This is a genomic window from Micromonospora mangrovicola, assembly GCF_047200535.1.
Classification (GTDB): domain Bacteria; phylum Actinomycetota; class Actinomycetes; order Mycobacteriales; family Micromonosporaceae; genus Micromonospora.
Map to the genome: position 1 here is coordinate 1 of NZ_JBJZOG010000037.1, position 55,431 is coordinate 55,431.

55 protein-coding genes, 1 tRNA gene and 3 pseudogenes (1 of these 59 only partly in view) are annotated in these 55,431 nt (G+C 70.2%); 33 read left to right on the plus strand and 26 right to left on the minus strand.

Annotated elements, in window-relative coordinates; genetic code table 11:
* The first annotated feature begins 454 nt into the window (after positions 1–454).
* The 3 genes from ACL02O_RS16830 to ACL02O_RS16840 are packed head-to-tail and all read left to right on the plus strand — an operon-like array spanning position 455 to position 1,749.
* The gene (locus tag ACL02O_RS16830; RefSeq protein ID WP_412819024.1) at positions 455–688 is read left to right on the plus strand and encodes a hypothetical protein; all 234 of its coding nucleotides are present in this window, start codon (positions 455–457) and stop codon (positions 686–688) included.
* Positions 685–1,062 (plus strand): hypothetical protein, encoded by a 378-nt coding sequence (locus tag ACL02O_RS16835; RefSeq protein WP_412819025.1) that lies wholly within the window; start codon positions 685–687, stop codon positions 1,060–1,062. The genes ACL02O_RS16830 and ACL02O_RS16835 overlap by 4 nt, the downstream gene beginning before the upstream one ends.
* 3 nt (positions 1,063–1,065) lie before the next feature.
* Positions 1,066–1,749 (plus strand): DUF2637 domain-containing protein, encoded by a 684-nt coding sequence (locus ACL02O_RS16840; protein ID WP_412819026.1) that lies wholly within the window; start codon positions 1,066–1,068, stop codon positions 1,747–1,749.
* A gap of 113 nt (positions 1,750–1,862) precedes the next feature.
* Here ACL02O_RS16840 and ACL02O_RS16845 read toward each other — a convergent pair whose 3' ends face one another.
* Positions 1,863–2,285 carry a hypothetical protein gene (locus tag ACL02O_RS16845; protein ID WP_412819027.1) on the minus strand — a complete coding sequence of 141 codons (423 nt, stop codon included), beginning with the start codon at positions 2,283–2,285 and terminating at the stop codon, positions 1,863–1,865.
* A gap of 117 nt (positions 2,286–2,402) precedes the next feature.
* On the opposite strand from ACL02O_RS16845, the gene ACL02O_RS16850 reads away from it, so the two are divergent.
* Both ACL02O_RS16850 and ACL02O_RS16855 read left to right on the plus strand, forming a co-directional pair.
* A complete protein-coding gene (locus ACL02O_RS16850; RefSeq protein ID WP_412819028.1) occupies positions 2,403–2,612 on the plus strand; it encodes a hypothetical protein in 210 nt (69 codons plus the stop codon).
* 1 nt (position 2,613) lies between these two features.
* Positions 2,614–2,952: a hypothetical protein gene (locus ACL02O_RS16855; protein ID WP_412819029.1), complete on the plus strand. Its 339-nt coding sequence runs from the start codon at positions 2,614–2,616 to the stop codon at positions 2,950–2,952.
* A gap of 296 nt (positions 2,953–3,248) precedes the next feature.
* On the opposite strand, the gene ACL02O_RS16860 is transcribed toward ACL02O_RS16855, so the two are convergent.
* Complete coding sequence (locus ACL02O_RS16860) at positions 3,249–5,207, minus strand: hypothetical protein (RefSeq protein ID WP_412819030.1); 1,959 nt, start codon at positions 5,205–5,207, stop codon at positions 3,249–3,251.
* A gap of 826 nt (positions 5,208–6,033) precedes the next feature.
* Here ACL02O_RS16860 and ACL02O_RS16865 point away from each other — a divergent pair.
* Positions 6,034–10,680, plus strand: a complete 4,647-nt coding sequence (locus ACL02O_RS16865) for a hypothetical protein (protein ID WP_412819031.1) — start codon at positions 6,034–6,036, stop codon at positions 10,678–10,680.
* A 318-nt stretch (positions 10,681–10,998) separates the two neighbouring features.
* Positions 10,999–12,212: pseudogene (locus ACL02O_RS16870) on the plus strand (IS110 family RNA-guided transposase).
* Positions 12,213–12,294: 82 nt separating this feature from the next.
* Here the strand turns inward: ACL02O_RS16870 and ACL02O_RS16875 are convergent.
* A pseudogene (locus ACL02O_RS16875) lies at positions 12,295–12,543 on the minus strand (transposase family protein); the annotation flags it as partial.
* Between the two features lie 226 nt (positions 12,544–12,769).
* Here ACL02O_RS16875 and ACL02O_RS16880 point away from each other — a divergent pair.
* The gene (locus ACL02O_RS16880; RefSeq protein WP_412819032.1) at positions 12,770–14,014 is read left to right on the plus strand and encodes a hypothetical protein; all 1,245 of its coding nucleotides are present in this window, start codon (positions 12,770–12,772) and stop codon (positions 14,012–14,014) included.
* Between the two features lie 489 nt (positions 14,015–14,503).
* Here the strand turns inward: ACL02O_RS16880 and ACL02O_RS16885 are convergent, their stop codons facing one another.
* From ACL02O_RS16885 to ACL02O_RS16895, 3 genes are read right to left on the minus strand one after another with little or no spacing between them, the layout of a single operon-like run.
* Positions 14,504–14,908 carry a hypothetical protein gene (locus ACL02O_RS16885; RefSeq protein ID WP_412819033.1) on the minus strand — a complete coding sequence of 135 codons (405 nt, stop codon included), beginning with the start codon at positions 14,906–14,908 and terminating at the stop codon, positions 14,504–14,506.
* Positions 14,905–15,186, minus strand: coding sequence for a hypothetical protein (locus tag ACL02O_RS16890; protein WP_412819034.1), 282 nt, complete (start codon positions 15,184–15,186; stop codon positions 14,905–14,907). Before ACL02O_RS16890 ends, ACL02O_RS16885 begins: the two co-directional genes overlap by 4 nt.
* 1 nt (position 15,187) lies before the next feature.
* Complete coding sequence (locus ACL02O_RS16895; protein WP_412819035.1) at positions 15,188–15,439, minus strand: hypothetical protein; 252 nt, start codon at positions 15,437–15,439, stop codon at positions 15,188–15,190.
* A gap of 471 nt (positions 15,440–15,910) precedes the next feature.
* Here ACL02O_RS16895 and ACL02O_RS16900 point away from each other — a divergent pair, with 471 nt between their 5' ends.
* The 4 genes from ACL02O_RS16900 (at position 15,911) to ACL02O_RS16915 (ending at position 20,918) form a co-directional block, all read left to right on the plus strand.
* Positions 15,911–16,798, plus strand: a complete 888-nt coding sequence (locus ACL02O_RS16900; protein WP_412819036.1) for a helix-turn-helix domain-containing protein — start codon at positions 15,911–15,913, stop codon at positions 16,796–16,798.
* The gene (locus ACL02O_RS16905) at positions 16,795–16,998 is read left to right on the plus strand and encodes a DUF397 domain-containing protein (RefSeq protein WP_412819037.1); all 204 of its coding nucleotides are present in this window, start codon (positions 16,795–16,797) and stop codon (positions 16,996–16,998) included. Before ACL02O_RS16900 ends, ACL02O_RS16905 begins: the two co-directional genes overlap by 4 nt.
* An 814-nt stretch (positions 16,999–17,812) precedes the next feature.
* Positions 17,813–18,724 (plus strand): replication-relaxation family protein, encoded by a 912-nt coding sequence (locus ACL02O_RS16910; protein ID WP_412819038.1) that lies wholly within the window; start codon positions 17,813–17,815, stop codon positions 18,722–18,724.
* 697 nt (positions 18,725–19,421) lie between these two features.
* Positions 19,422–20,918: a recombinase family protein gene (locus ACL02O_RS16915; RefSeq protein ID WP_412819039.1), complete on the plus strand. Its 1,497-nt coding sequence runs from the start codon at positions 19,422–19,424 to the stop codon at positions 20,916–20,918.
* Between the two features lie 181 nt (positions 20,919–21,099).
* Here the strand turns inward: ACL02O_RS16915 and ACL02O_RS16920 are convergent, their stop codons facing one another.
* Both ACL02O_RS16920 and ACL02O_RS16925 read right to left on the minus strand, forming a co-directional pair.
* Complete coding sequence (locus ACL02O_RS16920; protein WP_412819040.1) at positions 21,100–21,408, minus strand: hypothetical protein; 309 nt, start codon at positions 21,406–21,408, stop codon at positions 21,100–21,102.
* Complete coding sequence (locus ACL02O_RS16925; protein WP_412819041.1) at positions 21,405–21,824, minus strand: hypothetical protein; 420 nt, start codon at positions 21,822–21,824, stop codon at positions 21,405–21,407. Before ACL02O_RS16925 ends, ACL02O_RS16920 begins: the two co-directional genes overlap by 4 nt.
* A gap of 89 nt (positions 21,825–21,913) precedes the next feature.
* Between ACL02O_RS16925 and ACL02O_RS16930 the strand changes: the two genes are divergently transcribed.
* Together ACL02O_RS16930 and ACL02O_RS16935 are read left to right on the plus strand one after the other, a co-directional pair.
* Positions 21,914–22,315 (plus strand): GntR family transcriptional regulator, encoded by a 402-nt coding sequence (locus ACL02O_RS16930; RefSeq protein ID WP_412819042.1) that lies wholly within the window; start codon positions 21,914–21,916, stop codon positions 22,313–22,315.
* Between the two features lie 182 nt (positions 22,316–22,497).
* Complete coding sequence (locus tag ACL02O_RS16935) at positions 22,498–22,809, plus strand: hypothetical protein (protein WP_412819043.1); 312 nt, start codon at positions 22,498–22,500, stop codon at positions 22,807–22,809.
* Positions 22,810–23,550: 741 nt separating this feature from the next.
* Here ACL02O_RS16935 and ACL02O_RS16940 read toward each other — a convergent pair.
* A complete protein-coding gene (locus tag ACL02O_RS16940; RefSeq protein WP_412819044.1) occupies positions 23,551–24,747 on the minus strand; it encodes an MFS transporter in 1,197 nt (398 codons plus the stop codon).
* A 90-nt stretch (positions 24,748–24,837) separates the two neighbouring features.
* On the opposite strand from ACL02O_RS16940, the gene ACL02O_RS16945 reads away from it, so the two are divergent.
* From ACL02O_RS16945 to ACL02O_RS16965, 5 genes and pseudogenes are all read left to right on the plus strand, one after another.
* A complete protein-coding gene (locus tag ACL02O_RS16945) occupies positions 24,838–25,680 on the plus strand; it encodes a LysR family transcriptional regulator (protein ID WP_412819045.1) in 843 nt (280 codons plus the stop codon).
* Between the two features lie 555 nt (positions 25,681–26,235).
* Positions 26,236–26,658 (plus strand): hypothetical protein, encoded by a 423-nt coding sequence (locus ACL02O_RS16950; RefSeq protein ID WP_412819046.1) that lies wholly within the window; start codon positions 26,236–26,238, stop codon positions 26,656–26,658.
* A gap of 586 nt (positions 26,659–27,244) precedes the next feature.
* Positions 27,245–28,811: pseudogene (locus tag ACL02O_RS16955) on the plus strand (replication initiator).
* The gene (locus ACL02O_RS16960; RefSeq protein WP_412819047.1) at positions 28,808–29,005 is read left to right on the plus strand and encodes an excisionase family DNA-binding protein; all 198 of its coding nucleotides are present in this window, start codon (positions 28,808–28,810) and stop codon (positions 29,003–29,005) included. The pseudogene ACL02O_RS16955 and the gene ACL02O_RS16960 overlap by 4 nt, the downstream one beginning before the upstream one ends.
* On the plus strand, positions 29,005–30,225 hold the full coding sequence (locus ACL02O_RS16965) for a tyrosine-type recombinase/integrase (protein ID WP_412819048.1): 1,221 nt from the start codon (positions 29,005–29,007) through the stop codon (positions 30,223–30,225). Before ACL02O_RS16960 ends, ACL02O_RS16965 begins: the two co-directional genes overlap by 1 nt.
* A gap of 53 nt (positions 30,226–30,278) precedes the next feature.
* On the opposite strand, the gene ACL02O_RS16970 is transcribed toward ACL02O_RS16965, so the two are convergent.
* The 11 genes from ACL02O_RS16970 to ACL02O_RS17020 all read right to left on the minus strand — a co-directional run bounded on the left by ACL02O_RS16970 (position 30,279) and on the right by ACL02O_RS17020 (position 37,785).
* Positions 30,279–30,536 (minus strand): Txe/YoeB family addiction module toxin, encoded by a 258-nt coding sequence (locus ACL02O_RS16970; RefSeq protein WP_412819049.1) that lies wholly within the window; start codon positions 30,534–30,536, stop codon positions 30,279–30,281.
* Positions 30,533–30,808, minus strand: a complete 276-nt coding sequence (locus ACL02O_RS16975; protein WP_412819050.1) for a type II toxin-antitoxin system Phd/YefM family antitoxin — start codon at positions 30,806–30,808, stop codon at positions 30,533–30,535. The genes ACL02O_RS16970 and ACL02O_RS16975 overlap by 4 nt, the downstream gene beginning before the upstream one ends.
* 158 nt (positions 30,809–30,966) lie before the next feature.
* Positions 30,967–31,038, minus strand: a tRNA-Lys gene (locus ACL02O_RS16980).
* Positions 31,039–31,149: 111 nt separating this feature from the next.
* Positions 31,150–32,334 (minus strand): hypothetical protein, encoded by a 1,185-nt coding sequence (locus tag ACL02O_RS16985; RefSeq protein WP_412819051.1) that lies wholly within the window; start codon positions 32,332–32,334, stop codon positions 31,150–31,152.
* Between the two features lie 111 nt (positions 32,335–32,445).
* Positions 32,446–33,195, minus strand: a complete 750-nt coding sequence (locus tag ACL02O_RS16990; RefSeq protein WP_412819052.1) for a ZIP family metal transporter — start codon at positions 33,193–33,195, stop codon at positions 32,446–32,448.
* A gap of 39 nt (positions 33,196–33,234) precedes the next feature.
* Complete coding sequence (locus ACL02O_RS16995) at positions 33,235–34,434, minus strand: GNAT family N-acetyltransferase (protein WP_412819053.1); 1,200 nt, start codon at positions 34,432–34,434, stop codon at positions 33,235–33,237.
* A gap of 48 nt (positions 34,435–34,482) precedes the next feature.
* Complete coding sequence (locus ACL02O_RS17000) at positions 34,483–35,175, minus strand: ABC transporter permease (protein WP_412819054.1); 693 nt, start codon at positions 35,173–35,175, stop codon at positions 34,483–34,485.
* Complete coding sequence (locus ACL02O_RS17005; protein WP_412819055.1) at positions 35,172–35,990, minus strand: ATP-binding cassette domain-containing protein; 819 nt, start codon at positions 35,988–35,990, stop codon at positions 35,172–35,174. The genes ACL02O_RS17000 and ACL02O_RS17005 overlap by 4 nt, the downstream gene beginning before the upstream one ends.
* Positions 35,987–36,325 carry a PadR family transcriptional regulator gene (locus ACL02O_RS17010; RefSeq protein WP_412819056.1) on the minus strand — a complete coding sequence of 113 codons (339 nt, stop codon included), beginning with the start codon at positions 36,323–36,325 and terminating at the stop codon, positions 35,987–35,989. Before ACL02O_RS17010 ends, ACL02O_RS17005 begins: the two co-directional genes overlap by 4 nt.
* A 90-nt stretch (positions 36,326–36,415) precedes the next feature.
* Positions 36,416–37,135, minus strand: a complete 720-nt coding sequence (locus ACL02O_RS17015) for a PP2C family protein-serine/threonine phosphatase (RefSeq protein ID WP_412819057.1) — start codon at positions 37,133–37,135, stop codon at positions 36,416–36,418.
* Between the two features lie 101 nt (positions 37,136–37,236).
* Complete coding sequence (locus ACL02O_RS17020; RefSeq protein ID WP_412819058.1) at positions 37,237–37,785, minus strand: helix-turn-helix domain-containing protein; 549 nt, start codon at positions 37,783–37,785, stop codon at positions 37,237–37,239.
* 59 nt (positions 37,786–37,844) lie between these two features.
* Here ACL02O_RS17020 and ACL02O_RS17025 point away from each other — a divergent pair, with 59 nt between their 5' ends.
* Entirely contained in the window at positions 37,845–39,056 is a 1,212-nt protein-coding gene (locus tag ACL02O_RS17025) for a benzoate/H(+) symporter BenE family transporter (protein WP_412819059.1), read from the plus strand.
* Between the two features lie 87 nt (positions 39,057–39,143).
* Here the strand turns inward: ACL02O_RS17025 and ACL02O_RS17030 are convergent, their stop codons facing one another.
* The 4 genes from ACL02O_RS17030 to ACL02O_RS17045 form a co-directional block, all read right to left on the minus strand.
* Complete coding sequence (locus ACL02O_RS17030; RefSeq protein ID WP_412819060.1) at positions 39,144–39,521, minus strand: hypothetical protein; 378 nt, start codon at positions 39,519–39,521, stop codon at positions 39,144–39,146.
* 29 nt (positions 39,522–39,550) lie between these two features.
* Positions 39,551–39,799, minus strand: coding sequence for a hypothetical protein (locus ACL02O_RS17035; protein WP_412819061.1), 249 nt, complete (start codon positions 39,797–39,799; stop codon positions 39,551–39,553).
* A gap of 79 nt (positions 39,800–39,878) precedes the next feature.
* Positions 39,879–40,337, minus strand: a complete 459-nt coding sequence (mscL, locus tag ACL02O_RS17040) for a large conductance mechanosensitive channel protein MscL (protein WP_412819062.1) — start codon at positions 40,335–40,337, stop codon at positions 39,879–39,881.
* A 40-nt stretch (positions 40,338–40,377) separates the two neighbouring features.
* Entirely contained in the window at positions 40,378–41,061 is a 684-nt protein-coding gene (locus ACL02O_RS17045) for a FadR/GntR family transcriptional regulator (RefSeq protein WP_412819063.1), read from the minus strand.
* A 199-nt stretch (positions 41,062–41,260) separates the two neighbouring features.
* Here ACL02O_RS17045 and ACL02O_RS17050 point away from each other — a divergent pair, with 199 nt between their 5' ends.
* Positions 41,261–42,415 (plus strand): MFS transporter, encoded by a 1,155-nt coding sequence (locus ACL02O_RS17050; protein ID WP_412819083.1) that lies wholly within the window; start codon positions 41,261–41,263, stop codon positions 42,413–42,415.
* A 9-nt stretch (positions 42,416–42,424) separates the two neighbouring features.
* Here the strand turns inward: ACL02O_RS17050 and ACL02O_RS17055 are convergent, their stop codons facing one another.
* Positions 42,425–42,781: an STAS domain-containing protein gene (locus ACL02O_RS17055; RefSeq protein WP_109947682.1), complete on the minus strand. Its 357-nt coding sequence runs from the start codon at positions 42,779–42,781 to the stop codon at positions 42,425–42,427.
* Between the two features lie 160 nt (positions 42,782–42,941).
* Between ACL02O_RS17055 and ACL02O_RS17060 the strand changes: the two genes are divergently transcribed.
* From ACL02O_RS17060 to ACL02O_RS17085, 6 genes are read left to right on the plus strand one after another with little or no spacing between them, the layout of a single operon-like run.
* Entirely contained in the window at positions 42,942–43,802 is an 861-nt protein-coding gene (locus ACL02O_RS17060) for an STAS domain-containing protein (protein ID WP_412819064.1), read from the plus strand.
* A complete protein-coding gene (locus tag ACL02O_RS17065; RefSeq protein WP_412819065.1) occupies positions 43,802–44,209 on the plus strand; it encodes an STAS domain-containing protein in 408 nt (135 codons plus the stop codon). Before ACL02O_RS17060 ends, ACL02O_RS17065 begins: the two co-directional genes overlap by 1 nt.
* On the plus strand, positions 44,206–44,622 hold the full coding sequence (locus tag ACL02O_RS17070; protein ID WP_412819066.1) for an ATP-binding protein: 417 nt from the start codon (positions 44,206–44,208) through the stop codon (positions 44,620–44,622). The genes ACL02O_RS17065 and ACL02O_RS17070 overlap by 4 nt, the downstream gene beginning before the upstream one ends.
* On the plus strand, positions 44,619–45,632 hold the full coding sequence (locus tag ACL02O_RS17075) for a SpoIIE family protein phosphatase (RefSeq protein WP_412819067.1): 1,014 nt from the start codon (positions 44,619–44,621) through the stop codon (positions 45,630–45,632). Before ACL02O_RS17070 ends, ACL02O_RS17075 begins: the two co-directional genes overlap by 4 nt.
* A complete protein-coding gene (locus ACL02O_RS17080) occupies positions 45,629–46,993 on the plus strand; it encodes an ATP-binding protein (RefSeq protein ID WP_412819068.1) in 1,365 nt (454 codons plus the stop codon). Before ACL02O_RS17075 ends, ACL02O_RS17080 begins: the two co-directional genes overlap by 4 nt.
* A 2-nt stretch (positions 46,994–46,995) precedes the next feature.
* Positions 46,996–48,534, plus strand: coding sequence for a SpoIIE family protein phosphatase (locus ACL02O_RS17085; RefSeq protein ID WP_412819069.1), 1,539 nt, complete (start codon positions 46,996–46,998; stop codon positions 48,532–48,534).
* A gap of 39 nt (positions 48,535–48,573) precedes the next feature.
* Here the strand turns inward: ACL02O_RS17085 and ACL02O_RS17090 are convergent, their stop codons facing one another.
* Positions 48,574–49,410 carry a DUF6597 domain-containing transcriptional factor gene (locus ACL02O_RS17090; RefSeq protein WP_412819070.1) on the minus strand — a complete coding sequence of 279 codons (837 nt, stop codon included), beginning with the start codon at positions 49,408–49,410 and terminating at the stop codon, positions 48,574–48,576.
* Positions 49,411–49,441: 31 nt separating this feature from the next.
* On the opposite strand from ACL02O_RS17090, the gene ACL02O_RS17095 reads away from it, so the two are divergent.
* The 6 genes from ACL02O_RS17095 to ACL02O_RS17120 form a co-directional block, all read left to right on the plus strand.
* Positions 49,442–50,008: a TIGR03086 family metal-binding protein gene (locus ACL02O_RS17095; RefSeq protein WP_412819071.1), complete on the plus strand. Its 567-nt coding sequence runs from the start codon at positions 49,442–49,444 to the stop codon at positions 50,006–50,008.
* Positions 50,009–50,081: 73 nt separating this feature from the next.
* Positions 50,082–50,618 carry a PadR family transcriptional regulator gene (locus ACL02O_RS17100; RefSeq protein WP_412819072.1) on the plus strand — a complete coding sequence of 179 codons (537 nt, stop codon included), beginning with the start codon at positions 50,082–50,084 and terminating at the stop codon, positions 50,616–50,618.
* Positions 50,615–51,316 (plus strand): ABC transporter ATP-binding protein, encoded by a 702-nt coding sequence (locus ACL02O_RS17105; RefSeq protein WP_412819073.1) that lies wholly within the window; start codon positions 50,615–50,617, stop codon positions 51,314–51,316. Before ACL02O_RS17100 ends, ACL02O_RS17105 begins: the two co-directional genes overlap by 4 nt.
* Positions 51,313–52,827 (plus strand): FtsX-like permease family protein, encoded by a 1,515-nt coding sequence (locus ACL02O_RS17110; protein WP_412819074.1) that lies wholly within the window; start codon positions 51,313–51,315, stop codon positions 52,825–52,827. The genes ACL02O_RS17105 and ACL02O_RS17110 overlap by 4 nt, the downstream gene beginning before the upstream one ends.
* Positions 52,828–52,937: 110 nt before the next feature.
* On the plus strand, positions 52,938–53,360 hold the full coding sequence (locus tag ACL02O_RS17115) for a hypothetical protein (RefSeq protein WP_412819075.1): 423 nt from the start codon (positions 52,938–52,940) through the stop codon (positions 53,358–53,360).
* A gap of 2 nt (positions 53,361–53,362) precedes the next feature.
* Positions 53,363–55,431, plus strand: partial view of a bifunctional polysaccharide deacetylase/glycosyltransferase family 2 protein gene (locus tag ACL02O_RS17120; protein WP_412819076.1) — the 5' portion only. Its footprint extends 52 nt past the window's final position; the window shows 2,069 of its 2,121 coding nt (coding positions 1–2,069); its start codon is at positions 53,363–53,365; its stop codon lies beyond the right edge, outside the window.

The window sequence follows — 55,431 nt, forward strand, 5'->3', positions numbered from 1 at the left end:
CGGCCCACTCCGAGCACACGGTCGCCATCACCGAGGACGCCCCCTTGGTGCTCACCCGGCGTGAACCGGAGGACTCCGCAACGAGGGTTGATTCCGCCAGTCGTCTATCTGCTATAGACGCCTAGCACGCCAACGGCAGGTGCCTGGTCGGTAGCGGATCACAGGTGCCAACCGGGCGCAGCGCCGAACAGATCCACTAGCCCGCTGCTTTCGCGCCAAGCCGGCAACCCTCCGGCGGAGTGTGACTCCGGCCGCGCCTTCGCGCAGGGCGGTCCACGTAGCAACGAGCCCGCATCGTCCCTGGTGAGGGCGATGCGGGCATCGCTAAATCGGGCATCTCCCATGAAATGTCCTGCGGTGGGCCGGACGCGTCGCCGCGAACACCGCCTATCACTTTCGCCGGTGACCCACTACCGGCGCGTTTGACCAGGTCACGGGTGCGGGGTGGTGCCCGATGAACACTATCCGCCGTCGCCCGGAAGCTCCGGCAACCTTCGCCTCGGCCGTCTGGACCGGTTTGCACCTGCCAGCACGCCAGGCCGTCCGCCACGAGCTTGTCACCGCCCTGATCGCGGAGTTGCACGATGCGCTCACCAACACCACGACCTCGGACACCGAGGCGTACGAGGTATTCGTCCGCGCGGTAGCGCTCCTCAACGTGTACGTCGTCGGGGAGGAACGCCGATGAGCCGACCAGATCCTCCGCCGACCCGGTTCGACGACGCCGAGAAGATCAACCCATTCCAGGCCCTCGTCGACCTTCACGACCACGCGACAGGGCATCCGTTGCGGCCGTCCCGCGACGAGGCGCTGACTGACTTGGCGCTGTCCGCCGCCGTGGTGTCCTGGTTGAGTCGATGGCAACCAGCCATGATCCACGCGGCGCTGCGAGCCGGTGCTGCCGTCGCGGATGTCGCTGCCGCGACAGGGCTGGGCACCGACGAGGTGGTCCACCGCTGGGAGCGGTGGAGCGATGTCCAGACCCGCGTGGTCATCGACGGACATTCTCTGCTCGACCCGGACGAGGTCCGGACAATCCGCCGGCGGATCGGAAGGCGGTGACCTATGAACCCGACCCGATTCGCACGGAACGCCAGCACGGTGGCGGTGGCGTCCATCGCAGCATGGTCCTCCTGGAGCCACATGGTCCATGTCGCGTTGACATTCGGCGAACGTCCGGAGGTTGCCTATGTGCTGCCGATCTCGGTCGACGGGATGCTCATCGTCGCGTCGACCGAGATGATGGACGACAAGCGCGCGGGACGTCCGGTCCGCTGGTCGGCTCGGACTGCCTTCCTCGCCGGTGTCGGTGCCAGCGTTGCGGCGAACATCGCCGCAGCTCAACCCACCCTCGGTGCCCGTATCGTCGCGGCCTGGCCCGCCGTCGCACTGCTCCTCGTGGTCGAAATGCTGTCTCGCGCCCGCCAACCAGACATGTCCAAACGAGTGGCCAGCAGTCCCCGCGAGGGCGGCACAGCAAGCCCTCTCGGTAAAGCAGGACAGGACGATGCGGCACCCGACGCCGCTTCGGCCACCGAGAAGTCCATGACGGCGCGGACATCAGATGCACCTTCACGATCACGCACACCGGGGCCTCGCCGCCAGCACGGTGAGCGGACATCCGACGCCTTACTGAGGATCCAGGCAGAACGGCCAGACGCGAGCCTGACGGACATCGCCACGCACCTCGGGGTGACCGAACGACATGTCCGCAGGCTCCTCAACTCCGCGCTGACCGAGTCCGAATAGGCGGCCCCGGACACGTGTGTCGGGCTCCACTTGATGCGTGACGGATCGCTGCCACTTGATCCGTGACACGTCCGGCTAGAACAAGTTCTCGATGGTGAGGGTAGCCGGGGCGGTCATGCCGGCGGCGCCCACGATTTGATCCAGGTGAGGAACTGCAGGGCTCCGGTCCTGACCGCCGGATTGGGACGTTGAGTCAGTTCCGTGCAGAGGTCGATGAAGTGGGCGACGGGACCGTGGGGCAGTAGGTGTTGTCCGAGGGCTGTGTAGAGGTGATCGAGTTGTTCGTCGTTGGCGGCGGCGACGGCTTGGGCGATCAACTGAACTCCGTGGGTGTCGTCGCGTTGCAGCAGGGCGTGGCTGGTCGCGTCGGTGACGGCCGTGTCGTGCTCGTCGAGGAGCAGGCGCAGCAGTAGTTCGGCGATGTCGTCGCGTTCGGCTCGGCGGGCCAGGTCGTGACCGGCCGTCGCTCGATCGGACCACCGTGGTGATGACGCGGCGGTGATGGTGGCAAGCAGGCCGGAGTCGGGGTCTTGCATGGCGCTCAGGGTTTCACGTCGCGGGCCTGGGAGTGGGGGTTCCTCGTGGTGGTTCGGGCTTGCGGACCTTGAAGCGGGCGATGGCTTGGTGGCCGTGCGTGGCACTTCGGTGAGTAGTTGGTTGCCGTCGTGGACGCGGGAGGTGGTGTCGGCGTCTTCCACGGTAACGGTTCGGCCGGCGTGGCCGATGCCGACGTGGATTTTCTGGCCGGCGATGACGAGGACGCCGCGGCTGCTGATGGGTCGCTCGACGCGCAGTGGCGTGGGGGATGGTTGCGGTGGGGGTCCGGCGGGGCGGGCGTCGCGGATGCGGGCCTGTTCTTGTGAGGTGAGCGGGGTTGGGCAGGCTGCGCAGCAGGGTCCGGTCGGTGTCGAGCAGGTGCAGCACGCCGCGGTCGAGGCGGACGGTGACGCGTCGGCTGGCGAGGTGGTAGCCGATGGGGTGTTGCCGGCCGGCGAGGCTGACCAGGCCGATGGCGTTGACGAGACGGTCGACCTCGACGGGAGCCCCCGGCTTGAGCTGCCCGGCGGTGACCGGCGGCGGGCCGGCGTGACGGCCGCCGTCGGCGAGGAGTTGACGCAGGTGAGCGGGGGTGAGTCGGGAGGGCACTGTCTTGAGCCGGACACCGTCGAGGAGCAGGTGAACCACGGTGGTGTCGGCCCATAGGCCGATAACGAGTCCGGCCCGGGCTGGGCCGAGCCAGAGCTGTTGCCCGCAGACGGCGAGGCCGCCCGGCTGTGCACTCATCGGCACACGTCTGGACGACTTCCGGGCCAGCTCGGCGTAACGCTGCATAGCACGCGGAGCGCGCCGAAAAGTCCGTTTGCAGCCGTCGCCCGTTCCAGTTCTGTAGGTCTAGCGGCGGAATGACGCGAGTGACAGGCACCCCTCGGGGGAATCGAATCCCCCGGGGTAGACCTGTATAGCAAGTCCATCGTTCCTGGCCGTGCTCCAGCAACCCGTCAGGCCTGTCGCTTCTTCGCCGCGTCAAGGAGCCAGAACTCGTCGTTAATCTTGATAGTCAGAGCGACCATCAGTCGCAGTGCGCTGTAGTAGGTCTGCTGATGCTGGGCTTCGCCGTCGCCCTTGGCTTGGATGCCGTGCTGGTACTTATTGCGGAGCTTCGGGCCGTTGCTGAAGTCGACTGAGTTTAGGTTGTAGTTGAAGTAGGCGGCCTCGGCGTCGGTGAGCAACGACGAGCGCCTGACGAGCCACCCAGCGTCCAGCATTCTGTCGACGTGCGCACGACACCTCCTGTTCAGATGGTGGTAGGCAACGGCCTCGTTGTCGTTGAGCGACTGCAGCACGTGGAACAAGTCGGAATCCTTGAGTCGGATGCGGTCGCCTGTGTTCTCGACGAGCCCGTGTTCGATGAGCTTGTCGACTAGGGGCTGTTGGTATTCGTGCAGCGATTCGTACGACACCTTATTCCGTCGCAGCAGGCCGACAGCGTTTTCGCCGCGCATGTTGTCGTTGATGTAAGTCAGGTGTGACTGATCCGAGAACAGGATGTGCAGGATCGCGCGGATTTCGGTGTGGTCGGTCGCGTAGATGTACTTGCCCTCCAGGGTGCTAGGGATAGTCCGGTATCGGACCAGATCAGCCCCTGCGGCGGCTACGTCATGGTCGATTTCGCCGTCCTCGACAAGCAGCCTGAACTGCGTCGCGACGGACTCCATTTCAGCGAACAGGTTCCGGCAGCGTTCCAGATAGTTCGCCTTCGGGCTGGACGGGCTGAACACGAAACCCGCGATGCCGTATTCCGCGAGAAGATGCTCCTCGAAGTACCAGCGGAGAACCTCCTCAAGGTCGATGCCCTTCGTCCCGAGGTAGCGCTGGTACATCACCGTTTGGAGTAGTGTCGCGCGATCTTTGACGGTGAAAATGTGACTGGTCAGGTAGTCTTTGGCGCCGTTCATGCCCATCGCGAGTTCCAGCCCGCGGCGTTCGTTGTCGAATGCGGGGAGAGTCAGGAATCCGTCCCGTGGTGCGAACTCGAACAAAAACTGGAAGTTGTTCAGCACGGACGGGAAGTCCAACGAGCCCTCCAGCCAGGTCTCGCTGAAGGTGTACTCGATGACCATGTCATTCAACGTTGCCGTCACCGGCTCGACCTGGGTCGATGACACGGCAACGGTGCAACCGGTTCTTATGCCGGGAGTCGTTTTGAAGAAATCCTCGACCACGGCATCGTAACGCCGCTTCGCCTTCACGACCAACTTGGCATCCACCCCGCTCTTGCTGTCGATTGGGGCGTCCGCGATCAATTTCAAGAAGTTCGGATTCGGCTCCGTGCTGTCAATGTAGGCCTCCATCAGTGCCCGGGAGTCGGCAGGAGTGAAACTGGCGGGGAGGAAGGTCTCGTTCTTCATCTCGCCCCCAAGGTGATGCCTGACCACGAGTTCGGCTCGATTAGGCTCGGCCAGAAGTCGCTCCCGGATGGTCGTGCCGTAGTTCTCCACGAGCCGCTTGCTCGTGAGCATGTCACCGATGTGAACGTTCGCCCCGTCGAGCGCAATCAGCATCGCTGTGGCGGAGCAGCGTCCGAAGACTCCGAGGCCAGCCAGGAGATCGAGGAGGTGCTCGCGGTATCGCCAGTCGACTTCCGTCAACATGTCGGCAAGGTTGTCGTCCTCTAGGGCGTCGAACCACTGTGCGACGGTCCGCCTGATCCGTTTGGCAGCTGCAACGAGGGCCTTCCGGTCGTCTTCAACGGCGTCCGTTGGGATGAAACCTGCCTCGACGAACAGGCGAGCGTTGTGCAGTTCCAAGATGCCGTTGACTTCGTCAGGCGGAGCGGCGGGATCAAACCCCTCAACGACCTCGGCCGCTCGGTGGATTTGCCAGTACGTCGCGAAATCGCCAGCGCCGTAGAAGCGGAGCCGACGAGTGAGCTGGTCGTCTGCGGTCTCAGCGTCCATGAAGATCCTTACGAGCGTTCAGCGCCGGGTCGACGGGGTTTCGGGGTCCCCTCGACTCTAGGCGGACCGAAACAATCGTCGCCCTTGCCGGGACAGGGCGAACGCCAAGCTGGCGCCAGTCCGGGCGGATGACGCTGCACCCGCCGCCTCGTTCCCGGTTAGCCCGGCGATGTGGTCCCGTGCACATCCCGCACGATCACACCAAGGCGCACGCTCATCGGCAGATCCGTGCACTGCCGCGCGGCAGCGCCAACAGTTGTGGTCCTCACGCACCGTCATTTGGCCTCCGGGCACTTTCTGCCGGATCAGTCGGGCACGCTCGGTGATGTCCCAGGGGCCTGGACCGGCCACTCGGATACCGATTTGCATGCGGTTCTTGCCGGACTTGCTCTCTCCGAGACGTGGGAGCAAACGCGGACCGATACGCGGTGGCAGTCGGGCCCATTCGGCCTGCTCAACCGCAGGCCGGGGGAGGAGTCCCCGGCTGGGGACGATCAAAAGGTAAGGGGCGGAGCGCTGGAGTGCCGCCCGGACCACTCGGACCCCATGCCTGATCGTCGTTGTGGTGATCAGATTAGGTCCCACAGGTTGTCGTCGTTTCGGCCAGAGACTTGGGGCGGTGTGGTCGAACCCGTGTCCAAGTCCGAGTATGAGCTGGAGAATCCCGCTGGGCTGGAGTGTCGGACGCCTGATCTAGGCTGCGCAGATGGTGCGGAAGGACCGTTGAGGTGGAGGTAGCGGAGTGACACGCGCGTCGGCGGGCGGAGCTGGGACAGCGGGCGGTGTCCAGCACGAAGGTCGATGTGCGGCCTGGCTGGCGGCTCACATGCTCGCCGAGACCGCGTTACCGTCTTGGGCGTCTGGCCGGCTGGTGGTCGGTGTCGGTGGACAGACGGGCCGGCCGGTCGACGACGTTGGCGCGCTAACCGACGCGGGGGGCTGGGTTTGCGTCCAGGCCAAGAAGCGGCTGGCACGTAGCGACGACACGAACAGTGACCTGGCAGCAGCGCTGGAACAGCTGGTGGCTATCGATGCGGTAGGTGTTCCCAGCCGGCCGCCGGGTGAGTCTGATCTGCGACGTCTTACGCCGCAGGCTGATCGGATCCTGATTCTCACCAACGAGGAAGCACCCCGGACGATCGCCGGGGCGATGGCCCGGCTCGTGGACCGCCTGCGTACTTGGCCTGAGGCCGTTCCCGTGGCCGAGGCTGCCACGACAGCGGACGAACGAGCAGCTCTGGACACTCTGCATGAGCACTTGAAGCGTCTGTGGTCTGAGCGTCACGGTCACGCCGCGGACGAAAGTGTGGTGCGGTCACTGCTGCGTCCGCTCGCGGTTCGGGCCTTGAACTTACGGCCAGATGGGGTGGATCTACGTGCGCTTCTGCCGGACCTTCGCGATCTTCTTGACGATCCTGCCAAGGCACCTGCGCTGTGGCGCGAACTGGAGTTGATCGGTCAGCAGCTAACAGTCGAGCGCTCATGGATTCGGCGTGTCGATCTGGTCCACGAACTAGAGAACCGGGAGATCTATCTCACGCCAGTTGTGCGCCTGCGCCGCGATGTCCAACGGCTCCAAGAGATCACGACCGGCAACCTCGATTCGCCGCCCACAAACCTCGCCCTCACCACGCCGGACGGCCCCGTCAAGGTAAGCCGGGCCGCATCGAAGCTGCTTGACGCATCCGAAGGGAACGTGGCGATCACTGGTGATCCCGGCGCCGGAAAATCGGTCGTATTGCATCGGTTCGGCGCGTGCCAGCAGGGGGACGTCGTCTACCTGACGCACGGCCAGTTGCGGGCCACGGCCGGCCAGACCCGTGCTGAACTCAAAATAGGCCATGATCTTTACGAGGTGCTCGCCGGTTGGACGGGATCGCATCCGGGACTACTCCTTCTCGACGGCCTTGATCAAACCCGAGGTGTCGACGCGTCGAGTTGGCTGCCCGAGCTCGCTGAGCGTCTCCGATCATCCCGATGGCGGATCGTTGCCAGTATCCGATCGTTCGACCTTCGCCACAGCAGCCGCTGGCGGACGATGTTTGCTGGGAACCCGGTCGATCCCGAACACATCGACCCGGAACTCGCCGGGGTCGCACACCTGAAGGTGGATGACCTCACGGCAGAGGAGATCGCGAAGGTACGAGCGGCAAGCCCATCGATCGACAAGGTGTTCAAGCAGACCAGCGATCGTCTACAAGGACTACTGGCCAATCCATTCAACCTCAACCTGGCAGGCGACCTAATCAGCGCCGACATGGACGTTTCTCAGGTCCGCAGCCGGCTAGACCTGCTGACTCGCTTTTGGCGACTTCGCGTCGCCGACGGGCCCGAGGGACGAATTCGGCAGCGTGTAGTGCGCACACTCGTCGACTCGATGGTCGCAGCCCGATCTCAACAGGCCGACGACTCGCAGCTCACCGAGTCGGCTTTGCTGACCGTCCTTGATGACCTGGTCCGCGATGGCGTGCTCAGGGAAGGTCCTGCCAGCCAGTGGGCGGCGGGCCGGCCCGTCGGGTTCGCACACCCCGTCCTGTTCGACTACGCGGCAGCGATCGTCGCGCTCGGCGACGTCACCGCAGCGCACAGTCTCGCCGACAGGCTCGACGCCGACCCGGATCTGACCATGGTTCTGCGGCCTAGCCTCGACTACCGACTAGCGATCGCATGGCACGACGACCGGACCCGTACAAGCTACTGGCGGCTCGCCTTGCGCCTAGCCTCACAACGATCCGGCCACATGCTGGCCGCAGCTGCGGCCGCGACCGTCGCCGCCCACGAGATGCGCGATCCGGCCGAGTTGAAGCCGCTCGAATCCGCCTGCATCGCTGGTGGCGAGGCCGCGACTTGGACCATTGACGATGCACGAGGACTCGCCTTCCTGGTCGCTGCCGGGCTTGCCGACGCCGGCTCGAACTCGGCGGCATTGGACGCGTTCGGAGAGCTGCTGGCGGGCCTCGCACTTCACGCCGTTAACAACAACGACGCCGACCTGGCGCTCCTAGTGGCGCAGCTGAGTCGCCGCGCAACAAACGATCAACCGCCGGTCCCTGGCACGCTGGCCGCCCGCTGTTGGGTCCAATCGGCGATCGCCGTCTTTCTGGTGGGCCTTACCGAGGTGAACGATCCCCGACGGGCGAAACTTGCCGATCGCGGCGCACGGGCGCTGGCCACCGCAGCGACCCTCGACGCCGCTGCGACCGCCGACACCATACGGGCGGTCATCGCCGAACCCACCCTGCGAGCATGGGGCGTACGAGCCGTTCGCCCACTGGTCGACGTACTACCGCAGATAGCGCGCCAAGACCCGACCCTCGCTGTCGATCTCGCCGCAAGCGTATGGCTCTTCCGAGACGACCGATCCCAGCCCACGAATATTCTCAACAGCCAGATACTCCCTCTGACATCCAATCGCCAGCAGGACCTGGAGGGCGTCCAATACCAGGTCGGCCGAAAATTCCCCGATCTGGCAGCAGCTGACGTCACTACGGCGACCAGGCTCTTCATCCAGATCGTTGAACCACTTTCCGCGTCTCGATACCGCGGGATCGAGACCGAGACGGCCCACAAGCCGTCAGTGCTGTACGGCGGCCCTCTTCAGTACGCAGGAGGTCATGGGACCCTGTCCACAATGGCCGACACCCTCGTGGACCGCCTTGATGAGCTCGGACCAGACTGCGGCGAGGCGGTCGATCTGCTCATCAATGGCCTCACCCCGGCCGAGGTGTGGAACCGCCTGCTTCATCGAGCCGAGACGAGCGAATCAACCGGACTCGCGACCGTACTCCAGCCGGCATTGTCCAGCCCATCGCTTTTCGCCCACAGCGAGACGTGGCCAGCTGCCGCGCGCGTTGCTGCCCGCCTTGCCCCGCACCTCACCGCACCGGACCGTGACGCACTAACGCGGGCCATCGTCGAGGCGACCGAACCCGCAGCGGACGATTCGGCACGACGGAGGCACAGCCTCCATGAGCGGCGCGAGGCACTACTGAACGCTCTCGCCACCAGCGGAACCATCGCAGATCCAGCTCAGACCCCTCCGAGTGTGTCACTTAATGGCGTGCCGGATCAGGTTGAGCCCGACACCGCGTCATCTCCGTACACGCGGCTTCTACAGGACGTTGACGAGGCGCTTGAGCAAGCCAACCAAGCAGCAGAGCGTGAAGCCGCGGGCCGGCGGCTGCTGGCCCTGTGGCCAAGGCTCGAGGCAGCGGATACCGCGAACCGGCGGATGCGTGCCGCCTGCCACATCGCTTGCTTGCCGGAGGTTCTACCAGACAACTCCGTCGGCCGCCAGATCCTCGCAGACGTCGAAACGGCCCTGCCTAAACCTCAACGCTACACGGGGCAACCCGCTTCAAACGGCAGTCGCCATGCGAGCTGGTCGAGCACACCGGAAACCGAGGCCCTCACTGCCGTCCGCGTACTGCTTGCACGGCCGCAATGGCGAAGCGCCCACGGAGACCAGCTACGCGCACACCTGCTGAGCCATCTCGACAGCAGCACATGGATACACCGCTATCTCAGCACCGCCGGCATCAGTCTGATCTACACCGAGCCGGACGACCTCCTCGCCCAGGTGGAAAGCCGGCTCGCGACCGAGCAGGACGGCCATGTCGCGACGCTGCTAGTCCACGCCCTGGCCAGGCACCTACACACCCGGCCCGCCGATGTGGACGGCATCCTTTCCCGAATAGCCGACCTACGCGGCTCGCCTCACCTCATCGCCCCGCCGAAGGACGGGTCCGAGGTTTACGACACGCCCGCCGAGTCGGTGATCCAGTGCCTGACGATCCTCGCGATCGAGTACGGCACACCCTTTGCGGACGCCACGGTGCGACGGTGGCTCGCGAGTCCCGTCGACAACACCCAAATAGTGATCGTGATCGCGGCCCACCTGCGCGCCTTGCTCAATCCCGCTGATCCCTCCCTCTGCAGCGCACAGCAAAAAGCGTTCGACCTGCTAGCTCTTACCGTGAAGCCACTCGCCTTAGCCTGGACCGACGTAACGCATCTGGACAAGGCGTTAACCGTCGCAGAGGCGATCACCCAACAGCTGTACTTCGCCAGCGGCGCATTTGGGAGCCAGGGAGGGTGCCGCAAAGAGCTCGGCGAGCCTACGGTCTTCGCGAAGCTCGCACTGCCGCTGCTAGACGGTATCGGCCAAGTCCGGCACCCGGCAGTCACCCACCACATCGTCGAGACCGCCGAGCACCTGAGCAGTGCACAGCCCAAGCCTGCCCTGCAACTGGCGTTGCGGGCGGTCACGGAGGATCACGGGTACGTCGCCGAGTCCCTCGGCGTCGACGCCGTCATCAAGCTCATCAACACCTACATGGCCAACCACCGCGAACTCGTCCTCGGCGATCCAGAATGCACCACGGCAGTACGCCTCCTCCTCGAACAATTCGTTCGAGTAGGATGGCCCAAAGCCATACAAGTGGCAGAACGGATGGACGAACTGTTCCGCTGAACCCACGGAACAAGGCTCCAGTCGGGCGGTACACCCAGTCGTGGGCGGCACCGACCGCGGCCTTCGGGGTGCCGGGAAGGCGCTGGCTTCGCCCCGTTCCCTTTTTGATCGTCCCCAGCCGGGGACCCTCGGTCGCCCGGCCCGGTATGACTTCCTGCCCCTGTCGTTCGGATGATCCGGGGGGTGTTGTCGCCGGGTCGGGTGGCGTCGGCGGACCGCTGATAGGGACACGGCCACCCGTGTTGGGGTAGGTCTCTTCGTAACGTGGCTGCCGGCAGTCCGACGCCCTGACTGCGGCCGAGGCCACGGGATCGATGCGTGGAGGCGGGTGCGGTGCACGACGGATACGGCGTCTACCTCGGCTTGGACGTCGGCAAGGGTGATCACCACGCGGTTGGGCTGGGCCCGGACGGCAAGCGGTTGCACGACGCGCCGTTGCCGAACACCGAGGCCCGGCTGCGGCAGCTGTTCGACAAGCTCGCCCGCCACGGCACGGTCTTGGTGGTGGTTGACCAGCCCGCGTCGATCGGTGCCTTGCCGGTCGCGGTGGCTCGGGCGTGCGGTCATCAGGTGGCCTACCTGCCCGGCCTGGCGATGCGCCGCATCGCTGACCTGCACCCCGGTGCGGCGAAGACCGACGCCCGCGACGCCTACGTCATCGCCGATGCGGCCCGCGCCTTGCCGCACACCCTGCGGCGGGTCGACGTTGGTGACGAGGCTCTGGCCGAGCTGGAAGTCCTGGTCGGCTTCGACGACGACCTCGCGGGCGAAGCCACCCGCGTGTCCAACCGCATCCGGGGCCTGCTCACCCAGATCCACCCCGCTCTTGAACGGGTCCTTGGTCCGAAAGTGCCCCACAAGGCGGTGCTGGAGCTGCTGTCGCGGTGCGGCGGACCCGCCGGGCTGCGCAAGGCCGGCCGCCGCAAATTGCTGTCCATCGCCACCGTCCACGCACCTCGCATGGGTGAGCGGCTCGTCGAGCAGATCATGACCGCACTCGACGAGCAGACTGTCACCGTCCCTGGCACCCAGGCGGCGGAGACGATCCTGCCCCGCCTTGCCGACAGTCTCCGCGACGTCCTGCGCCAGCGAGACCAGGTCGCCGGCGAGGTCGAGAGGATGCTTGATGCGCACCCTCTTGCCTCGGTCCTGACCTCGATGCCCGGCATCGGCGTCAGGACCGCCGCCCGGATTCTGCTCGAAGTCGGCGACGGCACCGCCTTCGCCACTCCCGGCCACCTCGCCGCCTACGCTGGCCTCGCCCCGGTTACCCGACGCTCCGGCAGCAGCATCCGCGGTGAACACCCACCCCGCGGCGGCAACAAAACCTCAAACGCGCGTTCTTCCTCGCCGCGTTCGCGTCCCTGGCCGACCCGGTCAGCCGGGCCTACTACGACCGCAAACGCGCCGAACGCAAACGCCACAACGCCGCCCTCATCTGCCTCGCCCGCCGCCGCTGCGACGTCCTGTTCGCCATGCTCCGCGACAAGATCCCCTACCAACCACGCCCGACCAGCCCCGTCCCCGCTTGACCAAACCCATAGGGACACCCCCCGTCACGGTGGTCGCAGTTCCCGGCTTTGCTGTACCCCACCGCGAAAGTTCCCGGTGCCTTCAGTCCTCGGAAATCGAGCCACCGTTGTCGGAGTAGTCGCCCCCACCCCAGCGATATGAACGGCCAACCTTGCCGTGCCCGGGTCGACGGGTTGTCGTGTTCGGTGATCCAGTGAGCGGCGAGCAGGCGATCGCCTCGCGCACGTACCGGAATGCCATGGCCACTCTGACGCCGAACCCGGAGGCCAACCGCGGGTAGGTGTCGCGGTTGCGTAGGTGGTCCAGGACCAGCAGCGTCTGCTGACCGGCCGAGAGCCTGCGTCACCGGCTGCCAATCGCCGCCGGGTGGGTACGTAGCAGATCGGCCAGGCGAGTCAAGTACACCGCGGACAGCTGTTCGTGCCAGCATCGTCTGATGTGGACGAGCGACGCGTCGTCGGCGTAGCCCGTGATCTCCGATCCCTACGCAGGTTGGAAGCGGTTCGTTGGGGACAGATCATTGGACTAGTGACGGAATCCCCTGCACGCTAGTTGGGTGCCGCAAGATGTCGAGCCTCGTGTCGTCCTCCTGACCATGGACTTGGAAGCTTCGGAGATCGTTCTGAGTCGCTCGGACGGCAGAGAAGCGCGGGTACCCCTCGCCCTTCGACGTGGCCCGGAACGCTCCGCATTATCGAAGATCCACATCACGCCCGACCATCGCGGACTGCTCGCGGTCACGACGACCGGCGCCGAGATCCTGTTCGAAGGTCCTCGGTTCGAGGGCGGCGACCAACTCGCAGGCCGCCTGGTGGTCTATCTGGATCAGAACCACTGGAGCACCGTGGCCAACGCTTTCCACTACCCGGAGAAGGTAACGTCCACGGAGCGAGCCGCTGCGCACAGACTCACCGAGCTCGTCTACGATCGACAGATCGTGATGCCCACGTCGTCCGCACACCATCATGAGACAGCCGCGCGGTTCGACTTCGACAAGCGGTACCGGCTCGGCCTGACCATGTTGCAGCTCAGCCGCGGCTGGCAGGTGCGTGATCCGTTGCAGGTGCGTCGCGACGAGCTGCGCTCAGCCTTCACCGATCGCTACGGCCTGCCGAAAGATCGGGCAGACGATCCGGTCTTCTCGTTGGCGCCCAACGTGTTGTACTCGCCTCACCGCGGATGGTCTCCACCGAGCCCACCGTCGGACTTCCCTCCCGAAATCGCCTTCCGGTGGGAGGCCTTGACCGAGGCGTGCGGGCACATCGACGCCGTTCTCGGCGCGGATCGGTCCGAAGACGGCCCGGATACCGGCTGGGTGGCAAAGAGCCAGCACTTCAGTGACTGGCTCGATGGCGAACCGAAAACTCGAGAACAGAAGCGCAAGGCGATCGATGCATGGCTGTTTGCCGACCTGTCAGACGAAATCGCGTACGAATCCGCCGCCTGCGGCGCCACCGTCGATCAACTGCGCGACTGGTGCCTCCGCCATTTCGCCGCAGACCTTCGCCATGCCCCGGCGACCGGACTGTTCCGTGAGGTCCTTCACGACCGACACTTGAACAAGGGCACACGGTGGAGGCGGAACGACCTGACCGACATGATCTATCTGTCGTGCGCGGCGGGATACGCCGACATCGTCGTAGGCGAGCGGCACCTGCGAGGCATCCTCAACCAAGGGCTGCATCGTCTGGGCCGACCCTTGAGGGTCCACCGCCACCTCGCTGACGCTGTGACGGACATCGAGGAGCGGCGGTCGAACGGCCGGCGGGGAGCGCCAATGGTGCGACAAGACGGCTCGTAAGCCGGTAACGTCTTCGAGTCACGGGGTGGCGAGCTTGGGACGTTGAACCGAAAGCTTGGATGCATCGACACCCTTAAATTTGACCGCCGCATGCGCTTGCCTTCCTGAAATAGGCGGTCGAAAAGCCATCGGGTGACAATGCGAGATCACCGCAGGGTCAAGGGGGCCCAGGCCGATTCAGGTGCGTGGGACCGAGCGCGAGCTCGCTGTATGCGACGGTGCGTTCGTACGTCGCGGACCGGATTCAAGGTTCAGTCGCGGACAGGCGCGAATCAGACAAAACCTCGGCTGTGGGTCGCTCCAAACGAGTCACCCAGCCATCGGCGACGAGTGGCACTTACATCGGCACTCGGCCTGATCAGGTGTACTCATCTCGGCATGTCCGGAAGCCGCTGGAGGCGGTCGCCGGTGGCGACGGCCGGGGGCGACGGCCGGGGGCTGAGCGTCGGTCGTCGCCGCCTTCCGCCGGGTCGTGGAGTCCGCGGAGGGTCAGCCAGCCGACGGGTCGCGCGGTGCCGGTTCGTCGGCTTGCGGGGGCCGTTGGGTGCCGGGATGGCGGGGACCTCTGTCGCTCTGCTCGTCGTGTATCGGCTCGACCTTCCGCTTGTCGGTTGGCCGCCGTGGCGGCATGTCGATGCCGATTGCTCGGGCGTATTCGGCGAGGATGCCGCCGGCTTCGGCGAGTAGCCATGAGCCGTCGCGGAGTTTGACGATTCCTTGGGCGTAGTTGCCGAGGGCGCGGTTGACGAGGGGGTTGGTGGCTCCGGTGGTGAGGGCGCGGAACTCGGCTCGGGCGTTTTCGGCGTCCTGGATGACGACCTTGGTGAGGTCCTGCTGTTGACTGATGGAGACGTGCAGGTTTCGTAGCGCGGCGGCGATGTCGGGCAGGGTCACGGTTGGTGCCTCCGGGTGAGGTCGGCTGCGGGATCGGGTCCGGCGGTGATACGGCGGGCGTTGATGAGCTGCGGTCGGGTCGCGCCGGGTGTTCTTCGGGGCAGGCGGCCGTAGCGGGTGAAGGTGGCGGCGGCCTGCTCGTTGCTGGGGCAGGGTCCGATGAGCCGGCAGCGCAGGCAGTAGCCGGTGGCGCTGGAGGTGACGTGCTCATCGAGCGTGCGTTGGGCGGCGACGAGTTGGTCGATGGCCGCTGCGGACAGGTAGACGGTGGCGGCCATGTCACGCCTCCGAGGGCGGCAGGGCCGCGACGCGGGTGAGTACCTGCCGGAAGCGTCCCGCTCGGCCGTCCGGGTTGATGTCGATGCCTTCGAGCCACACCCAGTGGCCGTCGTACCAGAGGCTGAGGTCGAGGCGGACGCAGACGATCCGCAGCCGAAGCGGGCCGTAGCCGTGCTGGTAGTCCTGTTCGCGTAGGTGCACGACGTCGCCGGGTACGACGGCGACCTCGGGCGTGATCGGCAAGTAGGTCACAGCCCGCTCGACCATTCCGTTCGGCCCGGGTGCGGGCGGGATCTGCGGCCTCCGCAGTCGGGGCAGTTCAGTGCCGACCCGCACTGTCGGCACCATCGGGACTTGACCTTGAACAGGAGCAGTCCGGCGGCGAAGCCGAGCGTCGCGACCACCGCCAGGACGAGGGATGGAACCACTGCGTTGCCTCCCTGACTCGGCCTCTCGGCAGGGACGCAGCCCGCTTCGGGTGACGGGCTGCGTCCCGTCGAGAGGCGTCCGAGGCCGGACAGGCGGCGGGCTCCTGGGAGCGCGAGTCCGCCGCCGGTTACGCGGCTTCCGTCGGCCGCGCCAGCCTGAGATGCTCATGCATATACTGCCCATGCACTAGTGGGAATGCAAGGCTTGCGTTCGCATGTAGGTCACTTGCCTGACCTGGCTGGATGTTGCATGCGCATGGCAGGCACACTCTGACTACGACAGGAGCGAAGGGACATGGAGTTGTCAGCTCGACGGCAGCCACCCACCGTGCGCCTCCGGCGACTCGCGGCGGAGCTGCGCGGACTGCGCACCGGAGCCGGCCTCACCCGCGAAGAGGTCAGCGAGCAGACCGGCATCAACCCCGCCACCCTCTACCGCATCGAGACCGCCAAGGTCCGGCCGCAGCGGCGCACCCTGATGGCGATGCTCGACACGTACGGCGTCACCGACGAGGACAAGCGCAGCGAACTCATCGCCCTGTCCCGGCAGGCCGCGCAGCTGGGCTGGCTCCAGGCGTACGAGTCGGAGCTACCCGAGCTGTACACCACCTACATCAGCTTCGAAGCCGAAGCCCGCTCCGTCCGCAACTACGAATCGCTGTTCATCCCCGGCCTGCTTCAAACCGAGGGCTACGCCCGGGAGGTCATCAAGGCCGGCCTGCCGCTGGCAACCGAGGACGACATCCGTGCCCGAGTAGAAGCGCGCTTGCAACGGCAGGAGTCACTGCGCAAGAAGGATCCGATCCGGCTCTGGGCGATCCTCGATGAAGCGGTGCTACTCCGCCAGGTGGGCGGCGGCGAGATCATGGCAGAACAACTCCAGGCGTTGGTGGTATCGGCTGCTCAGCCGCACATCACCCTGCAGGTCATCCCGTTCACCAGCGGCGCCCACGCCGGCATGCCCGGCTCGTTCGTCGTCATGGACTTCCCCGACCCCGCCGACCCCGCGCTGGTCTACATCGACAGCATGGCAGGCGACCTGTTCCTCGAACGCGAAGCCGACGTTCGCCGCTTCGCCATGACCTTCGAGCATCTTCAGGCCACCGCCCTCGACCCCTCCAGCTCGATCAAGGCGATCGAGGCTCAGATCCACAAGATCAAAGAGAAAGGCGGTGCGGGGTGATCCGCCACGACCTGTCCGGCGCGAACTGGAAGAAGAGCAGCCGGTCCAGCGCAAACGGCCAGTGCGTTGAGGTTGCTGACCTCGTTGACGCGGTGGCGCTTCGTGACAGCAAGGATCCGGCTGGTCCGGTGCTGGTCTTCGAGCGCGTCGCGTGGGCGAGCTTCCTGGTCGGGGCGAAGGACGGCCTCCGGCAGCGGTAGCCTGTCTGGTCTTGCGGAACCTGTAAATGGCTATGGCATCCTCCGTCGCGGGGCTACATTGGAGGGTGCTCTTTGTTTCACCAGCACCACCTTGCACGCCCGCACAGGGCTCGTGCGTCTGATGGATCAGCGTCGCATGGGTGCCCACCCGCCTGAGGGCCGGTCGGCGACGACGCCCCACCAGGCGGCGAGCCTGCCGCGTCGTTTGCTTGGCGCACCAGGCGTCCGTATGGGTGCCCACCGAGCCCGTTGAGGCAGGTCGGCGGCGGACACCGCGCTTTGGCCAGCGACCCCGCCGCGCGGAGTCGTGTCAGCGGCGCACCCGCTCAGGGATCGCTCCGCCGCTGAACCCTACCGTTCCCCGCTTGCTGCACCGCTGCGCGCCGCCGCCTCGCAGTGCGGCGATGCCGCCTACCCACCTTCAGCCCTGATACGCCCGCACATCCCCGCCTCGGCGCACGCCTGTTGACAACTCCACAGATGACCCGTGCTGGCGCTGGGAAGCCCCACCCGCCGAAGCCCACCACCATCCAGGAGTACACACCGTGTCTGCTCACCACGAATCTCTCCTCACGCCGGCAGCCACCCAACAGGATCGGCTGTGCGGCGTTGACAGATCCGGCCATGACCTCCGTCCGGGACTCCGTTCGACCCGCCACATGGCGGTCCACCTTGACCCGGACCCCCGAACGGACTCCACCACCCACCTGTCAGGGCAGGCCACGGCCGCTGCCCGCAGCGGCGGCGCTGCCGCGACAGACCCCTGTCTGGGGTCTCCCCGGTGGGGGTACGGCGACGTACTCGGAGATTGCCCATGACTGATGCCGTCTTGCGGGTGCAGTCCGCGCTGACCGACCGCGATCACATCCTGCTCGGCTGGCTGGCCGACCACGGTCTGCTCACCACCCCGCAGATCGCCCACGCCCTGTTCCCGTCCGTCGACTTCGCCCAGGAACGACTCCGCAAGCTCACCACCCTCGGCGTCCTCGCGCGGTTCCGACCACAGCGACCCGACGGCGGCTCCTACCCCTACCACTACCTGCTCGACCAGCTCGGCGTCGACGTCGTGGCCGCCCAACGCGGCGACGACCTGCCCCGCCGCGACGCCGCCCGTAAACGGCGCTGGCACCTGACGAACCGCGCCAACCTGCCCCACCTGCTCGGCACCAACCAGTTCTTCATCGAGCTGGCCGGCTACGCCCGCACCCATCCCGAAGCCCACCTGATCCGCTGGTGGCCGGCGTCCCGCATGCAGCGCCTGGGCGCGTTCGCCGAACCCGACGACCCCGTCCAGGTCCACGCCTACATCCCCCGCGTACGCCCCGACGGACACGGCATCTGGGCCGAACACCACCAGCAGGTGCCGTTCTTCCTGGAGTACGACACCGGCACCGAACGGCCCCTGTCCATCCTGACCGACAAGATCACCGCCTACGAGAGGCTCGCCGCCGTCACCCGGCGGGTCTGGCCGGTGCTGTTCTGGCTGCACTCCGCCGCACGGGAACGCCACCTCCACCAGCGCCTCAGCGACGCCGGCATACGAACACCGGCAGCCACCGCCGTCCGCGACGACGCGGCCCGCAACGGCAAGAGCCCGGCCGAGGCGGTGTGGTGGCTGCACCGCCGCCCCGGCGGCCTGTTGCGGCTGGCCGACCTCGCCGACACCGTCATCACCACACAGACCGACACGCAGCAGGCCGACCGTCCTGGATCTGTCACCACCTGACCACCCGCCCCGCCGGACCCGGTGACAGCTCCTGACAGGTCCACACCTCCCCGACAGGCCGCGGAGCTACCCTCCCGCGCCCGGAACCAAGCCCGACCACCCCAACGACTCCAGACCCCGTGAAGGAGGCACACCTGGACCGACAGCCGCGGGAAGCACGTCGCACCCTCACCGGCCGCATCCCACGAAGGAGGTACCACCACCAGCCACGAGCGGACACCACTCGATCAGACACGCAGAAATCAGCTTAGAAGGGAGCCCGACGCCAATGCGCCTTCTCTTTATGCCCACGAGAGTCGCTGACAGCTATTCCGGAGGAATATGCCCAGCCACGCCGCAGGCGAGAACACCCGAAACGGGTATGCTGACAATAACGAAACACATGACGGCGACACCGCGAATACCACCCCCGCGCATCGGCGCATCACTGGTAAACGTCGCCGTACACCCGCCACCATGACCGATGTACGCGTCGGACGAATAGAAACGGTCACTATGACAGCCGAAGAGGAAAACGAAGCCGTAACCGCCCTCGCTGTCCTGGTCGCCCACTACTGGCGCGCGCACCCCGAGCAAGCCGCATAACCCGCCCGGTGGTGGACGCCCGCGCCAAGCGGCGTCCACCACCCCGCGCCCCGGAATGCCCACCTGGCGGCCCGCAAGGATTGGGCCGCCGCTGATGAAGGAGCCAGCACGCATGGCCGCCACCATCCCGAAACCTCGGCGCGGCAGGCGCCACCCCAGCAGCAGCGCAACCGCTGAGCCGAGGCTGCGCCGCGTCGCCATCTACACCCGACGCTCCACCGACGACGAACACCAGCCCTTCTCCATCGACGCCCAGATCGCCTCGCTGCGCAGCTACATCAACTCCCAGCCTGGCTGGACTCTGGTATTGGAGTTCAGCGACGACGCCTCCGGTGCCACCACCGACCGCCCCGACCTACAACGCGCGCTGCGCTCCGCCAAAGCCGGCCAATACGACGTGCTTCTCGTCGTCCGCGTCGACCGATTCTCCCGCCGCCTGTCCGACCTTTTGGATCTGCTGCACGAGTTGGACAGCGCCGGGGTGGCGTTCTGCTCCGCCACCGAACCATTCGACACCTCCACCCCCATCGGGCGGATGCTCATCCAACTCCTCGGCGTCTTCGCCGAATTCGAACGAGAAACCATCATCGACAGGGTGATCAACGGCATGACCACCAAAGCCGGAAAAGGAAAATGGCCCGGCGGCACCCGCCCCTACGGCTACCACGTCGACCGCGACAGCCAAAAACTCGTCCCCCACCCCGAAGAGGCACCCATCCTGCGCGACATCTTCCGCCTCTACACCCAACAACGCCTCGGCACCCGCGCCATCGCCACCGAACTCAACCAACGCGGCATCCGCAACCGCACCGGCAAACCCTGGTCCGGCTACACCATCGCCCGCATCCTCGACAACCCCGCCTACACCGGCGACATCGCCTACCGCGACGTCTACGTCACCGACGCCCACGAACCCCTCATCGACCGCGACACCTTCACCGCCGCCCGCGACCTCGCCACCGCCCGCGCCGACGCCCACCACCAGCGAGCAGCGTCCCCCAGCGAATACCACCTCACCGGGCTGATCACCTGCCCCGACTGCGGACGCAAATACATCGGCACCGCCGTCCAAGGCCGCAACGCCCGCTACCGCTACTACACTGCTTCTCCCGCAACCGCTACGGCGCCTCCGGCTGCAACGGAGTCCGACTCGCCGCCGACGCCACCGACACCGCCGTCCTCCAAGCCCTCCACGAGTTCTACACCAACGCCCACACCATCCTGGACAAAGTCATCGCCGAAGCCCGCCAACAGTTCCACGACACCCACGCCGACCGGCACGCCGAACTCGACGCCATCACCGCCCAGATCACCAACACCCAAGCGGCCATCGAGCGCTACCACCACGCGTTCGAGAACGGCACCATGGACGACGCCACTGCCGGACCCCGCATCACCGAACTCCGGCGCAAGATCACACAACTACAGGCACACCGCGACGACCTCGCCGCCAGCCTCGACAACGAGCCAACCCCACCACCGACCGGCACCATCGAACGACTCCGCGCCTACCTCAACCACATCCTGGCCCACGGCACCTCCGGCGAGCGCAAACGAGCCATCGAAGCCCTCGTCGCCGAGATCCGCATCAACGAGAAAGGCGAAGTGATCCCCGTGTTCAAGATCCCCAACGCCGGCACCGCAGCCGGTGTCGTCACCGACGACACCGGCGCTGCCACAACCACCACACCCACCGGTTTGCGCAATGGTGAGGTTGGTGGGCCGCCAGGGACTCGAACCCTGAACCTATGGATTGCCGGCGAGCCAGCCGGATCGAGTGTTGTGCGAGGTCATCCGGCCTGCTGAGGCGCTTCTCGGCCGGGTTCGGCTGGCACGGTTGCTGTACATCGCTGCTGTACTGCTGGCGTCGGCCGAGCGGCCTCCCTGGTCCAGCCGAGGAAGCGGCGGTGCAGCACGCCGGCCGGCGTCCAGGGCATGTCCTCGGTTGCCTGGACGAGGTAGGAGCCGAGGTAGAGGGCCAGCGACACCGGAGCATCCGCATACTCCGCCCGTAGCTCCCGCTTGCGGGTGGGGCAGGGCCAGGGCAGGTCGCAGCCTCCGCAGCTCCAGATCGGCATGACCGGGCCGTGGGTGGTCACCGCACACCCTCCAGGAACCGGGCGGTGATCGTCCGGGCCTGCCGGCTGATCGCCCAGTCCACCTGCCAGCACGGGTACGGCGTCAGCCGCGACCACCAGGCGCGGCAGCCGACGCACATGCCATCGAGCCCGCGAACGTGTACGGCCAGGATCGCGTGCTCCTGGTCGTCTTTCACTGCGGCTCCTCTCCTCCTGGCCAGTGGCCACGATTGATCGGAATCCGGTGCCGGGCGCGACATGGCAACTCGGCTCCGCACCGGCAGACCCGCCGCCACCGCCGCCAACACCAGACCGGCCGATGCCTGCGCGCGAGGGTCATCGCGACGGCGAGCAGGTACTCCTCGTACGAGACACGCCGCACTGGATCTCCCCTCGGGCCTCGTCGACGGCACGGCGGCCGGGCCTTGGCTGGTCATCCGACCGCCGCACCTGCCAAGCGACCGTACATACGTAGGACTGTAGATACAATAACCTGTAGAACTGTTGGACACGTAGCGTCACATTTGTGATCGACCCCAGCGCGGATCGTGCAGTGTTTCGGCAGCTCGCCGACCTACTGCGCGGTCGGATCACGTCCGGCGACCTCGCGCCCGGCGCGTCGCTGCCCAGCGAGCTGCGACTGGCTCAGGAGTATGGACTGAGCCGGACCAGCGTCCGGCAGGCCATCTCCCTGCTCCGGTCGGAAGGGCTCGTGATCGTCCAACCCCCGCGCGGCACGTTCGTCCGCAGCATGGAGCCGACCGAGACGGTAACCCTGCTCAAGGGCGACACCGTCTCAGCCCGGATGCCCACCCCTGCCGAGCGCAAGGAGCTGGACATCGGCGAAGGCGTCCCCGTCCTGGTGGTCTTCCGCGCCGATGGCTCGCGCGAGCTGTACCCCGCCGACCGCATCCGCGTCGGCCGCTGATCTACGCATTACGAGTCGGTCCCCAGGTGCTGGTCCGCCGCCTGGTCCTCCTCCTCGACCTGGTGCCCCCAGTCCGCGATCGTCCGCTGCTGCTCGCCGGTTTGGCTGCTCAATTGGCTGCTCCGCGGGCCCGATGGCTACCGGCCTTCCCTGCACGTGCCACGGACGGCAGTATGTCCTGCGTGGCATCGACGACGAGACAGCAGCAGGTCCTTCAGGCGCGAGGGGCCCTGATCATGGCAGCCCGCCGCCGCTCGCTGGTGACGTACAAGGAATTGGGTATAGCAATCGGCATGGTTGGCGTGCCTCTCGGTCACCAGATGCCACCAGTGCTCGATGAACTCTCGGATCTGTGCATCGCCGCGGGCGAGCCCTCGCTGGCAGCCCTCGTCGTCAACGAGAAGACAGGGGCGCCGGGCAAGGGTTACGACGACGGTGGCGTTCCGTGGCACAGCTCGGTCCAAGAGGTCTTCCGCTACTGGGCCAAGCAGTAGAGATCTCACGCCTTCGAGGGGCCCGGAACGTCGAACGGGCCCAGTGGCACGAGAGCGATGGACATCTCGCTTACAAGTTCTGGGCGCATCGTCCGGCGGCGTCTCAGACCGTCTCCCGCCTCGGCCGACCGTCCGTGCGACGCCGGCCCTGGTCGCCTTCATCCGGGCCCGTTGCTGTCACCGCTGCTGTCGATGACGCAGCGCGGCCCAGCAGAGGAACACGCCCCCCCAGCACAGAGAAGGTCTCCCCGAGGCCCCTGAAGCCGGGCTCCCGCTGAATGGACGGTCACCCACCCAAACCTCGATCATGAGGACGCCCAGGCCGAAGACGAGAAACCACGCACCCAACTGAGCAACCTGCTTCAAAGTCGGCCGCACGCCGGTCTTGGTCATGCAGTCATGGAAGCACGCCAACCTACTGCCGACCATCCCCTGGTCGCCCGGCCCGACGATCATACGTTGAAGCTCCGTGGCTGCCCCAGCCGACTCCTTGACCCCCAGGCAACCAACGCGGGGCTCTGACCTGGCGCTTCATGGGGATTGAACTGCCGGAACCGTCCACCACGGTCCCCGCTCGTCCGGTCGTGTCCGTACCGATTGTCACCCAGTTGGTCACCCGCTTCTTGCGTGACCCGTCAGCATGCAGCCAGCCGCTACCCACCATCTGGTGTTCACCGGGGCGTCGGCCAGAAACGGACTTAACGCCCACTGAGAAGGCTCAGCCGCTGGACGGCAGGCAGATCATCGCGCGTCCGATGCCACGATGAGGCTGGGATCGCTGCGCACCGACCGCGTTCGTATGGGTGAGCGTCGAGACAGCAGCCATCCCACCAGCGCGGCGGCGAGGCCGGCCAGGCCGGCCGCCGCGAAGCCGCCTGCCGGTCCGGACGTGTCGATCGCCGCGCCGACGATCGGGACGCCGAGGGCGAAGCCCGCGCCCAGCGCCGAGGACTGCAAGCCTGTCGCCTCACCGCGCACGCTCGCGGGTGCGAGCCGGCTCACCGCGGCGGACAGCGCGGAAAGAGTCGGTGCGGCGAGCAGCCCCGCGCCGCAGCCTGCCACGCACAACCAGCGCCAGTCGTGGGCCAGTCCGGCGGGAATGGTCACCAGCCCGAGCAGGCCGAGCAGCAGCCGGGCGGGCAGCGGTCGTGGGAGCGCGCCGTACAGCAGCCCGCCGGCGATGGAGGCTGCGCCGTACACGGCCACGACGACAGCGGCCCAGGAGACCTGGCCGGCTTCCTTGAGAGTGGCCACGATGGCCAGGTCGGTGCCGTTGAGCACTATCGTGGTGCCGAACGCCATTGCCAGCACCGCGATCATTCTCGGGCCCAGCCACTCCCGGCGACGGGGGCGGTCGGCCGGGTCGGCCGGCGCCTCGTTCTCGGCCCGCAGCGGGGGGTTGAGCAGGGCGATCCCCGCTCCGCCCGCCACGAGCGCGGCGCCGACGCCCCAAGCCACCACGCCGGCGGGCAGTTGTGCCGCGCAGAGGATCACAATCGGCGGGCCTACCATGTAGGACAGCTCGCCCTGTACCGCTTCCAGCGCGAAGGCGGCCCGGCGCTGTCCCGCCTTTGTCATCGCGGCGATCGCCTGCCTGGTCACCATCGGGGCCGGCACCATCAGCAGACCTGCTACGAAGGCGGCGGCCAGCAGGGTCGTGTACGGCAGTACTGCGACGCTCAGCCAACACGCGACCTGCACCACGACGGTGATCAGCAGCACGATACGCGCGCCCCGCCGGTCGATCATGCGGCCCAGCAGCGGACCGCCCAGCGCGAGACCGGTGGTCATGGCCGCCGCGGCTCCTCCCGCTGCCGCGTAGCTCATGTCTAGGCCCAGAACGACGTACATCGTCAGCGCCATCCCGGAAGCCGTGATCGCGGTACGGGCGAGCAGCGAGACGCCCAACAGCGATGCCATCCCGGGCACGGCGAGCACCTGTTGGTATCGAGTCACCCGCGTGACGCTAGACCCTTCATCCGGCCATAGGAAGTGGCCAGTCTATTGGAGCTGATATAATGAATCCTTATGGCCAAGGATCTAGAGATCGTACTGCTGCGTTCGTTCGTTACCGCTGTGCGGGCGGGCAGCATCAGCCGCGCCGCGACCGCGCTGGGGCAGACCCAGCCCGCGCTCAGCCAGCAGTTGCGCAAGCTCGAGACTACCGTCGGTAGCCCCCTGCTCCTCCGGTCCACGACCGGCGTCTCGCCGACCCGCGCGGGTGACGAACTCCTGCCATACGCCGAGCGCATCCTCTCGCTTTCCGCGCAGGCACTCACCGAAGCCGGCCGCGCACTGACCGGCCACTGCGGCGTCGGGTTACTCGAAGACCTCGCCGCGTCCCAACTTCCGCAGGCCCTAGCCGACCTCGCCCGGCTGCACCCAGGGGCGACGTTGGAGGTGCTCAGCCTCTCCGGCGACGCGAGGCGCGAGGCGTACGACGCGGGACGCGTCCAACTCGTGCTCGACGAGGCGGCGGACGTTCCCGGCCGGCCGCGCTGGACGGTGCGCCGACCGCTGGTCTGGGCGGTCGGCCAGGGTGTGGACTTGGCCGCCGATCCGCTACCCGTGGTGCTGTTCTCGGGCCCGTGCACATGGCGTGCGTCGGTGCTGGAAGGGCTGGAAGGTGCCGACCGCCGCTGGCGGGTGGCGTTCGAGAGCAACAGTCTCGTCGGTGTGCTCGCCGCGGTGCGGGCCGGGCTCGGCGTCACGGCGGTGCTGCCCGCGAATCTCGAACCGGCAATGGCGTGCCACGACGCGGACGCCCTGCCCAGCCTGCCGGACATCGAACTCGGCCTAGCCAGACACCCGCGGACCGAAGGCGATCCGCTGGTCGATGCCGTGGAGACCGCGCTACGACGCATGGTCTGAGCGGCGCCGCCGGCTATCCGTCGAGTACCGCTCGAATCTGACCGAACCACTCAGTGCAAGCCGTGAGCACTCCTGCCATCCCGTCTGCCATCGACCCGCCCTCCTGGGGAGCGGGCCGCCGCCCGGCCCGCCACGTCAAGCGGACCTTGACGGCTCGTACGGACGCTGGCGGGTCGGGCGGTGGTCTGCTCGGCTCGCCCGGGCCGATGGCAGGCGGGGCGGCCCGGCCGGCTGCCGGCCCACCACCCACCACCGAACGGCCTGTCGTTCTGCGGCGGCCCACCGGGCTTCCCGCTCTCCGCGCCAGCCGCCGGGCACAGGCGGGCCGGAGCGCAGCGACAGCGGAGCGCAGGCGCGCGCCCGGGCGGCGGCGCGTGCGGCCCGTCTAGGGCCGCCTTGATCGATGTAAGGAAAGTTCTCCCACACCGGCCGGCTGTCCTGCGCCCGGTTGATGTCTGACGCTGCGGCCTCGGCTGATGGTTGACATGATCGCGCTGAAGTCGTGCCTGCTGGGCGCTGGGGCAGGTAAAGCCGAAGGGTCCCGAGAGGTGGCCGATGATCTCCTATGGCGTGAACGTCACCCGTCTGTGTGACGACTGCGGATCCGAGATGACGTGTGAGCTGGCGCAGCGCATCGTCCACGACCGGCTGCACTGGACCGCTTGGTGCCAATGTCACCACTGCGGCTCGACGGAGGAGACGTTCGGCTGGGACGACACCCCGGCCGAGATCCGCGATGCCTTGATCGCTGGATGCGGGCTAGCACGCCTCACCGTCGAAGGCATAACGGGACCTGGCCGCGTGGCGTTGCTGAAGGTCTTCCGTGATGCCGGAGCCTCGTTGCCGGAGGCACAGGCGACGGCTCAGCACGCGGTTACCACCGGAATCGAGGGGACCCGGGCAGAGCTGGAGCTCCTGATGCGGCGGCTCGACCGGAACAACATCACCGCGACCGTCAACGGTGACGATAGTTGTTGAGTCCGTGAAGCATCAGGCGAGGTCGAAGTGCCAACCATCATGCGGGACCATGCCCGAGCCGGCAGCCAGCCGGTCCGCCCTGCGCTGCGGGGTCGTTGACCTGTCGGTACCCGGTGCTACTCTGGCGCTCGTCGAGCACGCCAGCGCGGCCTTCCTGCCGGATCGCTGGACTCGACGTCGGAGATGCCGAGCGGCCTTCCTGCCGCTGATGCGGGCCGTGTCCCGCCGGCTCTCGATCGCACCGGCCATTGTGCCGGTTTTCCGAATCCGCTGAGCGGCCCAGCACGGCCTTCCCTGCCGTCCAAGATGGCCCGGATTCGCTTACCTCCACGGGTGGGGCAGCCTGTGGTCACCGCCGGATGCCGATATCCCAGGCTCCCCACCCGTGCCGGCCCACTCATCAGGTTCACGAGCGTGAAAGGACATGACCCATCGGCGGGAAGTGGCACGGCACGATTCCGCCCTCCGGCGTCAGCCGCCCTCTCGGCGGTGCCAGGAGACACGACGAACACCACCAGCGGACAGATGTCCACGGCTGGTGGTGCTTCGTCTCCCGTCCCTGCCGCACCCTGAAGAGGAGACAGTCATGTCCACCCCGCTCACCCTCTACCGGCCCGGTCTCGCCGTCGGCCGGGACGCCCAGGTCCTGCACCGCCGCCTCTCCGGAGTTCTCCGGCTGGCTTGAGCACACCCGCCCCGCTGGCGGCTGTGCTCGCCCGATCCGCCTCACCGGCACCATCGCCGCTGTCGACGCCGGCACCGGCCGCATCACCAGCCGGCTGCACACCGACGAGCTGCCCGACCGCACGCTCTACAAGGCGTGCGGCAACCGCCGCGAATCAGCGTGCCCGGACTGCGCCTGGGTCTACCAGGGCGACGCCTACCAAGTCGTCCGCTGCGGGCTGACCGGCGGCAAGGGCGTCCCCGACTCGGTCGGCCGGCACCCGGTCGTCTTCGCCACCTTCACCGCCCCCTCGTTTGGCGCGGTCCACCACCGGCACGTCGCCCGCCACACCTGCCGCAACCGGCAACGCTGCGGCTGCCGACCCGCCCCCTGCCACGCCCGCAGCACCGCCGGCACCTGCCCACACGGGCAGCCCGCGGCGTGCTTCGCCCGCCACGACACCGACGACCCGCGGCTCGGCCAGCCGTTGTGCCTGGACTGCTACGACCACGCCCACCAGGTCGTCTGGAACCACTTCTCCGGTGAACTGTGGCGGCGCACCAAACAGGCCATCGAACGTCACCTCGCCGCCCTCTGCCGCCGACGCAGAATTCCCCTGGTCCGGGTCGTCACCGCCTCCGGCAAGGTCCGCTGGGTGCCGCCCGTGCGGGTATCCCACGGCAAGGTCGCCGAGATGCAACGCCGCGCCGCCGTGCACTTCCACGCCCTGCTACGCCTCGACGGAATCGACCCCGACGACCCGGACGCCCTCGTGCCGCCACCGGCCGGCATCACCATCGACGACCTGGAAGATGCGATCCACGCCGCCGCCTCGCAGATCACCGTCACCACGCCCGCGCACCCCGACCAGCCCGAAGGTTGGCTGGTCGCCTGGGGCGAGCAGGTCGACGTGCGGCGGATCAACACCGCTGGCGGCGAGCTGACCGACGGCAAGGTCGCCGCCTACCTCGCCAAGTACGCCACCAAGGCCACCGAAGCCACCGGCCACTCGTCCGCCCGCCTCACCCCGACCACGATCGACGACTACGCCGACCCGGAAGGCAACCACGTCGCCCGCCTCATCGACGCCTGCTGGCACCTCGGCCGCCCCACCCACACCGACACGGCCAGCGGCGCCGCAACCGCCGACGACCGTCAAGACAGCCTTGACACCGAATCCAACGCCTACGCCGGGCTACGCCGGTGGGCGCACATGCTCGGCTTCGGCGGCCACTTCCTCACCAAAGCCCGCCACTACTCCCTAACCTTCGCCCTGCTCCGCGCCACCCGCACCACTTACCGCCGCACCGAAGACAACGAACCGACCGACACCTTGACTGTCGGCACCCTCACCTACATCGGGTCCGGCTGGCTCTCCGAGGGTGACGCTCTGCTCGCGAACACCGCCGCCCGACAACGGCGCGAGAGCAGACGCATCGGCCGGGAAGAACTCGCCCACGAAGCCTGGCTCGCCGGGGGCGCCGCATGAACCTGGACCTTCGCCCCCGCTGGTACTCACCCGCCGAAGTCGCCGTGCTGCTCGGCTTCGGCATCTCCAAGGTCAAGATGAAGATCGCCACCGGCGAGCTGCGCTCCATCAAGGACGGCAAGTATCGCCGCATCCTCCCCGAATGGGTCGACGATTACATCCGCGAACAGGTCGAGCGCCAGGAGGCCGCCTGATGCCGGGACGCGCACGCGCCAACGGCGAGGGCTCGATCTTCCCGTACCGGAACGGCTTTGCCGCCTACGCGTGGGTGGAGAAGCCCGATGGGATGCGGGGTCGGAAGTGGGTCTATGGCAAGACCCGCGAGGAGGTCCACGACAAGTGGATCAAGCTGCACGGGCAGGCCAAGGCCGGCCCGGTAGCGACCCGCTCCCCGACAGTAGGGGAGTACGCCGGCTACTGGCTGCGCGAGATCGTCAAGCCGAACCTCGCCCCCGGCAGCTACGTCACGTACGAGGTGGTGGTCCGGCTCTACCTCCTGCCAGGGCTTGGCCGGAAGCGCCTCGACAAGCTCCGGGTCAGCGACGTGCAGACCTGGATCAACGAGGTCGGGCGGACCTGCCAGTGCTGCGCCCAGGGCAAGGACGAGCGGCGAAAGCCCGCCCAGCGTCGCTGCTGTGCCCTCGGTCGCTGCTGCCAGGATCTGCCCTCGGCGACGAGTGTCGCGCACCTGCGGACGGTGCTCCGGACGCTGCTGTCCCAGGCGATCACCGAAGGGCTGATCAGCCGCAACGTCGCGTCCCTGGTGAAGCTGCCGCCGGTACGGAAGCGCAAGCGGAAGGCGTGGACGAGCGATGAGGCACGGCGCTTTCTGGAGTCGGCCCGCGCCGACGACGACCCGCTCTACGCCGCGTACGTCCTGGTCCTGGTGCTCGGTCTGCGTAAGGGTGAGATGTTGGGGCTCACCTGGGCTGACGTCGACCTCGACGCGGGGGAGTTGACCATCGACCGGCAGCTCCAGCGGGTCGGTGCCGAACTGCTGTACCGGGAGACGAAGACGGCCGCCTCGGACGCCACCCTGCCCCTGCCGGACATCTGCATCGTGGCGCTTGACCGCCGCCGCGCCGCGCAGACCGCTGCCCGGGACACCGCCGGCCCGGCCTGGCAGCCCTCGGACCTGATCTTCACCACCCGCTACGGCCGGCCGGTCGAGCCACGCAACTTCAACCGCTTCTGGGACCGGCGCTGCGACACGGCCGGCGTCCGGCGGATCACCGTCAGGGACGCCCGGCGCACCTGCGCCTTGCTCCTGGCGGACCTGGACGTGCATCCCCGGGTGGCGATGCAGATCCTCCGGCACGCTCAGTTCGCCATCACCATGGAGATCTACACGGTGGTGTCCTCGGCGGCCACCCGCGACGCCCTCAAGCGGCTCGGCAGCGCGCTGGACCGGTAAGACGGCACCGATCCAGTCGGTACGGCCGACGCTCCTGGCTTCAGTCCACTCCGCTATCGGTCGCCGTAGTGGTAACGGCAGGCGATGATCTCGACGTCATCCTTGGTGATCCGATACACCAGCCGATGTTCGCGATCGATCCGGCGGGACCAGAAGCCGGACAGCTCTCCCCGAAGGGGCTCCGGCTTGCCGATGCCCTCATATCCGTTGCGCATCACGTCCGCGATCAGATCGTTGATGCGCTTGACCAGCTTCCGGTCCGTGTGGCCGAGGTACTGATTCCAGGCCGTCGCAGTGAAGACCAGCCTCACGCGACGTCCCGCACGGCGGCCGGGTCGATCAGATCCCGCTCGGCCGCATCACCCTTCTCCAGCTCTGCCATCGACCGGCGCAGCGCGGCGGCGTTGCTTGGGTTGCGCAGGAGGTACTCGGTCTCCTTCATCGACTCGTACTCCGCTAGCGGCACGATCACCACGGGCTCGTGGCCCGACCGGGTCACCACCACTTCCTCGGCGTCGTTGATGACGCTGTCGAGTTCGGCGGCCAGGTTCTGCCGTAGCTGGGTGAAGTTCACGGTCCGCATGATCACCTCCAAGAAGCACGTACAGGAAACTGTACCTCAGGTGGGCCTGCGGCGGCATCCACGTTCGTCGCGCGCCGGCTCCTGCTGTACTTCGCTGCTGTACCGACCCGAATAACGGCGTCAGCGACCCCGCTCCGGGCCGCTGACCTGCGGAAGAGTGGGCCGCCAGGGACTCGAACCCTGAACCTATGGATTAAAAGTCCACAGCTCTGCCATTGAGCTAGCGGCCCGTGTGCCCAGGCTACCGGAACCCGCGCACGTCGGGCTTCCGGCTTACCGTCGTCGTCGATCTTCGAGCCCCGGTCCTCGGCGGATCTTGCGCCAGGCGCGCGATCGGCTGGTCAGCGGAGGGTGGAGGAGGTGACGGTGGGTGGGCGGGCGCCGAGGAAGAAGATGCCGGGGAAGCCCCTGGTCTCGAAACCCTGGCTGGGGTTGCGGCGCAGCGTGGAGCTCTCGATACGTAGGGTGCCGGTGCGGTTGTTGCTGACGAAGAAGATCGCCCCGCCGCCCTCGTTGGCCCGGTTGTCCTCGATGATCGTGCCGGCGATCCGCACCGTGAACTCGTTGCCGTCGCAGTAGATCGCGCCGCCGCTGCCGCCGCCGGGGGTGCCGGAGCGGGCCGGGTTGGCCCCGGTCCCGACCGCCCGGTTGTCGCGGAAGACGCTGTTCAGCACGGTCCAGGAGACGCCGATGCTGCTCGTCGCCGCCCCGTTGGCGCAGGTTCCGCGCTCGAAGGTGCTGTTCACCACGTACACCGGCTTGTTCTCGTACTGGCTGAGCACGCGCAGCGCCGCGCCGCCCAGGTCGGGGCCGGTGCGGTCGCAGCGGTTGCCGACGAAGCGGGAGTTGACCACCTTGAACCGCCCGCCGCGTACGAAGATCGCCCCACCTCCGCCACCCTCGGTGCGCTCACCGGTCGAGTCGCCGTCGGCGAAGGTCAGGTTCTGCACGGTGAGCTGCGGGTGGTCCTGGTTCTGGCAGTGCGAGGTGGTCCAGCCCTGGGCCTGGTCGCAGGTGTTCAGGTAGAGGATCCGGCGCTCGCCGCCGCCGCTCAGGGTGACCTTGCCGCCGCCGTCCAGCACGATCCGTGGCCCGTGCGAGTTGACCACCTTCGCGGTGGCCTTCATCCGGATGGTGACCGGGGCCGGGCCGCAGTCGAAGGTGATGATGCCGCCGGCCGCGACGGCCTTCACCACCGCGGCGGAGGTGCAGCTCGCGGCGGTGCCGGTGCCGATCGTACGGGTCGGGTGCGAGGTGTCCACCGCCCGCGCCTCCGCCGGTACCGCCGCCCGTCCGGACGGGTTGCCGGCGCGGAAGGCGGGCGTCGACGGGCTCGGCCTAGCGGTGCCGAGCCCGGTCCGGGCGCTCGGCCCGGCCGTCGGGCTGCCGGTCGGCGGGGTCGCACCGCCGGTCGCGGCGACCGCTGCCGGCGTGCCCGCACCGGCGGGCTCGCGGGCGCCGCAGGCGGGCAGCCCGGCGGTGGCGACCGCGAGGGCGATGAGGGCGACAGTGGACTTCACGCGCACCCGCCCGATGCTAGAAGCGCTCCCGCCGCCCGCACGACCTCCCACCGAATCCTTAACCCCCCGCTAAGCCCCGCGACGTGGGGCGGGTGGGGGGCGGGGTGAGGATGGGAGTCAGGCGTGGGAGAGGGCGAAGGCGGTCAGGAAGCCGAGGACGGTGATCAGGCCGACCAGCAGGTGCGCATCCTCGAACGCCTCCGGGACCATGGTGTCGGTGATCATCGCGAGGATCGCGCCGGCCGCCAGCGCGGTGATGGTGGCCAGCACCTCGGGTGGGGCACCGCCGAGCAGCGTGTACCCGGCCAGTGCCGCCACGCCGCTGACCACGGCGATCGTCGTCCAGAGCAGGAAGACGTACCGCCGGGTGCGGTTGGCCTGACGCATGCCGGCGGCGCTGGACAGCCCCTCCGGCACGTTGCTGAGGAAGACCGCGATCACCGTGACCAGGCTGACCGGCCCGCCGGCCAGCAGGCTCGCCCCGATCACCACCGACTCCGGTACGCCGTCCAGCAGCGCGCCGACCGCGATGGCCGTCCCCGAGCCGGGTTGCTCCTGTTCGGACGGCTGCTCGTCGCCGGAACGCTTGCGATGTCGGGCGCCCCGACGGGCCAGCAGGACGTTCGCCCCGGTGTACGCGAGCGCCCCGACCGCCGCCCCGATCGCGACCGGCGCCAGCCCAGCCTGCTCGTGCGCCTCGGCGATCAGCTCGAAAAACACGGCGGAGAGCAGCACACCCGCGCCGAACGCCATCACCGACGCGATGACCCGGCGCGGCACCCGGGCGAAGAACCCGGCGACCGCCCCGATCAGCAGGGCCGACCCGGCCAGCAGGCCCCAGAGTCCCGCTTGCAACCATTCCGGCACGCGCAGCACCCTACCCGCGCCCGCGAAGCGGAAACAGGGTCAGAAATCGGCGAAGAGGTACGGCAGCTCACGGGGGAAGAGCCGGCGCAGCTGGACCGCCGCGTCCGCCGGCACGTCCCCGAGTCCCCGGACGACGACGTCAGCCGGGTCGAGCACCCCGTACGCCAGGGCGGAGAGCCCGGCGGCGGTGAGCGTCGCGGTCGGCACGCTGCCCACCGCGGCGCTGTCCCCCGGCAGCACCTCCAGCTTCCCGCTGGCGCCGTCGAGCAGGTGGCTGCCGGCCAGCCAGCGGTCGCCGACCAGCTCGACGCGGACCCGCCCGGCGTCGGTCGGCAGGTCGGTGAGCGCGTCCAGGCTCAGCAGCCGGGCCATCGGAGCGGGTGAGCCCGGCCGGGACACCCGGGCCTCGACGTGCACCGCGAGGTCGGTGAGCCACAGCTCGGGCAGCTCGTCGGCGGGCAGCTGGACGCTGACCCGCTCCACCTGGTCGACGTGCCGGGCGAAGAACTGCAGCAGCGACGCCCGGGCGTACGGGTCGTCGGCGAGCAGGTCGTCCGCGAGCAGCGTGCCGCCGTGGTCGTCGATCCGGTAGGTGACCGCGCCGACGGTGCCGCCGCCGCGCACGGCGGCGAGCAGCCAGCGGTCGTCCCGGTCCCGCTGGGCGACCGCGCGGAAGTCGGGGAAGATCGCGAACCCGTGCCGCTCGCGCAGGCAGCGCTCGGTGTACGCACGCCAGGTCGGGTAGCCGGCACCGATCCGCTCCCACGTCACCTCGCCGGGCAGTTCGGCGCGGAGCAGCGGGGCCAGGTCGGCCGGGGAGAAGGTCGCGGTACGCGGGCGGGGTAGCCCGACGTACCCGAAGCGCTCGTAGAAGGAGGCGCGGAAGGGGTGGAGTGCGGTCAGCGCGTGGCCCTCGTCGCGCAGCTCGTCGAGGAGCCGGTGCAGCAGGTTGCGGACGTGGCCGCGCCGGCGCGCCAGCGGATGGGTCGCCACGCCGGCCACCCCGGCCATCGGCAGCACGCTGCCGCGCAGGTTCTGCCGCATCGGGATCGCCGTGGCGGCGGCCGCCACGGCGCCGTCCTCCTCGACCACCAGCGTCCGGTTGCCCGCGTTGTACGGCAGGTACTTGCGGAACTCGTCGACCCGGGACGCCGCCATCGGTGACGCCTCGAAGGCGTACGCCTGGAGCGGGAAGGTGGTGGTGAGGCGTTCCTCGGCGGCCAGCCGGCGGATGAGCATCAGTCCATCCCAACGCGGCCCGCCGGCCCGCGCAACCGGAATCGGCCGTCAGGTCACCGGCAGGCGCCGTAGGTGGCGGCGTCGGCGTAGCCGCGCGGTGGACGCGCCCGCCACCGCCAGGATCAGCAGGGTGGTCACCGCGACGGCGTGCAGCACGCCCCGGGTCAGGTAGCCGTCGTCGGTGTGGTCGACCGCCCAGGTGACGATCTCCCGGCTCGACCAGAACGGGGTGAGCCGGGCACCGGAACCTGCCGGGTCGATCAGCATCTGCACCGCCACCACGGTCAGCAGCAGCAGCGTCCCTTCCAGCTCGCGGGGCAGCACCGCGCCGATCAGCATGCCGAACGGCGCGGCCACCGCGACGGCGCAGAGCATCGCCCCGGCCACGCCGCCGTACCGCAGGTCCGGCCCGTCGACAGCGATGAGGGCGAAGAAGGGTACGGCGATGGCCAGCCCGACCACCCAGAGCCCGAGCATCCGGCCGAGCCAGAGGTGGTGGGCCCGGTAGCCGGCGAGCCGCAGTCGCGGCTCCAGGTCGCGGGCCGCGCCGGTGGCGAAGAGCGCGGCGGTGCTCACCGCCCAGCTGATGCCGAGCAGCAACGCGCGGACGGACTGCCCGACGTAGGCGTCCCGGCGGATCAGGTAGAAGGCGAGCGGCATGAGGAGCAGCAGCAGGAGTACGCCCCGGCGGCGCAGCAGCTCCCGCAACGTCATCTCGGCGACGGTCAGCAGCTGGTTCACGGACGGCCTCCCGGTACGGCGGGGGTCAGGTCGAGGACCAGGTCGACCCGGTCGAGCTGGTTGAGCAGGTGGGTCACCACGACGATCGCCCGGCCCTCGTCGCGCAGCCGCGACAACTCGTCCCAGAAGTTGACGTAGGTGCCCCGGTCGAAGCCCTGGTACGGCTCGTCGAGCAGCAGCACGTCGGGCTCGCTCAGGGTGGACAGCGTGAGGTTGAGCTTCTGCCGGGTGCCGCCCGACAGCCGCCGGGCGAGGACCGGCTCGTCGGGCTCCCAGCCGAGCTGACGGGCGGCGGTCCGTCCGGCCCGGCGGGCCGTTGCCCGGGCCAGGCCGCGGCCCGCCCCGACCAGCACGAAATGCTCGTCCGGGAGGAGGAAGTCCACGGTGCCGCCCTGCTGGGGGCAGTAGCCCAGCCGGCCGGCGACGGTCACCTGCCCGTCGTCCGGGGAGTCCAGGCCGGCGCAGATCCGCAGGAAGGTGCTCTTGCCGCAGCCGTTGGCCCCGACGATCGCGGCGATCTGTCCGGCCCGGACGGTCAGCCCGGCGTTCCGCAGCACGGTGCGCCGGCCGTACCGCTTGGTGATGCCTTCGGCGTGCAGCCGGACCGGGCCGGGGCAAGGCGCCGGGCGGATGCCGACGCTGTCGGCGATGACCGCGGCGTACCGGTCCGGCGCGCCGAACACCGCCCACGGGTCGCCACCGCCGTCCCGCAGGTGGCTGGCGGTCTCGGCCACCACGTGCCGGATGTCCTCGGTCGCCACCCGGCGCCGGTGCAGTTCGGCCGCGAACGCGTGCAGCCACTGGTCGGCGTTCACCCGTCGATTCCTCCCGTCACGATGGCGGTCACCGGCGCCACGAAGGTCTTCCAGTCGTGGCCGCCCCGGCTCAGGGCGGCCCGTCCGCTGTCGGTGATCTGGTAGTACTTGCGGGCCGGGCCGCCGGTCCCCTCGCGCCACTGCGCGGTGATCAGGCCGGCGCGTTGCAGGCGCAGCAGCACCGGGTAGAGGGTGCCGCCCTGGATCGGGCCGATGCCGGCCGCGTCGAGCGACTGGGCCAGTTCGTAGCCGTACGACTCGCGGTCGCGCAACAGACCGAGTACGCAGAGGTCGAGCACTCCGCGCAACCACTGACCCCGCCGCTCGATCTCCACGCGCCGAAGAGTAGCGACGCCAACTAGATGGCACAACTACCTAGTTGCTCCGGGGAATGGCCCGGAATGCCACGGGCCGCCACCCGGGGGTCAGGCCTCGGTGACGTCGGAGACGACCACCGTGACGTTGTCCGGCGCGCCGGCCTGGTGGGCGAGCTTCACCAGCTGCTCGCCGCAGTGCTGCCGGTCCTGGTACGTCGCCAGCGCCGAGGCGATGGCCGCGTCCTCCACGTAGTCGGAGAGGCCGTCGCTGCACAGCAGCAGCCGGTCGCCGGGGAACACGGTGAGCACACCGACGGCCGGTGGCGCGTCCGAGCCCTGCACGGCGCGGGTGACCAGGGAGCGCTGCGGGTGGTGGCGGGCCTGGTCGGGGGAGAGCGCGCCCTGGTCGACCAGCGCCTGCACGAAGGTGTCGTCCCGGGTGAGCTGGGTCAGCTCGTTGTCCCGCAGCAGGTAGCAGCGGGAGTCGCCGACCTGGGCGAGAACCAGGGTGTCGCCGGCGAGCAGGCCGGTGGTGAGCGTCGTACCCATGCCGTCGCGGGCCGGGTCCACGGAGATGGCGGCGCGGATGCGCTGGTTGGCGGTGCTCACCACGGCGCGCAGCGCGTCGGCGGCCTCGTCGGGGACGGTGGGCGGGGCCAACTCGTCCAGGATCCGGATGACGATCTCGCTCGCCACCTCGCCGGCGGGGAGGCCGCCCATGCCGTCGGCCACCGCCACGAGGCGGTCACCGGCGAGGGCGGAGTCCTCGTTGTTGGTCCGGACGAGGCCGACGTCGTTGAGGATGGCCGAGCGGAGGATCAGCGTCATGGGGTCAAGCTTGCCAAGAAGACCCCACCCTCGTCTCTATACACCGGGTATGGCGGAGGAAAGATCCACGTTTTCCGGTCCATCGCCGCTGTCCATGATGGTCAGGCACGCGGGTAGCGGAGCAGCAGGCTGGCCCGGACCGGCTCGTCGCCGACGGCGGCGTAGCTGTGCGGAACGTCCGAGGTCCACCGCAGGTACTCGCCCGGCCCGGCGGTCATCGGGGCGTCCGCCGGCCCGGCGCGGAGCACCCCGGCGAAGACCGTGACGTGCTCGGTCACCCCGGCCTGGTGCGCGGGGGAGAGCTGCGAGGGGCCGGGGCTGACCCGCATCCGGTACAGCTCGTACGTCGCGTCGGTGTCGGTGAACACCTCCAGCAGGGTGGCGTCCACCGCGACGCCCCGTACGCTCGGCGTCCCGGCCGGCGCGGCGAGGACGGCGGTGAGTGGCACCCCGAGCTGCGCGGTGACCGCGTACAGGGTCTCCAGGGTCGGGTTGCGGGTGCCGTTCTCCAGTCCGGAGAGGGTGGCCTTTCCCACGCCGGCCCGGCGGGCCAGCGCGGAGAGGGACAGGCCCCGCTCCTCGCGGAGGGCGCGGATCCGCCGGCCGACCTCTTCCGCAGTGTGGTCACCGGCTGGTGGGGCTGCTGCCATGGGGGCTATGGTGCTACACAATGTCGTTCCGTAAACGGAACGATGGACGGAGGTGTGGCATGCCCGGGCGACTCCAACCCGTGCTGGCCGGTGTGATCACCGCCCTGGTCGGCTTCGCCAGCTCGTTCACGGTCGTCCTCGCCGGGCTGCGGGCGGTCGGCGCGGACCAGGCGCAGGCGGCCTCCGGTCTGCTCGTACTCTGTCTCGCCACCGGCTGCTGCGCCGTCTGGCTCGGGCTGCGGCACCGACTGCCGCTCGCCATCGCCTGGTCCACTCCGGGCGCCGCGTTGCTCGTGGCCACCGGCCCGGTGCCCGGCGGCTGGCCGGCGGCCGTCGGCGCGTTCCTCATCACCGGCGTGCTGATCGCCGCCGCCGGGCTGATCCCGGCGCTCGGCCGGGCGGTCGCCGCGATCCCCGGCCCGATCGCCAGCGCCATGCTCGCCGGAGTGCTGCTGCCGCTCTGCACCGCGCCCGTCCGGGCCCTGGTCGAGGTGCCCCGGCTGGCCGGGCCCGTGGTGCTCGCCTGGCTCGTGCTGCACCGTTTCGCGCGCCGCTGGGCCGTGCCCGGCGCGCTGGCCGTGGCGGCGGTGGCCATCGCGCTCACCGCGTCCGCGCCGGCCCGGACCCACCTCGCGCCGACCGTCGCGCTGACCGCGCCGACCTGGACCGTGCCCGCCGTCATCGGGCTCGCGCTGCCGCTCTTCCTGGTCACCATGGCCGCGCAGAACGTGCCCGGGGCGGCCGTGCTCGCCGGCTACGGCTACCGGCCGCCGCTCGGCTCCGCGCTCCGGGTGACCGGGCTCGCCACCGCGCTCGGCGCGCCGGCCGGCGGGCACGCGGTGAACCTGGCCGCGATCACCGCCGCGCTGGCCGCCGGCCCGGACGCCCACCCCGACCCGGACCGACGCTGGATCGCCTCGGTCACCGCCGGGATCGGCATGGCGCTGCTCGGCCTCGGTGCCGGCGTGGCGACCGCCCTGGTGCTGCTCTCCCCGCCGATCCTGGTCGAGGCGGTGGCCGGGCTCGCGCTGCTCGGCGCGCTCGCCGGGGCGGTCTCGGCAGCCGTCGCCGAGCCGGACGCCCGGGAGGCCGCGGTGGTCACCTTCGTGGTCACCGCCGCCGGGGTGAGCCTGCTCGGCGTCGGCGGGGCGTTCTGGGGGCTGGTCGCCGGCTGGCTGATGCTCCTGCTCTTCCGCCGCCGCCCGGCGGCTGCCACCCCCGCGCCCCCGGCGCGGGAGGCCGAGCCCGACCTGGCCGGATCCCGTCGGTGATCGACTCCCCCTGCGGTATCCGGGGGCTTCGCCGCCCCGGGATGCGCCGGCATGCCGCAATCTGTGCGGGTCATCCGGTTTCGGCGGTCACTCCTCCTCGGGCAGCTCCGCGGCGGGGACGTCGAGGCGGACCGCGTCGTCGGTGACGGCGGCGATCCGGTCGGCCAGCACGTAGACCGCACCGGTGCGGGCCCACTCGGCGGCGACCTTCAGGTAGCCGGTGCGCAGCAGCCGGGCGGCCAGGTCGGCGGGGACGTCCGGCTCCTCGACCGCCGCCGACTCGATCAGCTCGTCCAGGCTGCTGCCCGGGTCGACCCCGGCCGGGGCCTGCACGGTCACCGCCGTCGGGTCGCCGCGCTGGACGAGATCCACGGTGCCGACCTCGGCGCCGGTGGAGTCGACCACCCGCATGCCGGTGGTGACCCGGGAGATGGTCCCCTGCTGCTGCGTACCGCGCTGGCTCATGCAGGCGCGGTTCCCGGACCGCCCCCGCGCTAAACGGGCGGGGCCCACCCGCCCGGCGGGCGGGGGGAGAGCTCGCGCCAGGTGTCCGACCCTTCCAGCAGCGCCCGCACCGTGTCCTCCGCCTCGTCCGCGCTGCCGTACTCGTAGAACCGGGAAACCCCCTCGGCGCCGCCGGCGCGCTGCTCGACGTGCCAGCGGTCGCCGTCCACCCGGAGGAAGACGTCCCGCCGGGCCAGCCGCCCCCATTTCCCGTTCCACCAGTGCCTGCGCTGCTCCATGGCGGGACTCTATCGAACATGTGTTCGACACGGGACGGCCCCCACGGGATTCCCATGGGGCCGTCTCGTGCCGGCTGCCTCAGCGCGCGGCGGGCGGCTCCGGTCGCCGGCCCAGCGCGTCGTCCAGCGCGCTCCGCTGGGCCGGCGTGGCCTGGTTGCCGGCCAGCAGCGCGTCCCGGATCTCGGTGAGCAGCTTGATCTCCTCGCTCGGGGCCTTCGGCGGCGGCTCCTCGCCGCGCCGACGGCGCTCGGCGAGCCTGTTCATCGGATAGACGACCAGAAAGTAGAGCACCGCTGCGGTGAGCAGGAAGGTGATGGCCGCGTTGATGAACGCGGCCCAGTCCATGAAGTTGCCCTTGCTGATCTCCCAAGCTCCGGCGAACTGATCCTCGCCGCCGCCGACCAGCTTGATGGTCGGCTTGAGGAACGAGTTGGTGAAAGCCGTGACCACGCCGGTGAACGCGGCGCCGATGACGACACCGACCGCCAGGTCGACGACGTTTCCGCGCATGATGAAGTCTTTGAAGCCCTTGAGCATCCGCTCTCCCGTGCTGTCCGGTATCTCCGTCGGGGACAACCTATGCCCCGGACGGGGCCTCCAGGAAAGCGCCGGCCTCGATCGCCGCCCGGGTCGGGTCGCCGGCCCGGATCGCCTCGACCAGCCGGCCGTGGTCGACGTACCGCTCGGGTTCCAGCGCGTCGCCCATCGCCTGCGCCACGGTGCTGCGCAGCGCGACACCGACCGAGGCGTACAGCTCGGCGAGCATGGCGTTGTGCGCGGCGGCCACCACCGCGGTGTGCAGCGCCGCGTCCGCCTCGACGAAGTCGTCCACCCGGCCGGAGCGCCAGGCGGCCTCCCGGGCGGCGAGCGCGCCGTCGAGCGCCGCCAGATCCGCCGGGGTACGCCGCAGCGCGGCGAGCCGGGCCGCCTCCACCTCGAAGGCGCGCCGCACCTCGATCACCTCGGCCATCCGGTCGTCGGTGAGCCGGCGGGCCACCACCGGGGCCAGCTCGTCGGTCGAGACCACGTACGTCCCGGAGCCCTGCCGGCACTCCAGCACCCCGGCGTGCACCAGCGCGCGGACCGCCTCGCGGACCGTGTTCCGTCCGACCCCGAGCGCGGCGACGAGCTGCGGCTCGGTCGGGATCCGCCCGCCCACCGGCCACTCGCCGCCGAGGATCCGGGCCCGGAGCTGCTCGATCGTCTGGCGTACCCGGTGGCCGCGCGGCGGCACGACGACGGAATCGACGGGGGGTGTCACCGGTTACAACTCCTGCCGAAATTCATCCCATGATTGTAGGTTCGAGGTCATGACGCCGCCACCCACGTGCACCGAGGCCCCCGCCGCCGATGCGTCGACCGTCACGCCGACCACCGACGTGACCCCCGGCCCGGCCCCCGCCGCCGCGCCGGCCCGACCGGTCGCCCCGGTCCCGGGTGGCGCGCTGGTGCTGGTCGGGATGCTGCTGGTCGCGCTGAACCTGCGCGCCGCGGTGACCAGCCTCGGCGCGCTGCTCGACGAGGTACGCGGCGGGCTGGGGCTCTCCGGCGCGATGGCCGGATTCGTCACCACGCTGCCCACCATCGCCTTCGCCGGACTCGGCGCGCTCACGCCGTGGCTGGTCCGCCGCTGGGCGGCCGCCCGGCTGCTGGTGCTGGCGATGCTCGCCCTCACCGTCGGGCAGGTGCTCCGGGTGGCCACCGACTCGGCGGCGGTGTTCGTGCTCACCAGCGCGCTCGCCCTGGCCGGCATCGCGGTGGCGAACATCCTGCTGCCGATGCTGGTCAAGCAGCACTTCCCGCACCGCACCGGACTGGTCACCGGGGCGTACACGATGGCGCTGACCGTGGGCACGACGGTGGCCTCCGCCTCGGCGGTGCCGGTGGCGCACGCCTTCGGCACCTGGCGGGCCGGGCTGGGCGTCTGGGCCGGGCTGGCCGCGGTGGCCGTACTCCCGTGGGTGCCGCCGGCGCTGCGGGCCCGCGCGGCCCGGCGGACGGCGACCGCGACGGCGGCCCCCGCCGCCCCGGCCCGGGTGCGCCCCGGCCGGACCGGGCTCGGCCGGGCCATGGCGCTCTACTTCGGGGCGCAGTCGCTCAGCGGGTACGCGATCATGGGCTGGCTGGCCCAGCTCTTCCGGGACGCCGGCTACTCCGCCCAGACCGCCGGTCTGCTGCTCGCCGGGGTGACCGCACTCGGCGTGCCGGTGGCGCTGGTCATGCCGACGCTGGCCGGCCGGCTGGGCACGCTGCGGCCGCTGGTGCTCGCGCTGACCGCCTTCTCCACGGCCGCGTACCTCGGCCTCGCCGTCGCGCCGCACGGCCCGGCGCCGCTCTGGGTGCTGCTGCTCGCCCTCGGCCAGGGCGCGTTCCCGCTGATCCTGACGACGATCGGGCTGCGCGCCCGGACCGCCGAGGGCACGGTGGCCCTCTCCGCCTTCGCGCAGAGCACCGGGTACGTCATCGCGGCGCTCGGCCCGCTGCTGGTCGGCATCCTCTACGAGGCGACCGGGGGCTGGACCGCGCCGCTCGGCTTCCTGCTGGTGGCGCTCGCCGTGCAGACGGCCGCGGGCATGATGATCGCTCGTCCCCGGCACATCGAGGACGAGCGCTGAAGGGGACGGTCAGGAGGAGGCCGGCGTGGGGTCGCCCGCGACCGCCTGCTCCACCGTCGGATAGGTGTGCAGCACCTCGACCAGGCCACTGACCTCAAGGATGCGCAGGACACCGCGCTGCGGGGCGGCCAGCCGGACCACGCCGCCGGCCTCGTCGCAGCTGTTCTTGGCGCGCACGAACACCGACAGCCCGGTCGAGTCGCAGAACGACACGTCCGCCAGGTCGAAGACGAGGCGGTTACGCCCCTTGTCCAGCAGATCAGTGATCTGGTCCTGCAACTGTGGTGCCGTCGCCATGTCCAGCTCGCCCGCGACCGACACGACGACCACGTCGCCGCGCTGTTCCGTGTGCACCGTCAAGGACATTCGCCGACCTCCTGTGTTCGGTGGAACGGTATCCCACGAACCGGGTGGTATGCAGAACGGGAGCCGACACGGGTGCCCACGATCATGTCTTTGCCGCGTGACAAGTAAGGCGTGGGGCCCGGTGATAGAGTCCGCCCGTCCAGAGTTCAGGGAGGTCACCATGGCGCTGAGCGCCGAATCGAGCGGTCGGCTCGCCCGGCTGCTGACTGAGCACGCCGATCGGCTGACCGTACGCTGGACGGAGATCGTCGCGGCCTCGCTGCGCGGCCGGCTCAGCCAGGCGGAACTCGCCCGCCAGATCGGCGAGCTGCACCGTAGCATGATCGACGCGCTGGGGAGCGGGCTGACCGACCTGGCCGACGAACACGGCGGCGAGCTGCGCGCCGTGCTGGCCGAGCTGTCCCGGAACCGGGCCCGGCAGGGCTTCAGCGCCACCGAGACCGCGATCAGCGTCTTCGCCCTCAAGGACGCCCTGCTCGAACTGATGGAGGAGACCCGGGACACGCAGACCCTCCGCGACTTCCTGGCCTTCACCTCACTGCTCGACCAGATGGGCCTGTTCACCTTCGAGAGCTTCGTCCGCACCCGGGAGAGCCTGATCGCCGATCAGGCGGAGCAACTCCTGGAGCTCTCCACCCCGGTGGTGAAGCTCTGGGAGGGCGTGGTCGCCGTCCCGCTGGTCGGCACGCTCGACTCGGCCCGCGCCCAGGTGGTGATGGAGCGGCTGCTCCAGACCCTGGTCGACACCAGCTCGCCGTACGCGATCATCGACATCACCGGCGTGCCGGCGGTGGACACCCAGGTCGCCCAGCACATCCTCAAGACCGTGGTGGCCGCCCGGCTGATGGGTGCCGACTGCATCATCTCCGGCATCCGGCCGCAGATCGCCCAGACCATCGTCGCCCTCGGTATCGAGTTCGGCGACATCGCCACCAAGGCGAGCCTCGCCGACGCGCTGCGCCACGTGCTGCGGCTGACCGGCGTCGAGACCACCTCCCGCCGTCCCCGCCGGGAGGGCTGATGGACCGGGTGCCGATCCTCAAGATCGGTGACATTCTGCTGGTCTCCATCCAGGTCGACATGTCCGACCAGACTGCGATCCAGTTGCAGGAGGACCTGGCCGAGCGGATCGTCGCCACCGGCAGCCACGGCGTGATCATCGACATCACGGCGCTGGACATCGTCGACTCGTTCGTCGGCCGGATGCTCTCCACCATCGCGTCCATCTCCAAGGTGCTCGACGCCGAGACGGTGGTGGTCGGCATGCGTCCCGCCGTCGCCATCACCCTGGTCGAGCTGGGTCTGTCGCTCAACGGCATCCGTACCGCGCTCAACGTCGAACGCGGCATGGAGCTGGTCGCGACGGCGCGGGACGAGTGGGACGAGGCCGACGGCGACGAGGACACCGAGACGACGGCCACGTCATGACGGCGGGCGTCGACCTGGGCGTACCGGCGATCCAGGCGATCCGTAGCGACGAGGACGTCGTCCGGGTACGGCAGCTGGTGCGTACCGCCGCGGTCGCGGCCGAGCTCTCGCTGGTCGACCAGACCAAGCTGGTCACCGCCGCGAGCGAGCTGGCGCGGAACACGTTGATCTACGGCGGTGGGGGCACCGCCGAGGTGGCCGCGGTCGACGGTCTCCGGCGCGGGATCCGCATCGTCTTCGTTGACGAGGGCCCGGGCATTCCCGACCTCGACCTGGCCCTCACCGACGGCTACACCACCGGCGGTGGCCTCGGACTCGGGCTGAGCGGCGCGCGCCGGCTGGTCGACGATTTCGACATCCGGACCACCGTCGGCGAGGGCACCCGGGTCACCATCACCAAGTGGTCCCGATGAGCGAGGACGTGGTCGCCGACCACGGCCTGTGGTTCCGGATGGAGAGCGGTGGCGGCGCCAGCGGCGTACGCCGGGCCGCCGAGCGTCTCGGCCAGCAGCTCGAGCTCGGCCCCCAGCGGGTCGCCGACCTGGCCATCGTCACCGCCGAGCTGACCAGCAACCTGGTCAAGCACGCGCAGGAGGGCTCGCTGCTGCTCCGGCCGGTGCGCCGCGCCGGCCGGGCCGGGGTGGAGCTGGTGGCGATCGACTCCGGCCCCGGCATGGCCGACCTCGCCCTGTCCTCCGTCGACGGGCACTCCACCACCGGCACCCTGGGCATCGGCCTCGGCGCCATCGTCCGGCAGACGAGCTGGTTCGACGGGTACTCGCTGCCGGGGCGGGGCACGGTGCTGGCCGTCCAGGTCTGGGACGGGCCGCCGACGGAGCCGGACTGGGCCGGCGGGCTGACCCGGCCGATCACGGGCGAGCAGGTCAGCGGGGACGGGTACGCGGTCCGGGTGGTGGAGGGCCGGCACCAGGTGCTGCTCTGCGACGGCCTCGGACACGGGCCGCTCGCGGCTGCGGCCAGCGGAGCCGCGGTCAGCGCGTTCGGGGCCGCACCGGCCGGGCCGCCGGGCAGCGTGGTGCAGCACCTGCACCGCGCCATCTCGTACACCAGAGGGGCCGCGCTGGCCGTGGCCGAACTGGATCGCGCGTCCGGCTTGCTCCGCTACGCGGGGCTCGGCAACATCGCATCCATGATCGTGGCGACGGGCGAACGGCGTCGGGGCCTGGTGTCGCTGCCCGGCATCGCCGGCCACCAGCGTCCAGTGGTGCGCGAGTACGACTACCCGTTCCCGCCCGGGGCGACCCTGGTCATGCACAGCGACGGCGTGGTCGACCGCTGGGACCTCGACGACTACCCCGGCATCGGCGGGCGTGCGCCCCTGGTGGCGGCGGCGACCCTGCTCCGGGACGCCGGGATCCGCCGCGACGACGCCTGCGTCCTGGTCGCCCGGGTGGGGCCATGACCGGCCCGTACCCGTCGGAGCCGCTGCTCCACCTCGCACTCCGGGTGGAACAGGACATCTTCCTGGTGCGGCAGCGCGGACGGGAGGTGGCCGCCGCCGTCGGGCTGGAACACCAGGATCAGGTACGCGTCGCCACCGCGCTGAGCGAGGTGGCCCGGGACCTGCTGCGCTCGGTCGACGGCGCGGACGTCACCTTCGTGCTCGACGGCGACCCGCTGTCCGGCCGGTCCGTGCTCCTGGTGGAGTTGCTTCCCGTGCGCCCACTGTCCGACGGCCGGTACGAGCCGCAGTCCGGCGCGGTGGCGCGTCTGGTGGACATGCTGGGCGTCGTGCCGCGAGGGGAGGATAGCGTCGTGAGGATGTCCCGACGTCTCCCGGCGAACGCGCCCGTGCCGACACCGGAGCGCCTCGCCGAGCTTCGCGTCGAGCTTGCCAGCAGCGCTCCGGGTACCGCCCTGGACGAGTTGGCTGCCCAGAACGCGCAGCTCATCGCCGCCCTGGACGAGGTGCGCAGCCAGCGCGACGAGCTGGAGGTGCTCAACTCGGAGCTCCAGGAGACCAATCGCGGCGTGATGGCGCTCTACAACCAGCTCACCGAGGAGCTGGAGGAGACCAACCGGGGCGTGGTGGCCCTCTACGCGGAGCTGGACGAGAAGTCCGCCCAGCTCCGTGCGGCCAGCGAGTCGAAGAGCCGGTTCCTGGCCAACGTGAGCCACGAGCTGCGCGCCCCGGTCACCGCGATCATCGGGTTGGGCCGGCTGCTGGCCGACTCCGCCTCCGACCCGCTCACCGCCGAGCAGGCCCGGCAGGTGGGTCTGATCCGGTCCTCGGCGTCCGACCTGCTCAACCTGGTCAACGAACTGCTCGACCTGGCCAAGGCCGAGTCGGGCCGGATCGAGCCGAACTGGGCCGAGGTGGACCTGCGCGGCCTTTTCGGGCAGCTCCGGGGCACCCTGCGGGCATTGGCCACCAAGTCCGAGGTCGAGCTGGTGGTGGAGGAGCCGCCGGCTCCCGCGACGGTCCGCTCCGACGAGGTGCTGCTCGCCCAGGTGCTGCGCAATCTGCTGCACAACGGCCTGAAGTTCACCGAGCGGGGCGAGGTGCGACTGCGCGCGGAACGCCGCGACGACCGCTGGTCGCTGTCGGTCTCCGACACCGGCGCCGGCATCCCGACCGAGCTGCAGGAACGGATCTTCGAGGAGTTCTACCAGGTGCCGGGCACGACCCGGGTCGGCGGCACCGGCCTCGGCCTGCCGTACGCGCGGCGGCTGGTGACGCTGCTGGGCGGGACGCTGGAGCTGTCCAGCGAGCCGGGTCGGGGCAGCACGTTCACGGTCCTCCTCCCACTGGACGGAGCCTGACCGTGGAGGGCGGCGCGGCGACCGTGTTGGTGGTCGACGACAGTCGTACCAAGCGGTACCTGCTGGTCAACTGGTTGACCCGGGCCGGCTTCACGACCGTCGAGGCGGAGAACGGTGCGGAGGCGCTGGCCCTGGTGGCCAACGACCAGATCGACCTGGTGGTGCTCGACGTCCGGCTGCCCGACATGAGCGGCTTCGAGGTCTGCGAACGGATCAAGGATGCCCACCCGGTGACGCCGGTCATCCACGTCTCGGCGCACGCGATCGACGTGGGGGACCGGGCGCAGGGGCTCACCCGGGGCGCGGACGCCTACCTGGCCGAGCCGATCGAGCCGGAGGAACTGGTCGCCACCGCCCACGCGGTGCTCCGCTACTACCAGGCCCGGCGGCGGGCGGAGCTGCTCGCCGAACGGCTGGCCGCGTTGGCCGACGCCACCGTCGAGATGCACGCCGCATCGAACTTCGTCCGGCTGCTGGAGGCGGCGGCGTCCGGTGCCGCGCAGATCTTCCGCAGCCCGGCGGCGGTGGTCGCGGAGACCTTCGACGGGGACTGCCTGGCCGGGGTGGCCACCGGCCCGGACGCCGCGCCGGCGGTGGTGCCGTGGGCGGTGGACGACGCGGGGGTGCCGACCGGCTCCACCGTCCGGGTCGACGAACCGGGCAGCTGGGGTCTGGTCGAGTGGCCGGCCGGTGACACGGTCACGGTGGCCGCCGCCCGGCTGCGCGAGGACCGGGCACCGCTCTACGTGGTGGTGCCGACCGCCACCCAGATGGTCCGTACCCCGGTGCTGGTGCAGCTCTCCCAGGCCGTCGCCTCGGCCGTGGAGGCGCAGCGCTCCTTCGACGAGGAGCACCGGATCGCGGTCACCCTCCAGCGCAGCCTGCTGCCCCGCCGGCTGCCCGAGATCACCGGCCTCGACCTGGCCGTCCGGTACGAGCCGGCGAGTGCCCAGACCGAGGTGGGGGGCGACTTCTACGAGCTGGTGATGCTCGACGGGCACCTGCTGGTGGCGGTCGGCGACGTGGCTGGTCACTCGTTGCACGCCGCGACCGTGATGGCCGAGCTGCGGCACGCGGTGCGGGCGTACGCGGTGGAGGGGCACCAGCCCGGGGCGATCCTGGAGCGCGTCAACGAGCTGATGCGCACCCTGCTCCCCAGCGAGCAGGCCACGCTCTGCCTGCTGCTGCTGCATCCCGGCAGCGGGCTGATCCGGCTGGCCAGCGCGGGGCACCTGCCGGCCCTGATCAGCCACGACGGTCGGGTGGAGTTCGTCCAGCACTCGGCCCCGCTGCTCGGGGTGCGCGCCCCCCGACCGCCGGACCTGGAGTTCGTGCTGCCGGCCGGCGCCACGCTGGTCCTCTACACCGACGGGCTGATCGAGCGCCGGGACGCCACCATCGATGACGGGTTGGCCGCGCTGAGCGTGGTCGCCGCCCGGGTGGAGCACGACCTGGACCTCTTCTGCCGGCGGCTGCTCGTCGAGCTGGCGCCGCCCGAGATCCACGACGACGTCGCGGTGGTCGCCGTCCGCCGCCGGTGATCCGGGCGTGCCTCGGCGCGGCAGGACCGTCACGCCACGTCACTGCTCGTCGGGCGCGGCCAGCGAGCGGGCGTACGCGGCGGGGGAGACCCCGGCCACCGTGGTGAACTCGCGGACCAGGTGCGCCTGGTCGGCGTACCCCAGGTCGGCGGCGACCCGCGACCAGTCGAGCGGCCCGGCGGCGGCCTGTTCGATCGCCTCCTGGAGCCGGTACCGCCGGATCACCCACTTCGGACCGACGCCGACGTGGTCCAGGAAGAGGCGTTGGAGCCGCCGGGTGGAGACGCCGTGCCGGCCGGCGAACTCGTCCACCCGCAGGACGCTCCGGTCGGTCCGGATCTCCTCGACCAGTGCCGTGGCCTCGGCGGCGAGCGGGTCCGGTGCCGGCCCCCAGGCGGTGAGCAGCTCGTCCACCCGGCGGCACCGTTCGTCGTCGGTGCCCGGGCAGACCGGCCCGGCGGCGAACGGCTCGGTGGGCGGCGTGCCGGGGGGCGGCGGCCCGGCGGCCAGCGGGCGGCGTCGGCCGGTCAGCTCGGCCACCGACCGGCGCCAGAAGGGGCGGAAGCCGCCGGGACGGAACTGCACCCCGGTGACCCGGCCGACGCCGTGCAGGGTGACGGTGAACAGGCCGAGGCCGACTCCGGCGATCTCGCCAATCTCCGGCTCGCCGTGCTGCGCCTGGAACACCACGTTGACCGCCGGGTGTGGGACCACCCGCTGGTCGAAGGGTTCCGTGAGCGCCCAGTCGGCCAGCCAGTAGTGCTCGACGTACGGGCGCAGCGCCGGTGCGGGCAGCCGGCGCCGGAAACGGACCTGCCGCCGCAGCCGGTCGGGGTCGAGGATCCCCCGGCTGTCCCGCCGTGGTTCGTGTCGCATTTTTTCAAGACCACCCTCATACGCTGGCCCTATGAGCACGAAGACTAGTGAGCTGCTGGCCGTCGCCGCGCCCCGGACGGTGGCGGTGGTCCGCGGTATTCCCGACGAGCAGCTCGACCTGCCCACCCCGTGCCCCGACTACTCCGTGCGCGATCTGCTCCGCCACGTCTACGACGTGGTGGTCAACTTCCAGTCGCTGGCCCGGCGGCAGGAGGTCGACTGGTCGGGCAAGACCGACCACCTGACCGACGGCTGGCGGGACCGCTTCGCGGCGGAGACCGGACGCCTGGTCGAGGCGTGGTCGGACCCGGCGGCGCTGGAGGGCGTCTCGGCCGGCATGGGCCTGCCCCAGGAGACGGTCGGCGAGATGGCCCTGATCGACCTCGCCGTGCACGGCTGGGACCTGGCCCGGGCCACCGGGCAGCGGTTGGAGGTCGACCCGGCGGTGCTGGCGGCGGGGCACGGTTTCATGGACCGGATGGGTGAGACCGGCCAGCAGATGGGTGCCTTCGGTGCGCCGGTACCCACCCGGGCGGACGCCACCCCGCTCGACGAGCTGCTCGCCCGGACGGGCCGTGACCCCGGCTGGACCGCCTGAGCGTTCCCGGCCCGCGCGGGTGCCGCGCGGGCCGCTCTTGACACCGCTATTCGCTCAGTGAATAGTGGCCCGGGTGTCCACTTCGCACGTCCTGCTGGGGCTGCTCGCGTCGGGCGCCCGGCACGGCTACGAGCTGAAGCGCGCCCACGACGAGCGGCTGCCCCGGGCCCGCCCGCTCGCCTTCGGGCAGGTTTACGCCACCCTCGCCCGCCTCCAGCGGGACGGCCTCGTCGTCCCCGCCGGCCAGGAACGTGAGGGCGGCCCGGACCGGACCGCCTACGCGCTCACCACCGACGGACGGGTCACCCTCGACCGGTGGCTCGCCACCGTCGAGCCGCCCATGCCGTACGTGGCGAGCACCCTCTTCGCCAAGGTGGTGGTCGCGTTGCTGGTCGCCGACGTCGACCGGGCCCGCGACTACCTGATCGCGCAGCGCGGTGCGCACACCGCGCGGCTGCGCGAGCTGACCGCGGTGAAGACCGCCCCCGCCGCCAGCCTCGACGACGTGATCGCGGCCGACTTCGCCATCGCCCACCTCGACGCCGACCTCCGGTGGCTGCAGACCACCCTGGACCGGGTCGCCGACTGGCACCGGGAGGTGCACTCGTGACGTATCTGGAAGCGCGTGGAGTGGTCCGGTCGTACGGCCCGACCCCCGCCCTGCGCGGCGTGGCCCTCGAGGTGGCGGAGGGGGAGATCGTCGCCGTCACCGGGCCCAGCGGCTGCGGCAAATCCACCCTGCTGCACTGTCTCGCCGGCATCCTCCGCCCCGACGCCGGGCAGGTCACCTGGCGGGGCGAGCGGATCGACGGGTGGTCGGAGGCGGCCCGGTCGCGGCTGCGGCGTACCGAGTTCGGAGTGCTCTTCCAGTTCGGCCAGCTGGTCGCGGAGCTGACCGCGGCGGAGAACGTCGCTCTTCCGCTGCTTCTCGCCGGCACGGGGCGGCGAGAGGCGCGGACGGCGGCGCTCGGCTGGCTGGAGCGGCTGGGCGTGGCCGAGGTCGCCGACGCCCGGCCGGGCGAGATGTCCGGCGGGCAGCAGCAGCGGTGCGCCACCGCCCGGGCCCTGATCACCGAGCCCCGCGTGCTCTTCGCCGACGAGCCCACCGGCGCGCTGGACACCCTCACCGGCGAACAGGTGCTCACCCACCTGGTCCGGCTCGCCCGGGAGCAGCGCACAGCCGTCGTGCTGGTCACCCACGAGCCGCGGATCGCCGGGTACGCCGACCGCGAGGTGACCCTGCGCGACGGGGTGGTCGACCACTCGGGCCTCGGCCTCGACGCGCCGCTGTCCGGCGGCCCCCGGTGAGGCCGGGCGCCCTGCTCCGGCTGGCCCTGGCCGGCACGCGTACGGACGGCGCCCGGGTCGCGCTGACCGCGCTGAGCGCCGCCCTGGCCACCCTCTCCGGGCTGGCCGCGCTGACCGTGCTGGCCGTCGCCAAGCCGCCCGGGGACGCTCGGGCCGAGTCCGTGCAGTACACCAACGCCCTGCTGCGGGAGCCGGGTCTGCGTCCGGGTGTGGCGATCGCGTTGCTGCTGCTCATGGTCCCGGTGCTCGGGCTGGCCGGGCAGTGCGCCCGGCTGGGCGCGCCGGCCCGGGACCGGCGGCTGGCCGCGTTCCGGCTGGCCGGGGCGACGCCGGGTCAGGTCACCTGGGTCGCCGCCGTGGAGACCGGGCTGGCCGGCCTGCTCGGCACCGGCACCGGCCTGGTGCTCCACCTGGTCGGCCGCCGGATGCTGCACCGGCCCGGCCCCGACGGTCGGCTGTCGCTGCCCACCGACGTGCGCCCGGCCCCGGTGGCGGTGGTGGCGGTGGTGGTCGGGCTGCCGCTGGTGGCGGCCCTGGTCAGCGCCGTGCTGCTGCGTCGGGTGACCACCACCCCGTTCGGCGTGGTCCGCCGGGTCCGGACCCGGGCGCCGTGGCCGTGGCCGGGCCTGCTGATCCTCGTCGGGCTCGCCATGTTCGCCAGCTTCCGACCGGTGGGGCTCTGGTACGAACGCCGGTTCGCCGAGCCGCCGTCCTGGCTGTTGCCGACGTTGCTGATCCTGGGCAGCCTGGCCGCCATGATCGGGGTGGTCGCCGGCACCGGCTGGATCTCCTACACCCTCGGCCGGGTGCTGCACCGGTACGCCCGCCGTCCCGCAGTGCTGCTCGCGGCGCGCCGGCTGACCGCCGACCCGTGGGCCGGCAGCCGGACCTTCGCCGCGCTGCTGGCGGCGCTCATCTTCGGCGCGGGGACGGCCGGCGTGCGCGCCGAGTTCCTCGCCGAGGGCGAGCTGCACCGGCGGACCGGTGGCGGGTTCGGCGCCCCGGAGGGCTTCTATCTGCGGGCGCTCGAACTGGTCGACCTGACGGTCGCGGTGGCCGTGGCGATCGCGGCCGGCGGCCTGTTGGTGGCGGTCGTCGAGCGGATCACCGCACGTCGGCGGGCCCATGCGGCACTGGTGGCCACCGGGGTGCCGCGCGGCACGATCGGTCGTTCCCTGCTCTGGCAGTCACTCGTTCCGGCGCTGCCCGCGATCGCCCTCGCGCTGACCGTCGGTTACCTGCTCGTCCGCGGCGTGTGGGGCTCGCCCAGCGGCGGCGGCTACTCGCAGGAGTTCTGCGACGCGGGAGAGCGGCTCTGCGGCGACCCGCTGACCCGGGCGCAGTACACCCGGACTGAGTGGGTCCCGAGGGTGACGGTGACGCCGGACGTACCGTGGGAGCAGCTCGGCTGGTTCGCGGCCGGCGGGCTGGCCGCGGTGCTCGCGACCGTCGGTGTCGGCCTGCTCTTCCTCCGCGCCAGCACCACCTTGGAGGAGCTGCGGACGACCTGATGTGACGGGGCGGCCGGCGCGGGCGCTGTCGAAGCGGGGAGGTCCATGACTGGGCCTCCCGAGCCCGGTTCACCGGCCGGTGCGGAACGGAACAGCGGGAGACCAGCAGCATGCAGAACCAGCCCGGCGGCGTGCCGCCGGTCTTCGTCGACCGGACCGGCCGGCGTCGCCGGCTCACCGTGATCGCTGGCACGGCCATGGGTCTCGGCCTGCTCACCAGCCTCGGCCTGATCCTCGCGGGGCTCTTCTTCCGCTCCCCGGTGCCGATCCCCGGCTGGTCCGAGACGAAGGTCCACCCGCCGATCGAGGCCGGGGTCGACGCTCCCGGCCTGCCCGGGGAGCAGGCCAGCCCGAGCCCCCGGCCCGCGCCGGCGACCAGCACGGCGGCTCCGCTGCCGTCCGCACCGACCGGCACCAGCTCGACCACCCGGACCACCACGCCGCCGGCTCCGGAGCCGTCCACCAGCACGCCGGGTCAGGGTGACGAGCACCGCAGCTCCGCCAAGCCCAGCAGGACGCCGGGCAAGCCCTGACCATGGCGAGACACGTCGCCCGCCCCGACCCCCGGGCCCACTGGATCCTGCTCCTGCTCGGCCTGCTCGTGCTGCTCGGGGCGCTGAGCTTCAACGGTCTGGTCACCCACGTCGGCGGCGGCTCCGGCCCGTCCGCGGCCGCCGCCCTCGCCGCGCCCCAGCAGCTCACCACCGGCGGCCCGGTGCTGCGGCTCGACGGCCCGACGCCCGTCGCCCGGCAGCTGCCGCCGCGTACCCTGGCGCTCACCTTCGACGACGGCCCCGACCCGCGCTGGACCCCGCAGATCCTCGACGTGCTCCGCCGGTACCACGCGCACGCCACGTTCTTCGTGGTCGGTTCCCGGGTGGACGAGCATCCCGAGCTGGTCCGGCGGATCCTCGCCGGCGGGCACGAGATCGGCTCGCACACCTTCACCCACGCGGACCTGGCCGCCGTGTCGGCCTGGCGGGCCGGCGCCGAACTCTCCTGGACCCGCAACGCGATCGCCGGAGTGACCGGCCGCGAGGTGACCCTGCTCCGGCTCCCCTTCTCCTCGACCACGGCCACCATGACCGAGCCGCAGTACCGGGCGCTGCGCGACGCCGCCGGCAGCGGCCACGTGGCGGTGCTCGCCGACCGTGACGCCCGGGACTGGGAGCGCCCGGGCGTACCGGCCATCGTCCGGGCGGCCACCCCGCAGGGCGGGGCCGGCGCGGTGGTGCTGATGCACGACGGCGGCGGGGACCGCGGCCAGACCGTGGCCGCGCTGGAGCAGCTGCTGCCCCGGCTCAGCCAGGCCGGCTACCGGTTCACCACCGTGTCGGAGGGGATCGGCGCGCCCGCATCGATGCTGCCGGCCGGCGCCGGCGCCCGGCTGAGCGGGACCGCGCTGCGCTGGGGGCAGACCGGGGCCGGCTGGCTGGCCTCGGCGATGAACCTGCTGCTCGCCGTGGCTCTGGTGCTCGGCGTGGCGCGGCTCGTGGTGCAGGTGGTCTGCGCCCAGCTGCACGTCCGCCGGGTCCGCCGGCCACCGCACGGCCGACCCGAGGTGGGCGCGCCGGTCTCGGTGATCGTGCCGGCGTACAACGAGGCCGCGAACATCGCCGCGACCGTGCGGTCGCTGATCGCCAGCGGGTATCCGAGGCTGGAGGTGATCGTGGTCGATGACGGGTCCAGCGACGGCACCGCGGACATCGTCGAGCGGATGGGCCTGCGCGGGGTACGTGTCATCCGGCAGGCCAACGCCGGCAAGCCGGCCGCGTTGAACGCCGGCATCCGGGCCGCCCGCGCGAACCTGCTGGTGCTGGTCGACGGGGACACCGTCTTCCAGCCGGACACCGTGTACCGGCTGGTCCAGGGCTTCGCCGACCCGACCGTCGGCGCGATCAGCGGCAACACCAAGGTGGCCAACCGGCGCGGGCTGCTCGGCCGCTGGCAGCACCTGGAGTACGTGATCGGCTTCAACCTCGACCGCCGGATGTACGACGTGCTCGAGTGCATGCCGACGATTCCCGGCGCGATCGGTGCGTTCCGTCGCGAGGTGCTGCTCGCCGTGGCGGGCGTGCCCGCCGACACGCTCGCCGAGGACACCGACCTGACCATGAAGGTGCTCCGGGCCGGCTGGCGGGTGGTGTACGAGGAGGGCGCGATCGCCTGGACCGAGGCGCCGTCCTCGCTGCGCCAGCTCTGGCGGCAGCGGTACCGCTGGTGCTACGGCACGATGCAGGCGATGTGGAAGCACCGGCATGCGCTGGGCGAGCCGGGGGCGGGCGGGAAGCTGGGCCGGCGGGGCCTGCCGTACCTGACCGTGTTCCAGATCCTGCTGCCGCTGACTGCGCCGGCCGTCGACGTCTTCGCCCTCTACGGGCTGTTCTTCCTGCCCTGGTCGTCGCTCGTGCTGGCCTGGGTGGGACTGCTCCTGCTGCAGGGGTTCACCGCCGCGTACGCGCTGTGGCTGGACCGGGAGCGGTACGGTCCGCTATGGACGCTGCCGCTCCAGCAGCTCGTCTACCGGCAGGTGATGTACCTGGTGGTGGTGCAGTCGGTGGTCACCGCGGTGATCGGCAACCGGTTGCGCTGGCAGCGGATGGC

What these genes read in the sequence shown, in the direction of transcription:
- ACL02O_RS17075 (WP_412819067.1), top strand. Translation starts at nt 44,619, where the DNA reads ATGAGCGAGGACGTGGTCGCCGACCACGGCCTGTGGTTCCGGATGGAG.
- ACL02O_RS16915 (WP_412819039.1), top strand. Translation starts at nt 19,422, where the DNA reads ATGGCCGCCACCATCCCGAAACCTCGGCGCGGCAGGCGCCACCCCAGC.
- ACL02O_RS16840 (WP_412819026.1), top strand. Translation starts at nt 1,066, where the DNA reads ATGAACCCGACCCGATTCGCACGGAACGCCAGCACGGTGGCGGTGGCG.
- ACL02O_RS16830 (WP_412819024.1), top strand. Translation starts at nt 455, where the DNA reads ATGAACACTATCCGCCGTCGCCCGGAAGCTCCGGCAACCTTCGCCTCG.
- ACL02O_RS16845 (WP_412819027.1), bottom strand. Translation starts at nt 2,285, where the DNA reads ATGCAAGACCCCGACTCCGGCCTGCTTGCCACCATCACCGCCGCGTCA.
- ACL02O_RS16950 (WP_412819046.1), top strand. Translation starts at nt 26,236, where the DNA reads ATGATCTCCTATGGCGTGAACGTCACCCGTCTGTGTGACGACTGCGGA.
- ACL02O_RS16945 (WP_412819045.1), top strand. Translation starts at nt 24,838, where the DNA reads ATGGCCAAGGATCTAGAGATCGTACTGCTGCGTTCGTTCGTTACCGCT.
- ACL02O_RS17035 (WP_412819061.1), bottom strand. Translation starts at nt 39,799, where the DNA reads ATGGAGCAGCGCAGGCACTGGTGGAACGGGAAATGGGGGCGGCTGGCC.
- ACL02O_RS17030 (WP_412819060.1), bottom strand. Translation starts at nt 39,521, where the DNA reads ATGAGCCAGCGCGGTACGCAGCAGCAGGGGACCATCTCCCGGGTCACC.
- mscL (WP_412819062.1), bottom strand. Translation starts at nt 40,337, where the DNA reads ATGCTCAAGGGCTTCAAAGACTTCATCATGCGCGGAAACGTCGTCGAC.
- ACL02O_RS16835 (WP_412819025.1), top strand. Translation starts at nt 685, where the DNA reads ATGAGCCGACCAGATCCTCCGCCGACCCGGTTCGACGACGCCGAGAAG.
- ACL02O_RS17095 (WP_412819071.1), top strand. Translation starts at nt 49,442, where the DNA reads ATGAGCACGAAGACTAGTGAGCTGCTGGCCGTCGCCGCGCCCCGGACG.
- ACL02O_RS16865 (WP_412819031.1), top strand. Translation starts at nt 6,034, where the DNA reads ATGCTCGCCGAGACCGCGTTACCGTCTTGGGCGTCTGGCCGGCTGGTG.
- ACL02O_RS17090 (WP_412819070.1), bottom strand. Translation starts at nt 49,410, where the DNA reads ATGCGACACGAACCACGGCGGGACAGCCGGGGGATCCTCGACCCCGAC.
- ACL02O_RS16975 (WP_412819050.1), bottom strand. Translation starts at nt 30,808, where the DNA reads ATGCGGACCGTGAACTTCACCCAGCTACGGCAGAACCTGGCCGCCGAA.
- ACL02O_RS17050 (WP_412819083.1), top strand. Translation starts at nt 41,261, where the DNA reads ATGCTGCTGGTCGCGCTGAACCTGCGCGCCGCGGTGACCAGCCTCGGC.
- ACL02O_RS16965 (WP_412819048.1), top strand. Translation starts at nt 29,005, where the DNA reads ATGCCGGGACGCGCACGCGCCAACGGCGAGGGCTCGATCTTCCCGTAC.
- ACL02O_RS17060 (WP_412819064.1), top strand. Translation starts at nt 42,942, where the DNA reads ATGGCGCTGAGCGCCGAATCGAGCGGTCGGCTCGCCCGGCTGCTGACT.
- ACL02O_RS17020 (WP_412819058.1), bottom strand. Translation starts at nt 37,785, where the DNA reads ATGGCAGCAGCCCCACCAGCCGGTGACCACACTGCGGAAGAGGTCGGC.
- ACL02O_RS16960 (WP_412819047.1), top strand. Translation starts at nt 28,808, where the DNA reads ATGAACCTGGACCTTCGCCCCCGCTGGTACTCACCCGCCGAAGTCGCC.
- ACL02O_RS17070 (WP_412819066.1), top strand. Translation starts at nt 44,206, where the DNA reads ATGACGGCGGGCGTCGACCTGGGCGTACCGGCGATCCAGGCGATCCGT.
- ACL02O_RS16995 (WP_412819053.1), bottom strand. Translation starts at nt 34,434, where the DNA reads ATGCTCATCCGCCGGCTGGCCGCCGAGGAACGCCTCACCACCACCTTC.
- ACL02O_RS17015 (WP_412819057.1), bottom strand. Translation starts at nt 37,135, where the DNA reads ATGACGCTGATCCTCCGCTCGGCCATCCTCAACGACGTCGGCCTCGTC.
- ACL02O_RS17080 (WP_412819068.1), top strand. Translation starts at nt 45,629, where the DNA reads ATGACCGGCCCGTACCCGTCGGAGCCGCTGCTCCACCTCGCACTCCGG.
- ACL02O_RS17065 (WP_412819065.1), top strand. Translation starts at nt 43,802, where the DNA reads ATGGACCGGGTGCCGATCCTCAAGATCGGTGACATTCTGCTGGTCTCC.
- ACL02O_RS17025 (WP_412819059.1), top strand. Translation starts at nt 37,845, where the DNA reads ATGCCCGGGCGACTCCAACCCGTGCTGGCCGGTGTGATCACCGCCCTG.
- ACL02O_RS16910 (WP_412819038.1), top strand. Translation starts at nt 17,813, where the DNA reads ATGACTGATGCCGTCTTGCGGGTGCAGTCCGCGCTGACCGACCGCGAT.
- ACL02O_RS16900 (WP_412819036.1), top strand. Translation starts at nt 15,911, where the DNA reads ATGGAGTTGTCAGCTCGACGGCAGCCACCCACCGTGCGCCTCCGGCGA.
- ACL02O_RS16925 (WP_412819041.1), bottom strand. Translation starts at nt 21,824, where the DNA reads ATGACCAGCCAAGGCCCGGCCGCCGTGCCGTCGACGAGGCCCGAGGGG.
- ACL02O_RS17055 (WP_109947682.1), bottom strand. Translation starts at nt 42,781, where the DNA reads ATGTCCTTGACGGTGCACACGGAACAGCGCGGCGACGTGGTCGTCGTG.
- ACL02O_RS16860 (WP_412819030.1), bottom strand. Translation starts at nt 5,207, where the DNA reads ATGGACGCTGAGACCGCAGACGACCAGCTCACTCGTCGGCTCCGCTTC.
- ACL02O_RS17115 (WP_412819075.1), top strand. Translation starts at nt 52,938, where the DNA reads ATGCAGAACCAGCCCGGCGGCGTGCCGCCGGTCTTCGTCGACCGGACC.
- ACL02O_RS16890 (WP_412819034.1), bottom strand. Translation starts at nt 15,186, where the DNA reads ATGGCCGCCACCGTCTACCTGTCCGCAGCGGCCATCGACCAACTCGTC.